The 57,038-nt window shown below is 65.9% G+C and carries 51 protein-coding genes (1 of these 51 running past the window's edge); 26 read left to right on the top strand and 25 right to left on the bottom strand.

The features are described from left to right. The coding region (locus ACNFBT_RS08530; RefSeq protein WP_416748327.1) for a retention module-containing protein at positions 1–5,093 on the bottom strand (5,093 nt) is incomplete at its 3' end. 342 nt (positions 5,094–5,435) lie between these two features. Between ACNFBT_RS08530 and ACNFBT_RS08535 the strand changes: the two genes are divergently transcribed. Genes ACNFBT_RS08535 through ACNFBT_RS08545 form a run of 3 tightly spaced genes read left to right on the top strand, consistent with a single transcriptional unit; the run spans position 5,436 to position 10,354 of the window. Further along, the gene (locus tag ACNFBT_RS08535; RefSeq protein WP_416748329.1) at positions 5,436–6,788 is read left to right on the top strand and encodes a TolC family outer membrane protein; all 1,353 of its coding nucleotides are present in this window, start codon (positions 5,436–5,438) and stop codon (positions 6,786–6,788) included. Positions 6,789–6,837: 49 nt separating this feature from the next. Beyond that, positions 6,838–8,994, top strand: coding sequence for a type I secretion system permease/ATPase (locus ACNFBT_RS08540; RefSeq protein ID WP_416748331.1), 2,157 nt, complete (start codon positions 6,838–6,840; stop codon positions 8,992–8,994). Beyond that, positions 8,984–10,354, top strand: coding sequence for an HlyD family type I secretion periplasmic adaptor subunit (locus ACNFBT_RS08545; protein WP_416748333.1), 1,371 nt, complete (start codon positions 8,984–8,986; stop codon positions 10,352–10,354). The genes ACNFBT_RS08540 and ACNFBT_RS08545 overlap by 11 nt, the downstream gene beginning before the upstream one ends. Positions 10,355–11,158: 804 nt before the next feature. Here the strand turns inward: ACNFBT_RS08545 and ACNFBT_RS08550 are convergent. From ACNFBT_RS08550 to ACNFBT_RS08575, 6 genes are all read right to left on the bottom strand, one after another. Beyond that, positions 11,159–11,800 carry an NAD(P)-dependent oxidoreductase gene (locus ACNFBT_RS08550; protein WP_416748335.1) on the bottom strand — a complete coding sequence of 214 codons (642 nt, stop codon included), beginning with the start codon at positions 11,798–11,800 and terminating at the stop codon, positions 11,159–11,161. Positions 11,801–11,914: 114 nt separating this feature from the next. Continuing rightward, positions 11,915–12,547 carry a potassium channel family protein gene (locus ACNFBT_RS08555; protein ID WP_416748337.1) on the bottom strand — a complete coding sequence of 211 codons (633 nt, stop codon included), beginning with the start codon at positions 12,545–12,547 and terminating at the stop codon, positions 11,915–11,917. 77 nt (positions 12,548–12,624) lie between these two features. Then, positions 12,625–13,509, bottom strand: a complete 885-nt coding sequence (gene mmsB, locus ACNFBT_RS08560; protein ID WP_416748339.1) for a 3-hydroxyisobutyrate dehydrogenase — start codon at positions 13,507–13,509, stop codon at positions 12,625–12,627. A gap of 177 nt (positions 13,510–13,686) precedes the next feature. Beyond that, positions 13,687–14,790 (bottom strand): enoyl-CoA hydratase/isomerase family protein, encoded by a 1,104-nt coding sequence (locus ACNFBT_RS08565; protein ID WP_416748341.1) that lies wholly within the window; start codon positions 14,788–14,790, stop codon positions 13,687–13,689. Positions 14,791–14,800: 10 nt separating this feature from the next. Next, positions 14,801–15,619 (bottom strand): enoyl-CoA hydratase, encoded by an 819-nt coding sequence (locus ACNFBT_RS08570; protein ID WP_416748343.1) that lies wholly within the window; start codon positions 15,617–15,619, stop codon positions 14,801–14,803. Between the two features lie 229 nt (positions 15,620–15,848). Beyond that, positions 15,849–17,012 (bottom strand): isobutyryl-CoA dehydrogenase, encoded by a 1,164-nt coding sequence (locus tag ACNFBT_RS08575; protein WP_416748345.1) that lies wholly within the window; start codon positions 17,010–17,012, stop codon positions 15,849–15,851. A gap of 148 nt (positions 17,013–17,160) precedes the next feature. On the opposite strand from ACNFBT_RS08575, the gene ACNFBT_RS08580 reads away from it, so the two are divergent. Then, a complete protein-coding gene (locus tag ACNFBT_RS08580; protein WP_416748347.1) occupies positions 17,161–18,039 on the top strand; it encodes an AraC family transcriptional regulator in 879 nt (292 codons plus the stop codon). A 65-nt stretch (positions 18,040–18,104) separates the two neighbouring features. Continuing rightward, a complete protein-coding gene (gene ung, locus ACNFBT_RS08585) occupies positions 18,105–18,797 on the top strand; it encodes a uracil-DNA glycosylase (RefSeq protein ID WP_416748349.1) in 693 nt (230 codons plus the stop codon). A 78-nt stretch (positions 18,798–18,875) separates the two neighbouring features. Here the strand turns inward: ung and ACNFBT_RS08590 are convergent, their stop codons facing one another. Genes ACNFBT_RS08590 through ACNFBT_RS08610 form a run of 5 tightly spaced genes read right to left on the bottom strand, consistent with a single transcriptional unit; the run spans position 18,876 to position 24,271 of the window. Then, complete coding sequence (locus ACNFBT_RS08590) at positions 18,876–19,919, bottom strand: AbrB family transcriptional regulator (protein WP_416748351.1); 1,044 nt, start codon at positions 19,917–19,919, stop codon at positions 18,876–18,878. After that, positions 19,912–21,429, bottom strand: coding sequence for a tripartite tricarboxylate transporter permease (locus ACNFBT_RS08595; protein WP_416748353.1), 1,518 nt, complete (start codon positions 21,427–21,429; stop codon positions 19,912–19,914). Before ACNFBT_RS08595 ends, ACNFBT_RS08590 begins: the two co-directional genes overlap by 8 nt. Positions 21,430–21,439: 10 nt before the next feature. Further along, on the bottom strand, positions 21,440–21,907 hold the full coding sequence (locus ACNFBT_RS08600; protein WP_416748355.1) for a tripartite tricarboxylate transporter TctB family protein: 468 nt from the start codon (positions 21,905–21,907) through the stop codon (positions 21,440–21,442). A gap of 54 nt (positions 21,908–21,961) precedes the next feature. Then, positions 21,962–22,939, bottom strand: a complete 978-nt coding sequence (locus ACNFBT_RS08605; RefSeq protein WP_416748357.1) for a Bug family tripartite tricarboxylate transporter substrate binding protein — start codon at positions 22,937–22,939, stop codon at positions 21,962–21,964. 30 nt (positions 22,940–22,969) lie between these two features. After that, positions 22,970–24,271 (bottom strand): OprD family porin, encoded by a 1,302-nt coding sequence (locus tag ACNFBT_RS08610; RefSeq protein WP_416748359.1) that lies wholly within the window; start codon positions 24,269–24,271, stop codon positions 22,970–22,972. Positions 24,272–24,487: 216 nt separating this feature from the next. Here ACNFBT_RS08610 and ACNFBT_RS08615 point away from each other — a divergent pair, with 216 nt between their 5' ends. Both ACNFBT_RS08615 and ACNFBT_RS08620 read left to right on the top strand, forming a co-directional pair. After that, the gene (locus tag ACNFBT_RS08615) at positions 24,488–25,159 is read left to right on the top strand and encodes a response regulator (RefSeq protein WP_416748361.1); all 672 of its coding nucleotides are present in this window, start codon (positions 24,488–24,490) and stop codon (positions 25,157–25,159) included. Then, on the top strand, positions 25,152–26,561 hold the full coding sequence (locus tag ACNFBT_RS08620; RefSeq protein ID WP_416748363.1) for a sensor histidine kinase: 1,410 nt from the start codon (positions 25,152–25,154) through the stop codon (positions 26,559–26,561). The genes ACNFBT_RS08615 and ACNFBT_RS08620 overlap by 8 nt, the downstream gene beginning before the upstream one ends. A 146-nt stretch (positions 26,562–26,707) precedes the next feature. Here ACNFBT_RS08620 and ACNFBT_RS08625 read toward each other — a convergent pair whose 3' ends face one another. Then, positions 26,708–27,544, bottom strand: a complete 837-nt coding sequence (locus ACNFBT_RS08625; protein WP_416748365.1) for an HDOD domain-containing protein — start codon at positions 27,542–27,544, stop codon at positions 26,708–26,710. 168 nt (positions 27,545–27,712) lie between these two features. Continuing rightward, the gene (locus ACNFBT_RS08630) at positions 27,713–28,654 is read right to left on the bottom strand and encodes a YgfZ/GcvT domain-containing protein (protein ID WP_416748367.1); all 942 of its coding nucleotides are present in this window, start codon (positions 28,652–28,654) and stop codon (positions 27,713–27,715) included. 170 nt (positions 28,655–28,824) lie between these two features. On the opposite strand from ACNFBT_RS08630, the gene ACNFBT_RS08635 reads away from it, so the two are divergent. Both ACNFBT_RS08635 and ACNFBT_RS08640 read left to right on the top strand, forming a co-directional pair. Continuing rightward, complete coding sequence (locus ACNFBT_RS08635) at positions 28,825–29,079, top strand: succinate dehydrogenase assembly factor 2 (RefSeq protein ID WP_416748369.1); 255 nt, start codon at positions 28,825–28,827, stop codon at positions 29,077–29,079. Further along, positions 29,063–29,515: a protein YgfX gene (locus ACNFBT_RS08640; RefSeq protein ID WP_416748371.1), complete on the top strand. Its 453-nt coding sequence runs from the start codon at positions 29,063–29,065 to the stop codon at positions 29,513–29,515. Before ACNFBT_RS08635 ends, ACNFBT_RS08640 begins: the two co-directional genes overlap by 17 nt. On the opposite strand, the gene nadB is transcribed toward ACNFBT_RS08640, so the two are convergent. After that, positions 29,484–31,100 (bottom strand): L-aspartate oxidase, encoded by a 1,617-nt coding sequence (nadB, locus tag ACNFBT_RS08645; RefSeq protein WP_416748373.1) that lies wholly within the window; start codon positions 31,098–31,100, stop codon positions 29,484–29,486. The two genes, ACNFBT_RS08640 and nadB, sit on opposite strands and share 32 nt — an antisense overlap. Positions 31,101–31,560: 460 nt before the next feature. Here nadB and rpoE point away from each other — a divergent pair, with 460 nt between their 5' ends. The 12 genes from rpoE (at position 31,561) to pdxJ (ending at position 42,101) form a co-directional block, all read left to right on the top strand. Next, positions 31,561–32,145, top strand: coding sequence for an RNA polymerase sigma factor RpoE (gene rpoE / locus ACNFBT_RS08650; protein WP_015476086.1), 585 nt, complete (start codon positions 31,561–31,563; stop codon positions 32,143–32,145). 31 nt (positions 32,146–32,176) lie between these two features. Beyond that, complete coding sequence (locus ACNFBT_RS08655) at positions 32,177–32,764, top strand: sigma-E factor negative regulatory protein (RefSeq protein WP_416748375.1); 588 nt, start codon at positions 32,177–32,179, stop codon at positions 32,762–32,764. A gap of 22 nt (positions 32,765–32,786) precedes the next feature. Next, complete coding sequence (locus ACNFBT_RS08660) at positions 32,787–33,731, top strand: MucB/RseB C-terminal domain-containing protein (RefSeq protein ID WP_416748378.1); 945 nt, start codon at positions 32,787–32,789, stop codon at positions 33,729–33,731. Further along, entirely contained in the window at positions 33,728–34,183 is a 456-nt protein-coding gene (locus ACNFBT_RS08665; RefSeq protein ID WP_416748380.1) for a SoxR reducing system RseC family protein, read from the top strand. The genes ACNFBT_RS08660 and ACNFBT_RS08665 overlap by 4 nt, the downstream gene beginning before the upstream one ends. A gap of 36 nt (positions 34,184–34,219) precedes the next feature. Further along, positions 34,220–35,641, top strand: coding sequence for a DegQ family serine endoprotease (locus ACNFBT_RS08670; RefSeq protein ID WP_416748382.1), 1,422 nt, complete (start codon positions 34,220–34,222; stop codon positions 35,639–35,641). Between the two features lie 147 nt (positions 35,642–35,788). After that, positions 35,789–37,588 (top strand): translation elongation factor 4, encoded by a 1,800-nt coding sequence (lepA, locus tag ACNFBT_RS08675; RefSeq protein ID WP_416748384.1) that lies wholly within the window; start codon positions 35,789–35,791, stop codon positions 37,586–37,588. A 5-nt stretch (positions 37,589–37,593) separates the two neighbouring features. Further along, on the top strand, positions 37,594–38,448 hold the full coding sequence (gene lepB / locus ACNFBT_RS08680) for a signal peptidase I (protein WP_416748386.1): 855 nt from the start codon (positions 37,594–37,596) through the stop codon (positions 38,446–38,448). Between the two features lie 144 nt (positions 38,449–38,592). Then, positions 38,593–38,970: a DUF4845 domain-containing protein gene (locus ACNFBT_RS08685; RefSeq protein ID WP_416748388.1), complete on the top strand. Its 378-nt coding sequence runs from the start codon at positions 38,593–38,595 to the stop codon at positions 38,968–38,970. Next, positions 38,967–39,656, top strand: a complete 690-nt coding sequence (gene rnc / locus ACNFBT_RS08690) for a ribonuclease III (protein ID WP_416748390.1) — start codon at positions 38,967–38,969, stop codon at positions 39,654–39,656. The genes ACNFBT_RS08685 and rnc overlap by 4 nt, the downstream gene beginning before the upstream one ends. Further along, positions 39,649–40,572, top strand: a complete 924-nt coding sequence (gene era / locus ACNFBT_RS08695; protein ID WP_416748392.1) for a GTPase Era — start codon at positions 39,649–39,651, stop codon at positions 40,570–40,572. The genes rnc and era overlap by 8 nt, the downstream gene beginning before the upstream one ends. Positions 40,573–40,660: 88 nt before the next feature. Next, positions 40,661–41,365 (top strand): DNA repair protein RecO, encoded by a 705-nt coding sequence (gene recO, locus ACNFBT_RS08700; protein WP_416748394.1) that lies wholly within the window; start codon positions 40,661–40,663, stop codon positions 41,363–41,365. Further along, positions 41,358–42,101, top strand: a complete 744-nt coding sequence (gene pdxJ / locus ACNFBT_RS08705) for a pyridoxine 5'-phosphate synthase (RefSeq protein WP_416748396.1) — start codon at positions 41,358–41,360, stop codon at positions 42,099–42,101. The genes recO and pdxJ overlap by 8 nt, the downstream gene beginning before the upstream one ends. 176 nt (positions 42,102–42,277) lie before the next feature. On the opposite strand, the gene cmoB is transcribed toward pdxJ, so the two are convergent. From cmoB to lon, 7 genes are all read right to left on the bottom strand, one after another. Continuing rightward, on the bottom strand, positions 42,278–43,246 hold the full coding sequence (cmoB, locus tag ACNFBT_RS08710; protein WP_416748398.1) for a tRNA 5-methoxyuridine(34)/uridine 5-oxyacetic acid(34) synthase CmoB: 969 nt from the start codon (positions 43,244–43,246) through the stop codon (positions 42,278–42,280). Beyond that, a complete protein-coding gene (gene cmoA, locus ACNFBT_RS08715) occupies positions 43,243–43,983 on the bottom strand; it encodes a carboxy-S-adenosyl-L-methionine synthase CmoA (protein WP_416748400.1) in 741 nt (246 codons plus the stop codon). Before cmoA ends, cmoB begins: the two co-directional genes overlap by 4 nt. A 113-nt stretch (positions 43,984–44,096) precedes the next feature. Beyond that, a complete protein-coding gene (locus tag ACNFBT_RS08720; RefSeq protein ID WP_416748402.1) occupies positions 44,097–44,669 on the bottom strand; it encodes a hypothetical protein in 573 nt (190 codons plus the stop codon). An 87-nt stretch (positions 44,670–44,756) separates the two neighbouring features. Next, a complete protein-coding gene (locus ACNFBT_RS08725; protein WP_416748404.1) occupies positions 44,757–45,506 on the bottom strand; it encodes a substrate-binding periplasmic protein in 750 nt (249 codons plus the stop codon). Between the two features lies 1 nt (position 45,507). Further along, positions 45,508–46,182 (bottom strand): lysoplasmalogenase, encoded by a 675-nt coding sequence (locus ACNFBT_RS08730; RefSeq protein ID WP_416748406.1) that lies wholly within the window; start codon positions 46,180–46,182, stop codon positions 45,508–45,510. A 97-nt stretch (positions 46,183–46,279) separates the two neighbouring features. Beyond that, entirely contained in the window at positions 46,280–46,675 is a 396-nt protein-coding gene (locus ACNFBT_RS08735; RefSeq protein WP_416748407.1) for a protease inhibitor I42 family protein, read from the bottom strand. Positions 46,676–46,981: 306 nt separating this feature from the next. Further along, positions 46,982–49,381, bottom strand: a complete 2,400-nt coding sequence (gene lon, locus ACNFBT_RS08740; protein WP_416748409.1) for an endopeptidase La — start codon at positions 49,379–49,381, stop codon at positions 46,982–46,984. Positions 49,382–49,713: 332 nt separating this feature from the next. Between lon and ACNFBT_RS08745 the strand changes: the two genes are divergently transcribed. Together ACNFBT_RS08745 and putP are read left to right on the top strand one after the other, a co-directional pair. After that, complete coding sequence (locus ACNFBT_RS08745; RefSeq protein ID WP_416748411.1) at positions 49,714–50,463, top strand: helix-turn-helix domain-containing protein; 750 nt, start codon at positions 49,714–49,716, stop codon at positions 50,461–50,463. Positions 50,464–51,250: 787 nt separating this feature from the next. Then, positions 51,251–52,768: a sodium/proline symporter PutP gene (gene putP, locus ACNFBT_RS08750; protein ID WP_416748413.1), complete on the top strand. Its 1,518-nt coding sequence runs from the start codon at positions 51,251–51,253 to the stop codon at positions 52,766–52,768. A gap of 240 nt (positions 52,769–53,008) precedes the next feature. On the opposite strand, the gene ACNFBT_RS08755 is transcribed toward putP, so the two are convergent. After that, a complete protein-coding gene (locus tag ACNFBT_RS08755; RefSeq protein WP_416748415.1) occupies positions 53,009–54,205 on the bottom strand; it encodes a sugar transporter in 1,197 nt (398 codons plus the stop codon). Positions 54,206–54,362: 157 nt separating this feature from the next. After that, the gene (locus tag ACNFBT_RS08760) at positions 54,363–55,277 is read right to left on the bottom strand and encodes a LysR substrate-binding domain-containing protein (RefSeq protein WP_416748417.1); all 915 of its coding nucleotides are present in this window, start codon (positions 55,275–55,277) and stop codon (positions 54,363–54,365) included. A gap of 139 nt (positions 55,278–55,416) precedes the next feature. Between ACNFBT_RS08760 and ACNFBT_RS08765 the strand changes: the two genes are divergently transcribed. The 3 genes from ACNFBT_RS08765 to ACNFBT_RS08775 are packed head-to-tail and all read left to right on the top strand — an operon-like array spanning position 55,417 to position 56,625. Next, the gene (locus ACNFBT_RS08765) at positions 55,417–56,055 is read left to right on the top strand and encodes an FMN-dependent NADH-azoreductase (RefSeq protein ID WP_416748418.1); all 639 of its coding nucleotides are present in this window, start codon (positions 55,417–55,419) and stop codon (positions 56,053–56,055) included. Continuing rightward, positions 56,055–56,363: a DMT family transporter gene (locus ACNFBT_RS08770; protein WP_416748420.1), complete on the top strand. Its 309-nt coding sequence runs from the start codon at positions 56,055–56,057 to the stop codon at positions 56,361–56,363. The genes ACNFBT_RS08765 and ACNFBT_RS08770 overlap by 1 nt, the downstream gene beginning before the upstream one ends. A gap of 40 nt (positions 56,364–56,403) precedes the next feature. Next, positions 56,404–56,625 carry a VF530 family DNA-binding protein gene (locus tag ACNFBT_RS08775; protein ID WP_416748421.1) on the top strand — a complete coding sequence of 74 codons (222 nt, stop codon included), beginning with the start codon at positions 56,404–56,406 and terminating at the stop codon, positions 56,623–56,625. Between the two features lie 217 nt (positions 56,626–56,842). Here ACNFBT_RS08775 and ACNFBT_RS08780 read toward each other — a convergent pair whose 3' ends face one another. Further along, a protein-coding gene (locus tag ACNFBT_RS08780) for a transglycosylase domain-containing protein (protein WP_416748423.1) crosses the window boundary here: on the bottom strand, positions 56,843–57,038 show its 3' end. It continues 2,921 nt past the right edge of the window; only the last 196 of its 3,117 coding nucleotides appear in the window; its start codon lies beyond the right edge, outside the window — the gene reads right to left on this strand; it ends in the stop codon at positions 56,843–56,845.

Below are 57,038 nucleotides of genomic sequence, written 5' to 3' on the forward strand. Positions count from 1 at the left end.
GTGAAGCCGGTGACGGTCAGTGCATCGCCGTCGACATCGCTGTCGTTGGTCAGCACGTTGCCGGTGGCCGGGGTGTCTTCGGTGACCGAGATCGGGCCGTCGTTCTGGGCGGTTGGCGCGTCGTTCACCGGAGCGACGTTGGCGAAGCTCAGGTCGGCGGTGGCGGTCAGCTTGCCGTCGGTGACGGTGTAGGTCGCGGTCGGCACCGGGCCGTTGTAGTTCGGCGCCGGAGTGAAGGTGAAGCTGCCGTTGCCGTTGATCACCAGGGAACCGACGCCGTTGATGGTGGCGGTAGCGCCTGCGGCGTAGCTGTTGCCGCCGACGGTGAAGCCGGTGACGGTCAGTGCATCGCCGTCGACATCGCTGTCGTTGGTCAGCACGTTGCCGGTGGCCGGGGTGTCTTCGGTGACCGAGATCGGGCCGTCGTTCTGGGCGATTGGCGCGTCGTTCACCGGGGTGACAGTGAGGCTGACCACCGATTCGACGGAACCGCCGTTACCGTCGCTGACGATCACGGTGAAGGTGTCGGTGCCGTTGTAGTCCTTGGCCGGGGTATAGGTGTACTCGCCAGTCGCCGGATTCAGCACCAAGGTGCCGTGTGTCGGCTCGGTACCCGATTTGAGGGTGTAGCTGAGCGTGTCCTGGTCGACGTCGCTGGCGACGATCTGACCGGTGACCGGGGTGTCCTCGGCGGTGGTCTTGGACTGGTCAGCGGTTTCCGGGGCGTCGTTCACCGGCGTCACGGTCAGGCTGACCACCGATTCGACGGAGCCACCGTTGCCGTCACTGACCACCACGGTGAAGGTATCGGTGCCGTTGTAGTCCTTGGCCGGGGTGTAGGTGTATTCGCCGGTGGCCGGGTTCAGTACCAGGGTGCCGTGCGCCGGTTCAGTGCCCGGTTTCAGGGTGTAGCTGAGGGTGTCCTGGTCGACGTCGGTGGCGACGATCTGACCGCTAACCGGGGTGTCTTCGGCAGTGGTCTTGGATTGATCGGCGGTTTCCGGCGCGTCGTTCACCGGGGTGACGGTAAGGCTAACGACCGACTCAACGGAGCCGCCGTTACCGTCACTGACGACCACGGTGAAGGTGTCGGTGCCGTTGTAGTCCTTGGCCGGGGTGTAGGTGTATTCGCCGGTGGCCGGGTTCAGTGCCAGGGTGCCGTGCGCCGGTTCAGTGCCCGGTTTCAGGGTGTAGCTGAGGGTGTCGTGGTCGACATCGGTGGCGACGATCTGACCGCTAACCGGGGTGTCTTCGGCAGTGGTCTTGGATTGATCGGCGGTTTCCGGCGCGTCGTTCACCGGGGTGACGGTAAGGCTAACGACCGACTCAACGGAGCCGCCGTTACCGTCACTGACGACCACGGTGAAGGTGTCGGTGCCGTTGTAGTCCTTGGCCGGGGTGTAGGTGTATTCGCCGGTGGCCGGGTTCAGCACCAGGGTGCCGTGCGCCGGTTCGGTACCCGGCTTAAGGGTGTAGCTGAGGGAGTCCTGGTCGACGTCGCTGGCGACGATCTGACCGGTGACGGGGGTGTCCTCGGCGGTGACCTTGGACTGGTCGGCGGTTTCCGGGGCGTCGTTCACCGGCGTCACGGTGAGGCTGACCACCGATTCGACGGAACCGCCATTACCGTCGCTGACGATCACGGTGAAGGTGTCGGTGCCGTTGTAATCCTTGGCCGGGGTGTAGGTGTATTCGCCAGTCGCCGGGTTCAGTACCAGGCTACCGTGTGCCGGTTCAGCGCCCGGCTTCAGGGTGTAGCTGAGGGTGTCCTGGTCGGCGTCGGTGGCGACGATCTGGCCGGTGACCGGTGTGTCTTCGGCAGTGGTCTTGGACTGGTCGGCCGTTTCCGGGGCGTCGTTCACCGGGGTGACATTGGCGAAGCTGAGGTCGGCGGTGGCGGTCAGCTTGCCGTCGGTGACGGTGTAGGTCGCGGTCGGTACCGGGCCGTTGTAGTTCGGCGCCGGAGTGAAGGTGAAGCTGCCGTTGCCGTTGATCACCAGGGAGCCGACGCCGTTGATGGTGGCGGTAGCGCCTGCGGCGTAGCTGTTGCCGCCGACGGTGAAGCCGATAACGGTCAGCTTGTCGCCGTCGATGTCGCTGTCATTGGTCAGCACATTGCCGGTGGCCGGGGTATCTTCGGTGACCGAGATCGGGCCGTCATTCTGGGCGATCGGCGCGTCGTTCACCGGGGTGATATCGGCGAAGCTCAAGTCGGCGGTGGCGGTCAGCTTGCCGTCGGTGACGGTGTAGGTCGCAGTCGGCACCGGGCCGTTGTAGTCCTGGGCCGGAGTGAAGGTGAAGCTGCCGTCGCCGTTGATGACCAGCGAGCCAACGCCATTGATCGTCGCGGTCTGGCCGGCGGCATAGTCGTTGCCGCCGAAGCTGAAGCCGGTGACGCTCAGCTTGTCGCCGTCGACATCGCTGTCATTGGTCAGCACATTGCCGGTGGCTGGCGTGTCTTCGGTAACCGAGACCGGGCCGTCGTTCTGGGCGACTGGCGCGTCGTTCACTGGAGTGACGCTGATGCTCAGCGTGGAGCTGCTGCCGGTGTTGGTGGTGTAGGTGACTTCGGGCACCGCACCGTTGTAATCCTGCACCGGAGCGAAGGTGTAAGTGCCGTCGGCATTGATCACCAGCGAGCCGATGCCGTTGATGTTCGCGGTCTGGCCGGCGGTGAAGCTACCTTGCACACCTGCGATGCTGAAGCTGGTGACGCTGAGGGTGTTGTCCACATCGTGGTCGTTGCCCAGCACGTTGCCGGTCGCCGGGGTGTCCTCGGCGACGGTGTTGGTGTCCGGGGTCAGTACCGACGGATCATCTACCGGGCTGACATTGGCAAAGTTCAGGTTGGCCGTGGCGGTCAACTGGCCGTCGCTGACGGTGTAGGTCGCGCTCGGCACCGGGCCGTTGTAGTCCTGGGCCGGAGTGAAGGTGAAGCTGCCATCGCCATTGATGACGAGGCTGCCGACGCCCTGAATGGTGGCGGTCTGGCCAGCGGCGTAGCTGTTGTCGCCGAAGCTGAAGCCGGTGACGGTCAGCTTATCGCCGTCGACGTCGTGGTCGTTGGTCAGCACGTTGCCGGTGGCCGGGGTGTCTTCGGTAACCGCTACCGGGCCGTCGTTCTGGGCGACCGGCGCGTCGTTCACCGGAGTGACAGTGAGGGTGACGACCGACTCGACCGAGCCGCCTTTGCCGTCGCTCACCACCACGGTGAAGCTGTCGCTGCCGTTGTAGTCCTTGGCCGGGGTGTAGGTGTATTCGCCGGTGGCCGGGTTCAGCACCAGGCTGCCGTGGGTCGGTTCGGAGCCCGGTTTCAGGGTGTAGCTGAGGGTGTCGTGGTCGACGTCGGTGGCGACGATCCGGCCGCTGACCGGGGTGTCTTCGGCGGTGGTTTGCGACTGGTCGGCAGTGACCGGCGCGTCGTTCACCGGAGTGACATTGAGGGTGACGACCGACTCGACCGAGCCGCCTTTGCCGTCGCTCACCACCACGGTGAAGCTGTCGCTGCCGTTGTAGTCCTTGGCCGGGGTGTAGGTGTATTCGCCGGTCGCCGGATTCAGCACGAGGCTGCCGTGCGACGGCTCGGAACCCGGCTTCAGGGTGTAGCTGAGGGTGTCCTGGTCGACGTCGGTGGCAACGATCTGGCCGTTGACCGGGGTGTCCTCTGCGGTGGTCTGCGACTGGTCGGCAGTGACCGGCGCGTCGTTTACCGGAGTGACGTTGAGGTTGACCACCGACTCGACGGTACCGCCTTTGCCGTCGCTCACCAGCACGGTGAAGCTGTCGCTGCCGTTGTAATCCTTAGCCGGGGTGTAGGTGTATTCGCCGGTCGCCGGGTTCAGCACCAGGCTGCCGTGGGTCGGTTCGGAGCCCGGTTTCAGGGTGAAGCTGAGGGTGTCCTGGTCGGCGTCGGTGGCGACGATCCGGCCGCTGACCGGGGTGTCTTCGGCGGTGGTGTTCGCTTGGTCGGCGGTGACCGGCGCATCGTTCACCGGGGTGACATCGGCGAAGTTCAGTTGCGCGGCAGCGGTCAGTTTGCCGTCGCTGACGGTGTAGGTCGCGCTCGGCACCGGGCCGGTGTAGTTCTGCGCCGGGGTGAAGGTGAAGCTGCCGTCGGCATTGATCACCAGCGAGCCGACGCCGTTGAGGGTTGCAGTCTGGCCGGCGGCGTAGTTGTTGCCGCCGAAGCTGAAGCCGGTGACGGTCAGCGCATCGCCGTCGATGTCGTGGTCGTTGGTCAGTACGTTGCCGGTGGCCGGGGTGTCTTCGGTCACGGCGACGGGGCCGTCGTTGGCGGCCACCGGTGCGTCGTTCACCGGGTTCACGCCCACCGTGACGGTGATGGTGTCGCGGCCGCCCTGGCCGTCATTGACCACCACGGTGAAGCTGTCGTTGCCGTTGAAGTTCTGCCCGGGGGTGTAGGTGTAGGTGCCGTCGGCGTTGACCACTACGGTGCCGTTGCGTGGGGCGTCGCCCAGGTCGAAGCGCAGCGGGTTGCCGTCCGGGTCGCTGGCGCGCAGGCGGCCGCTGACCGGAGTGTCTTCCTCGGTGCGGATGCTGGCGTCCTGGCCGCGCGGGTCGTGGTTCGGCCCGCGCTGGTTCTGAGCGTTGTTGCCTTGTTCCTGCTGTTGCCGGCCGACGGCCTGGCCGTTGTTTGCAGTGCCGAAGCCGATGTTCGGATCGACCCGGTCGCCCGTCTCGCCAAGCATCACGAAGCTGTGGCCGCCGCCCGCTGCGCCGGAACCGCCGGTGGACGCCGCCGGGCCGGCCGCGGTAGGGGCCAGGGCCTGGGTCGGGTCGAGGCCGGCGGCGATGGCTTTCTGCAGGTCTTCGGTACTCGGTACGGAGAGTTGCGCTTGCGCGTGCGCGGACGCCACGTGCGGCAGGTCAGCGCCGCTCCACTGGCTGTCGCGGCCCAGGTCGATCACGCGGCCATTGCCGGTGTCCAGCGTCACGGCACCGGCGGCGCCCGTGACCAGCTGCTCACCCTGGTAGATGCGGTCACCTTCGACCAGGACGCGCTGGGCGCCTTCGGGGGATACCGCAACCACTTGCCCGATGATGCTTTTGACGACGGCGACGACGCTGCTCATGCACTTCTCCTGATGGGGCTTGCCGGGTGTGCCAGCTGGGCGGCCGTTTTCCGTGTCGGCGCCAGGGGCATTCCTTGTCATTCAGAGCGAAATATTTGGCGTCAACAAATTGGCTTATAACCGCTGGAAATTGCGTATATGCCAATGTATTGACCATTCGCGTGCCATCCTAAACAATTGGCAAATCGATGTCACTTTGATATCGAGGTGCCGCCTCAAAATATTTTTCGTGAAACACGTCACGTTTCGCGATGGGTCCTTGCAGCGCATTCGCCGGTCTTTTGACGCTCTTTGCGGCAATCGAATCGCTGCCGCAATCTCATTGATAAGGATGTTTTCCTCATGCGTCTGCGATTCGCTTCCGTAGTGCCCTTTGCCCTGTCGTTCGTGCTTCCCGCCCATGCCGATACGCTCAACCAGGCGATGCAGAAGGCCATCGACTACCACCCGGAAATCCAGGCGGGAGTGAACAGCCGACTGGCCGCCGACAAGCAACTGCGCGCCGCCCAGGGTGGCTATCTGCCGTCGGTCGACCTGCTGGGTGGCTATGGTCGCGAAGGCACCGATTCGCCCACCACCCGCGCCGAGGGCAACGACCACTGGAAGACCATGAACCGTGGCGAGTCCAGCCTGCGCCTGCAGCAGATGGTGTTCGACGGCTTCGCCACCTCCAGCGAAGTAGGGCGCCAGCAGGCCACTGTGAACTCCCGTGCCTATGCACTGCTCGGCACCTCCGAGCGCACCGCGCTGGAAGTGGCCCAGGTCTACACCGACGTGCTGCGTCGCCAGGAAATGGTTCGTTTGGCCGAAGCGAACCTGAAGCGCCACCAGCAGGTGTACGACCAGATCAGCCTGCGCAGCGCGCGCGGCGTCGGCCGCCTGGCCGACCAGGACCAGGCTGAAGCGCGCCTGGCCCAGGCGCAGAACAACCTGTTCACCGAGAAGACCAACCTGGCCGACGCCCGCACCAACTACTTCAGCGTGGTGGGCAGCGAGCCGGTGGACCTGGCCGAACCCTCCGGCCTCAACGGCCAACTGCCGGCGGACCTGCAGGCGGCGCGTCGCCAACTGCTGGAAAACAGCCCGATCCTGCGTTCGGCGGAGTCGGACGTCGCGGCGGCGGAGAAGCAGTACGAAGCGGCGAAGTCGACCTTCTATCCGCGCTTCGATGCAGAATTGTCCCGTGGTGCCGATAACAACATCGACGGCGATCCGGGCCACAACAACGAATGGCAGGCCATGCTGCGCATGCGCTACAACCTGTTCGCCGGCGGCAGCAACAAGGCCGAGCTGGAAGCCAAGTCGTACCAGGCCACCCAGGCACTGGATATCCGCAACAACGCCCTGCGCCAGTTGAACGAGGAACTTGGACTGTCCTGGAATGCCCTGGAAAACGCTCGCGAGCAGCTGCCGATCGCCCGCCAGTACGTGGACTACAGCACCCGCGTGCGCGAGGCCTACCAGCAGCAGTTCACCATCGGCGAGCGCACCCTGCTCGATCTGCTGGACAGCGAGAACGAACTGTTCAACGCTTCGCGCCGCGCGGTCGACCTGAAATACACCGAGCTGTTCACCCAGTACCGCATCAAGGCCACCCTGGGCGATCTGCTCAAGAGCCAGGGCGTGGTGGCGCCGATGGCGACCGTGGTGAGCACCGACGTCAAGCCGCAAGTCCAGCTGCCGGGCCTGAACTGATCAGCCCCCCGGCCCCAACCCAGCCCGTCCCAACCTAGAGTGTTCCCGCGTGGATCAAGAAGTCAGTCGAGTTTCCTCACGTCACGATCCACGCGGTCTGCTCGATGACCCGCTGCTGGACAGCCTGCTGACGCTCTGCCAGCTGCACCAGAAGCCGGCCAGCCGCGCCATGCTCACCAGCGGCCTGCCACTGCCCGAGCAACGCCTGACCGCGGAGCTGCTGCCGCGTGCGGCGGCCCGCGCCGGCTTGCAGGGACGCTTGTTGCAGCGGCGCCTGGAGCAGATTCCGGCGCTCGCGCTGCCGGCCATGCTGCTGCTGCGCGAGGGGCGTTGCGCGGTGCTGCTGGGTTGGGAAGGCGAGGGCCAGGCGCGCCTGCTGCTCAGTGAGAGCGACGGTGGCGAGGTGCGCGTGTCCCGCGAGCTGCTGCTGGAGGATTACGGCGGCCAGGCGTTCTTCGCCCAGCCGCAGCACAAGTTCGACCTGCAGCACGGCGAGCTCATTCCGCGGGCGAAGAGCTGGTTCCGCGACACCCTGAAGCGCTCGCGCTGGCTCTACGTCGACGCCGTGGCCGCGAGCCTGGTGATCAACCTGATCGCCCTGGCCGCGCCGCTGTTCGTGATGAACGTCTACGACCGCGTGGTGCCCAACCAGGCCGCCGCCACCCTCTGGGTGCTGGCCGTCGGCATCAGCGGCGCCTACCTGTTCGACCTGCTGCTCAAGACCATGCGCGGCCTGTGCCTGGACCTGGCCGGCAAGAAGACCGACCTGATCATCTCGGCGACGCTGTTCGAGCGCATCGTCGGCATGAGCATGAAATACCGGCCGGCGCGGGTCGGCTCGTTCGCGCAGAACATCCACGAATTCCAGACGCTGCGCGACTTCCTCAACTCGCTGACGCTGACCACCCTGATCGACCTGCCGTTCACCCTGCTGATCCTGCTGGTGATCGGCATCATCGGCGGACCGCTGGTGTTCGTCCCGCTGGTGGCCTTCCCGCTGGCCGCGGGCCTGGGCTGGATGCTGCAGAAGCCGCTGGTGGAAACCATGAACCGCACCATGGCGCTGTCCGCCGAGCGCCAGTCGAGCCTGATCGAAACCCTGGCCAGCCTCGATGCGGTGAAGGTGAACAACGCCGAGAGCGAACGCCAGTACCTCTGGGAGCAGACCATCGGCACCCTGAGCCGCCTCGAGCTGCGGGTGAAGCTGCTGTCGTCCCTGGCGATGAACATCACCGTGCTGATCCAGGCGCTGGCCGGGGTGGTGATGATCATCGGCGGCGTCTACCTGATCATCGCCGGCGACCTCTCCATGGGCGGCCTGATCGCCTGCTACATGCTCAACGGACGCGCCCTTGGCCCGCTGACCCAGCTCTCCGGGCTGATCCAGCGCTACCAGCAGGCGCGTCTCTCCATGGAGACCACCAACCAGATGATGGAACTGCCGCAGGAGCGCAGCGCCGATGAGCGTCCGCTGACCCGTTCGCAACTGCGCGGCGGCATCGAGATGCGCGAGCTGGACTTCGTTTACCCGAACCAGCAGGTGGCGGCGCTGCACGGCATCAACCTGCAGTTCCGTCCCGGCGAGAAGGTCGGCATCGTCGGCCGCAGCGGTTCGGGCAAGAGCTCCCTGGCCAAGCTGATCGTCGGCCTCTATCAACCGGATAAGGGCAACCTGCTGGTGGACGGCGCCGATGTGCGCCAACTGGACATCAGCGAGCTGCGCCACAACATCGGCTACGTGCCGCAGGACATCAGCCTGTTCAGCGGCACCCTGCGCGACAACCTGGTCTGCGGGGCGCGCTACGTGGACGACGAGCGCGTGCTGGAAGTGGCCGAGCTTACCGGGGTGAACGAGTTCGTCCGTCTGCATCCGCAGGGCTACGAGCTGCAGGTCGGCGAGCGTGGCCTGAACCTCTCCGGCGGCCAGCGGCAGAACGTCGCCCTGGCCCGTGCGCTGCTGCTCGATCCGCCGATCCTGCTGCTCGACGAACCGACCAGCGCCATGGACAACGCCGGCGAAGAGCGCCTGAAGCAGCGCCTGCATTCGATCATGGGCGACAAGACACTGCTGCTGGTCACCCATCGCGCCTCCATGCTCAGCCTGGTGGATCGCCTGGTGATCATCGACAAGGGCCGCATCATCGCCGACGGCCCGAAGGATGTGGTGATGGACGCATTGAAGAAGGGGCAGATCAGTGTCGCTTGATCCCAAAGGCAGCATCCGCCACACCGTCGGCGGCTATTTCAAGGGCGGCGACAATCTCTCCGGCCAACCGCTCCCCGAAGTCAGCAAGGCGCTGGTGGAAGACGCCCCGCGCGTGGTGCGCCTGACCATCTGGGTGTTGATCGGCTTCGTCCTGTTCCTCGGCCTGTGGGCGCACTTCGCGCAGATCGACGAGGTGACCCGTGGCGAGGGCAAGGCCATTCCTTCGTCCAAGGTGCAGAAGATCCAGAACCTGGAAGGCGGCATCGTCTCGCAGATCTTCGTCCACGAAGGCGAGGTGGTGCAGGCCGGCGAGTCGCTGATGCGCCTGGACCCGACCCGCTTCCAGTCCAACGTCGGCGAGACCGAGGCCGATCGCCTGGCGATGTTCCTGCGGGTGGAGCGGCTCTCCGCCGAGGTGGAAGACCGCGCGCTGAACATCCCCGACGACGTGCGCGCCAAGGTGCCCGGCCAGGCCAGCAGCGAAGAGGCGCTGTTCCACAGCCGCCAGCAGCAGCTCAAGGACGAGGTCGCCGGCCTGGAGCAGCAGCTGGTGCAGAAGCAGCAGGAGCTGCGCGAGTTCGTCTCCAAGCAGGCGCAATACCGCAACAGCCTGGAACTGCTGCGCCAGGAAATCTCCATGTCCGCGCCGCTGGTGGCGCAGGGCGCCATGTCCCAGGTGGAGTTGCTGCGCCTGAAACGCTCGGAAGTGGAGAACCGTGGCCAGCTCGACGCCACCACCCTGGCGATTCCCCGCGCCGAGGCGGCGGTGAAGGAAGTCGAACGCAAGGTCGCCGAGACCCGCTCGCGCTTCCGCAGCGAGGCACTGAAGGAACTCAACGAGGCGCGCACCGAACTGAGCAAGGCCGAGGCCACCGGCAAGGCCCTGGAAGACCGGGTCAGCCGCACCCTGGTCACCTCGCCGGTGCGCGGTATCGTCAAGCAGCTGCTGGTCAACACCATCGGCGGCGTGATCCAGCCGGGCAGCGACCTGGTGGAGATTGTCCCGCTGGACGACACCCTGCTGGTGGAAGCGCGCATCCGTCCGCAGGACATTGCCTTCCTGCGTCCGGGGCAGCATGCGATGGTCAAGTTCACCGCCTACGACTACACCATCTACGGCGGGCTGGAGGCGGACCTGGAGCAGATCGGCGCGGACACCGTCACCGACGACGACGGCAACAGCTTCTACCTGATCAAGCTACGCACCCGCAAAAGCCACCTGGGCACCGATGACAAACCGCTGCTGATCATCCCCGGCATGATCGCCACTGTGGACATCATCACTGGTAAGAAGAGCATCCTGAGCTACCTGCTCAAGCCCATCCTGCGGGCCAAGGCGGAGGCGTTGCGGGAGCGGTGATCGATGAGGGCCATCCGGTGGGATGGCCGCGTTGCCTTTGTAGGAGCAACTGTCTTCTTGGAAGCTCGTGCCAGCGGATGCCTTCACCCCAATCCTCTCCCGGAGGGAGAGGGGGCAGATGGTGCCGGCTAACGCCTTGGTTTCATCCTCCACCGAACGGTCCTCTCTCCCGCTTGCGGGAGAGGGTTAGGGTGAGGGGCTCTTGATCTCGTAGGAGCGGACTCCGTCCGCGATGCTTTTGATTTTGGTGTTCCGCGCCGCTTCGGCGTGCGCTGGGACTTCTTGTTTCGCCCCCTCGGGCGACCTTCTTTGGCAGACGCCCCAAAGAAGGCAAAGGTCTTGCCCCATCAGCCGGCCCCAGCTTCGCTGGGGTTCCCTCGCTCCATCGAAGTTTCAGGGGCCCGCGTCGACGGGCCATCCCTGGCCCGACGACGCTCTCGCGGCATCCATGCCGCTCAACCCCTGAAACTCCGACTCCACTCGGCCTCCTGAAGGGGCGCTCCGGAGCGCGCGGATGTTTCTCTGGAAATCTTTTTCGAGCCAGAGCAGAGCTTCCTGCTCCCGTAGGAGAGACGGGGGCGCCTAGCCCTTGTCCGCGAAATCCACCGCGGATGACTCGGTATTTCCTGTGACGTAGGGCGTATAACGTTCGACGTTATACGCCGTTTGACCTTGGCCCCGGAACGCTCGGGGTTGGCTCGGAGCCGCAGTTTCGGGCCACTCCGGACCTGACCATGGCGCCGCCGATACGCGCGGTGTATCGGCGTACAACCGCGAACGGTTGTACGCCCTACGCAGGGCTGATCAATACGCCACGGTAAACCGCTGCTGATGATGGTTGGCCTGCTCGGCTTCATCGATCATCGCCACCGCCAAGTCCGGTAGGGAGATGCGGCTCTCGCCCTTGGCATCGAACAACACCTGGTCGCCGCCGACGCGGAAGCTGCCGGTGCGGGTTTCGCCGTCAAGCAACATGGCTGGGCTGAGGAAGGCCCAATCCAGTTCCTTCTCGCCGCGCAGCTGGTCCAACGCATCGGCCGCGCCCAGCGCGCCTTGCTTCCATTGTTCGGGGAATTCCGGGCTGTCCACCAGGCGCTGGCCGGGAGCGATCTCCAGGCTGCCTGCGCCGCCGAGCACCAGCAGGCGCCTCACGCCAGAGGCCTTGACCCCGTCGAGAATGGCGCGGCTGCCCTTGGCATGGGCGCCACGGATATCCGGGTTGCCCCAGCCAGCGTTGAACGCGCTGATCACCACGCCCTGCCCGGCGACGGCACGGGCGACCTGGGACGGATCGTAGACATCGGCCTGGACCACCTTCAGGTTCTCGCGTGCCTGCAGTTTCGCGGGGTCGCGCACCAGGGCGGTCACCTGATGACCACGGCGAAGGGCCTCTTCGAGGAAGTAATGGCCGACATGGCCGGTGGCGCCGATCAGGGCAATGTTCATGGAATCACCTTTGCTGGGAGGCCGCGCATCGGCGGCGGGTGATTCATCTTCGGCGCTGGGCGGCCGCCGATAAAGCCGGGCTGGCGGCATGCACTCGTAAGCCTGGCTTAACAATCAATCCTTGGTGTCGTCGCTCATCAGGCTCAGCCCCCGGGCCACGGCCAGGGCGATGAACAGCGCACCCATGATCGCTTCGCTGCCCGCCAGCAGACGTGCCAGCGGATGCACCGGCACGATGTCGCCGTAACCGATGGTAGTCAGGGTGATCATGCTGAAGTACACAAAGCAGGCCATGTCCAGCGGACCGTTGCTGGTCTGGAAGCTGTGGGGGTGGAGACGCTCGATCAGGTTGTAGGTGAGCGCGAAGGAGAGCACGAAGTTCAGGTACAGCGCGCAAAGGCCATAAAGCAGCTCGCGGGTCACCGGCCGCTGCTGGGTGACCCGGTGGAAGATGCTGATGGCCAGCAGCAGGATGAAGGCGATCTGCGGAATGCCGCGCTTGAGGAAGGGATGGATATGCCAGCTGTCGGGCACGAACGACATGCACAGGCTGAGGATGCCCATACCGCAGATCAGGTAGAACCCTTTGCTGGTGCTGCGTACGGTGTTGATACCGGCCAGGACCATCAGCAGCAGGCTACCCAACTCCAGCGACCTGGGCGGGGAGGGTATCGACAGTACCAGCAGCACCAGCAGGACGCTGTTGAGCAGCAGGCGGAAACGGTAATGCGACAGGAACTTCTTCAAGACGGCAGCCGGGCGTGCAGCAAGGGAAAGGGCTGGAGAGTCTGGGCCAGCCCCCTGTCGGACTGCCATGCCCAGGACTAGGAATCGAAGAGTTTCTGTATGACAGAAAAGTCCTGTTCTCCATGTCCCTGCTTCACCAGCAGCCGGTACAACGCCAGTGCCAGGCTGCCCATGGGCGTGCTGTTGCCGCTGACCTGGGCGGTTTCCTGGGCCAGGCCCAGGTCCTTGGTCATCAGCGCGGCCATGAAACCGCCGGTGTAGCCGCGCGAGGCGGGGGCGTTCTCCATCACGCCGGGCCAGGGGTTGTACACCTCCAGTGCCCAGTTGCCGCCGGAGCTGCGGCGCATGATTTCCGACAGCACCACCGGGTCGAGTCCGTTGGCGGCACCCAGGGCCAGGGACTCTGCGGTGCCGATCATCAGCACGGCGAGCAGCTGGTTGTTGCACACCTTGGCCACCTGTCCGGCGCCGTCTGCGCCGGCGTGGAAGATGTTGCGGCCCATGGCGGAGAACACCGGGCGGGCGCGTTCGAGCACCTCGGCATCGCCGCCGACCATGAACGTCAGGGTGCCGGCGATGGCCCCGCCGGTGCCGCCGGAGACCGGTGCATCGAGCATCGGGATGCCGCGCTCGGCGGCGGCCTGGTGAACCTTGCGGGCGGAGGCGGGGGCGATGGTGGAGCATTCCAGCACCAGGGTGCCGGGCGTGATGTGCGTCAGCAGGCCGTCGGTGCCCAGGTAGAGCCCTTCGACGTGCTGGCTGGCTGGTAGCATGGTGATCACCAGGTCGGCGCCGTCGACCGCGTCATGGGCGCTGCGCGCCGCGCTGGCGCCCTGGGCGACCAGGCTGTCGATGGCGCTCTGCACCAAGTCGAACACGCGCAGCAGGTAGCCGGCCTTGATCAGGTTGGCGGCCATGGGGGCGCCCATGTGGCCGAGGCCGATGAAGGCGATGGTTTGCATGCTGGTTTCCTCCTGTTGGACCACAGGCACTCCAGCGCTTTGCTCTTCGTAGGAGCGAGCTTGCTCGCGAACAGCCTCGCAGCGGGGCCGGTTCGCGAGGCCGAATCCGTTCCCGACGGATTTCGGCATTTCCCACATCCCTGTGGGTCACAAGCTCGCTCCTACAGGGAGAGGGGCCTACAGATCCGCCAGCGGATGCCCGCCCTCCCAGGTCGCGTCGAAGTGCGCATTCACCACAGCATCAGGTATGGCAGCGATATCCGGCCAGTGCCAGTGCGGGGCGTTGTCCTTGTCGATCAGCCGGGCGCGCACGCCTTCGGGGAATTCCGGGTGGCGGCAGCAGTTCAGGCTCATCGCGTACTCCATGCGGAACACCTCGGCCGTCGACAGATGGCGCGCGCGGCGAATCTGTTCCCAGACCAGGCGGGCTGTCAGCGGGCTACCGGAGACCAGGGTCCTGGCCCCTTTGGCGATCACCATGTCGCTGTCCTCGGTGAGCGGCGCCAGCGCGTGCCAGGCCTCCACCACATTGGCGCAGTCCAGCAGGGCGTCGATGCGTTCGCGGCGCGGCAGCAGCTGAGCTTGCGGCAGCTCGCCGCGAACTTCGTGCTCCAGTGCGCGCAGCAGGCTGTGCAGCTGCACGTCGGCCTGTTCGCGCCAGTTCAGCTGCACCAGGCCTTCGAGCAGGTCTTCCTGCTGGGTATCGAGCAGGAAGCGGTCGGCCAGGTCCAGGTCCAGCGCATCGCGGGCGTTCATCTGCGTGGCGGTCAGCCCGAGGAACAGGCCAAGGCGGCCGGGCAGGCGGGCGAGGAACCAGCTGGCGCCGACGTCCGGGTACAGGCCGATGCTGATCTCCGGCATGGCCAGCCGGGTGGATGGGGTGACGATGCGCACCCCGGCGCCTTGCATCAGGCCCATGCCGCCGCCCATCACGTAGCCGTGGGCCCAGCAGATCAGCGGTTTGCCGTAGCTGTGGATGAGGTAGTCCAGGCGGTACTCGTCGGCGAAGAAGCGGCGGGCGAGGGCGGGGACTTCGCCGGGCTGCTCGCGGCAGGCGTCGACCAGCTTGCGCACGTCGCCGCCGGCGCAGAAGGCCTTGCCGCCGTTGCCGCGCAGCACCACGCAGGCGATCTGCGGGTCGTTCTTCCAGACGCCCAACTGATGGCTGAGCGCTTCGATCATCGGCAGGCTCAGGGCATTCAGGCTCTTCTCGGCGTCGAGGGTGGCGACGCCGATGCGGAAACCATGCAGGCCGGGGCGCTCTTCGAACATCACGTTCATGATCGGTCCCTTACTGGTTGCGCCAATGCGGTTCGCGTTTTTCCAGGAAGGCGTTGACGCCTTCGCGGGTGTCGTCGGCATCGAACAGGTCGACGAAGCGCTCGCGCTCTTCCGGCAGCCAGGTGCTCGGGCCACGCTCGCGGGCGCCCTGGATCAGCGGCTTGATGGTGCGTACCGCCACTGGGCTCTGGCGGGCGACCTTGGCCGCCAGCAGCAGGGCGGTGCCGCGGGCTTCGCCAGTGTCGACCACCTGCTCGACCAGGCCGATGCGCAGCGCGGTGTCGGCGTCGACGCGCTCGCCGCAGAGAATCATGCGCTTGGCCCAGCCTTCGCCCACCAGCCAGGGCAGCGCCTGGGTGCCGCCGGCGCAGGGCAGCAGGCCCACGGTGGCTTCTGGCAGGGCCATCTGCGCCTGGCGCTCGGCGATGCGGATGTCGCAGGCCAGGGCGCATTCCAGGCCGCCGCCCATGGCGTAGCCGTTGATCGCGGCGATGGACACGCCACGGAAGTCGCGCAGGGCCTCGAAGGCCTCGCCGAAGCGGCGGGCCATCTCGCGGGCGCGGGCCTTGTCGCCGTCGGCGAACATATTCAGGTCGGCGCCGGCGGAGAAGAATTTCGGGCCCTGGCCGGTTACCACCAGAGCGTAGATGTCATCGTCGCGGTTGAGGTGCTCGATCACCTGGCGCAGGCCGATCAGCGAGTCGCGATCCCAGGTGTTGGCCGGCGGGTGGTTGATGGTGATCAGCGCGGTGTGGCCGTGCTTCTCCACCGTCAGCTTGTGGGTCAGGTCGAAGACGCCGGGCTTGTAGGGCTCAAGGGCGTTGCTCATGGGTATCTCCTTGTCGGTGCCGCCGGCGGGCGGACGCATGTGCCTGGACTCTAGGCGCGCGCGATGGGGCGCGTCCATGTCCGATCTGTTCGATTGCGCCCGCATGGGCGGGCGGTTTTTCCAGTGCTGTCGATCTATGTAGGACCGAGGGGGGCGCCTAGCCCTTGCTCGCGAACAGCTTTCGCAGCGGAGTCGGTTCGCGAGCAAGCTCGCTCCTACAGGAAAAGCTTCAAAGCAGGCGATCCAGCATCCCGCCCTGCTCCAGCAGGCGGCGGGCGACGATCACCCGCATGATTTCGTTGGTGCCCTCCAGAATCTGGTGCACGCGGCTGTCGCGCACCCAGCGCTCCAGCGGATAGTCGTTGAGGTAGCCGTAGCCGCCATGCAGTTGCAGCGCCTCGTTGCACAGGGCGAAGCAGCGGTCGGTGGCGAAGCGCTTGGCCATGGCGCAATACAGGGTCGCCTCGCCGTCCTTGTGGTCCAGCTTGTGGGCGGCCAGGCGCACCATCTGCCGGCTGGCGGTGAGGTCGGTGAGCATGTCGGCGAGCTTGAACTGCAGGGCCTGGAACTCGGCCAGCGCCTTGCCGAACTGCTTGCGCTCCTCAACGTAGCGCAGCGATTGCTCCAGCGCCGCCTGGGCCGCGCCCAGGGAGCAACTGGCGATGTTCAGGCGGCCGCCGTCCAGGCCTTTCATGGCGTAGACGAAGCCCTGGCCTTCCGGGCCGATGCGATTGCCGGCGGGGATGCGTACACCCTCGAAGGTGATGGTGCGGGTCGGCTGGGCCTTCCAGCCCATCTTGTCCTCGTTGCGTCCGTAGAGGATGCCCTCGGCATTGGCCGGCACCAGGAAGCAGGAGATGCCCTTGGCGCCGTCCACCCCGGTGCGCGCCATAACGATCAGCACGTCGGTCGAGCCGGCGCCGGAGATGAAGGTCTTGGCGCCGTCCAGCACGTACTCGTCGCCATCGAGGCGGGCGCGGGTGCGCAGGTGGGCGGCGTCGGAGCCGGCGTCCGGCTCGGTGAGGCAATAGGAGGCCAGGTGCTCGCCGCCGATCATTCCCGGCAGCCACTGATCCTTGAGCGCGGCGTCGCCGAAGCTGGCGAGCATCCAGGTGGCCATGTTGTGGATGGTGATGTAGGCGGTGGTGGCGACACAGCCGGCGGCCAACTGCTCGAAGATCAGCGAGGCGGACAGCCGCGACAGCCCCAGGCCGCCGTCCTCCTCGGCGATGTAGAGACCCAGGTAGCCCTGCTCGGCGGCACGGCGGATCACCTCCACCGGGAAGTGGTGCTGGCGGTCCCAGTCGGCGGCGTGGGGCGCCAGTTCGCGGCTGGCGAAGGCGCGGGCGCTGTCCACCAGCAGGCGTTGTTCTTCGGACAGATCGAAATGCATGCAGCTACCTCGGTTTGTTCTTGTCGGCCACAGCGTCGCGCAGTGCGCGGGTTGTCATCGGTTATAGCGGTTGTGTCGACGCCTGTGGATTGACGATCTTGCTCGGCGGATGGACGATCTTGGTATTCACGAGCGCAGAGTTCCCGTCATGTCCCGTCCACTCACCTCGTCCTGGCCGTTGCCCCAGCAGGGCGTCCGCTTCATCACGCCACCGCGCCTGCGCCGGGCGCTGGATCGTCATCCGCTGGGCCAGGCCTGCTATCCGCTGGCGCTGGGGTATTACCCGGCGGCGGTGGGGCATCGCATGGAGCGGGAGCATCCGGACGATCACCTGCTGATCTACTGCAGCGCCGGCCACGGTTGGCTGGAAACGGCGGATGGACGATTCGAGGTCGCCGGTGGCGATCTGCTGGTGCTGCCCAAGGGCCGCGCCCATGCCTATGGCGCCGATGCGCAACGGCCCTGGTCGATCTTCTGGGTGCACCTGGATGGCCGGCTGGCGGAGGAGTTCCTGCGCCCGCTGGGCAAGTCGCCGCGCCTGCGGGTCGGCGTGCAGCCGCGCCTGCTCGGCGAGTTCGACGCATTGCTGGCGCTGCGCCGGCAGGGCCTGAGCCTGCCGCACTTCATCCACGCCGCGCACCTGCTGCAGAGCCTGTTGACCTCACTGGCCCTGCGCCCGGTGCGGGCGCGGCTGAAGTCCGGGCGCGTGCTGGACGTGGAGGCGGTGCAGGCCCTGATGCGCGAGCACCTGCATGACACCTTGAACCTCGATGAGCTGGCCGCGCAGTTCCGCCTGTCGCGCTTCCACTTCGCCAAGACCTACCGGGCGCTGACCGGACAGGCGCCGATCCAGGACTTCATCCGCCTGAAGATGACCCACGCCTGCCGCCTGCTCGACCAGGGCAACCTGGAGGTGCGCCAGGTGGCCGAGCAGCTGGGTTACGCCGATGCCTATTACTTCTCGCGGTTGTTCAAGCGTGTGGTGGGCATGGCGCCCAGTCATTACCGGGCATTGCACACCGGCTGAGGCCGCCTTGACTTGACCGGGACGCTTGCTTAGCGTGCCGGTTCGTTTTACCAGGCAGACGCACCATGACCAACGAAGATCGGATCAAGCTGGACGCCAGCTGGAAGGAAGCCCTCCACGAGGAGTTCGAGAAGCCCTACATGAAGCAGCTGGGCGAGTTCCTCCGCGCGGAGAAGGCCGCCGGCAAGGTGATATTCCCGCCCGGTCCGCTGATCTTCAACGCGCTGAACACCACGCCGCTGGACCATGTGAAGGTGGTGATCATCGGTCAGGATCCCTACCACGGTCCCGGCCAGGCCCACGGCCTGTGCTTCTCGGTTCAACCGGGCGTGCCGACGCCGCCGTCGCTGCAGAACATCTATAAGGAGCTGCAGCGCGACCTCAACCTGCCGATCCCCAACCACGGCTACCTGCAGCACTGGGCCGAGCAGGGCGTGCTGCTCCTCAACACCTCGCTCACCGTCGAGCAGGCCCGCGCCGGCTCCCACGCCCAGGCGGGCTGGGGCCCGTTCACCGACAAGGTGATCGAAGTGGTCAGCCAGCGCTGCGAGAACCTGGTGTTCCTACTATGGGGCTCCCATGCGCAGAGCAAGCAGAAGCTGATCGATGCGCAGAAGCACCTGGTCCTCAAGTCGGCGCACCCCTCGCCGCTGTCGGCCTACCGGGGCTTCCTCGGCAATGGGCACTTCAGCCGCACCAACAAGTTCCTCGAACAGAACGGCCTGACGCCTATCGACTGGTCGCTGCCGCCGGTCTGACGGCGCGTCTAAAAAAAAGGCCCGCACGAGGCGGGCCTGGAGAAATCGCCGGAGAACTCAATCCGGCGAGCGTGGCACCTACTCCGCCGCCTCGGCGCGACGCTGCCAGAGGCGGAAACAGGGTTCGGCGAGGAACAGCACCAGCAGCAGGCGCAGCACCTGCAGCGCCGTTACCAGTGGCACCGAGAGTTGCAGCGCTTCGGCGGTCAGGCTCAGCTCGGCGATGCCGCCGGGCATCATGCCGAGCATCAGCGACTGGTGATCCAGCGGCCCGAGCCAGCCGATCAGCTCCGCCACCAGCGCCGCCGCCAGCATCATCCACAGCGTGCAGACCAGGCTGCGGCCAACGAAAGCCGGTGCGTTGCGGAAGAAGCTGCGATTGAAGTGACAGCCCAGCGCACTGCCGATCAGCCATTGGCCCAGCGAGCTGCTGCCCGCCGGCAGGCCGATCTGCAGGTCGGCGGCAATGGCGGCGAGGGCGCTGACCAGCAGCGGCCCGAGCAGCCAGGGATTGGGCTGGCGCAGCGCCTGCAGGAGCAGCGCGACCGCTGCGCCGGCCGGCAGCAGCAGGGCCAGCCAGCCCCAACTGACGGTGCTCGAATGCACGCTGGGCGGCGGGGTATCCAGCAGCCAGGTGAAGGCCGCCGGCACCAGCAGCACCACCAGCAGCAGGCGCAGGCTCTGTGCCGCCGCCACGCGGCTGGACTGCGCGCCGTGGCGCAGGCCGAGGTTGACCATCTCGCTGGCGCCGCCAGGCATGCTGGAGAAGAACGCGGTGGCGCGGTCCTCGCCGGCGCGCCGCAGCAGGGCGATTGCGGCGAGGCTCGACAGCGTTGTGGCCAGGGCGCCGAGCACCACGATGGCGCCATGTTCGAGCACCTGCTCGACCACCGCCGGGGTGAAGTGCAGGCCGATCCCGGTGCCCACCACCCATTGCCCAGCCTTGCGCGCGCCGGGGACTTCCGCCAGCGGCCAGTTCAGCAGGCAACGGCTGAGCATCACCGCCAACAGCGAGCCGATCATCCAGGGCAGCGGCCAGCCTACCTGCGAGGCCAGCCAGCCGCCGAGGGCGCCGATCAGGGGCGTTGCCCAGAACAGGCGCCAGTCCGCCAGCTTATGCATCGGCCAGTTCGACCGGCGCGCGCCGGCTGCGCTTGCGCCAGGTGCGGTACAGCGGCAGGCCGAGCATCAGCGCCACCAGCGCCCAGGTGCCGAGGGCGATCGGGCTGGACCAGAGGATGCCCAGTTCGCCATTGGAGATCGACAGCGCGCGGCGCAGGTTCTGCTCCATCAGCCCGCCGAGGATGAAGCCCAGCAGCAGCGGCGACAGCGGGAAGTCCAGCTTGCGCAGGATGTAGCCAAGGATGCCGATGGCGACCATCAGGAACAGGTCGAAGGTGGTGGCATGCACGGCGTACACGCCGATCGCGGTGATGATCGCGATGCCCGGCACCAGCGCCCAGTTCGGCACCGAGAGGATGCGGGTGAACACCCGGACCATCGGTACGTTGAGGATGATCAGCATGACGTTGGCGATGAACAGCGAGGCGATCAGGCCCCAGACAATGTTCGGCTGCTCCTGGAACAGCAGCGGGCCGGGGGTGATGTTGTACAGGCTGAGCGCGCCGATCATCACCGCCGTGGTGCCCGAGCCGGGCACGCCGAGGGTCAGCATCGGCACCAGGGCGCCGCAGGCCGCACCGCCGATGGCGGTTTCCGGCGCCGCCAGGCCGCGCAGGTCGCCCTTGCCGAACGTGCCGGTCTCGCCGGCCATCTTCTTCTCGGTCATGTAGGCCACGGCGCTGGCCAGGGTCGCGCCGGCGCCGGGCAGCACGCCCATGATGAAACCGAGCAGGCCGCAACGCAGGTTGACCACGAACACCGAGGCGGCTTCCTTGACGTTGAACAGCATCCGCCCGCTGGCCTCGACCATCTTGTGGCCGTGGTGGGTCTTCTCCAGCAGCAGGAGAATTTCGCTCACCGAGAACAGGCCCAGCACCAGCACCACGAACTGGATGCCGTCGGAGACGTGGATGCTGTCGAAGGTGAAACGGTACACGCCACTGTTGGCGTCGATCCCGACACTGGACAGGAACAGGCCGAGCAGGGCGGCCAGCAGCGTCTTCAGCGGCCGGTCGCCGGCCAGGCCGCCGAGGGCGACGATGGCGAACACCATCAGCACGAAGTACTCGGCCGGGCCGAAGGCGATGGCCCATTTCGCCAGCAGCGGGGCGAACAGCACCATGCCGCAGGTGGCGATGAACGCGCCGATGAACGAGCTCCAGGCCGACAGCGACAGGGCGACGCCCGCCAGGCCGTTGCGCGCCATGGGGTAGCCGTCGAGGGTGGTCATCACGGTGGAGGCTTCGCCGGGGATGTTCAGCAGGATCGAGGAGATCCGCCCGCCGTACTCGCAGCCCAGGTACACGGCTGCCAGCAGGATCAGCGCCGACTCCGGCGGCAGGCCGAGGGCGAAGGCCACCGGGATCAGCAGGGCCACGCCGTTGATCGGGCCCAGGCCCGGCAGCAGGCCGACGACGGTGCCGATCAGGGTGCCGATCAGCGCGGTGATCAGGTTGTAGGGCGTCAGGGCGACGCCGAAGCCCTGTCCCAGATAGCTCAAGGTTTCCATTGCGATGTCCTCAGAGCAGGGGTTCGAGGATGCCCAGCGGCAGCGGGACGTCCAGGGTGCGATCGAACAGCAGGTACAGGCCGATGGCGAGCAGCGTCGCGGTGACCACGCTGGCCACCGGGCGGCCGCCATAGATCAGCGCGATGAAGGTGCCGACCATGGCGCTGGCGGGGATGAAGCCCAGCGGCTCGAACAGGCCGGCGTAGACCACCAGCAGGGCGACGCAGAGCACCACCTTGACCAGCAGCGCGCCTTCGAGGGCAGGCTCGTCGTCCTCGCGCTTGATCGGCGTCGGGCGGACGATCAGCCAGGCCAGGCCGGCGACCATCAGGCCCAGGCAGAGCAAGGGGTAGGCGCGTGGGCCGACCGGCTCGTAGGAGAAGGGCGCCTGGTAGTGCCAGGCGATCAGGGCTAAGGCGACGCAGGCGAGCAGCCAGGCGCCGGCGAACAGCCGCTGGAAGAGGCTGGTTTGCGACATGGGAAGACTCCTTGCGCCGGCAGCCGAGGGTAGCTGCCGACGCCGCGCGGGGCGTTACTGGATGAGGCCGAACTCGCGGGCGAGCAGCTTGTATTGCGCGACCTGCTGCTTCACGTAGGCGTCCAGCTCCGGCCCGGTCATGGCGAAGGGGAACAGCTCGCGCTGGTCGCGCAGCTTGGCGAAGTCTTCCGAGGCCAGCAGTTTGTCGAAAGAGGCCTTCCAGAACTGGTAGTCCTCGTCGCTCACCTTCGGCCCGACGTAGAAGCCGCGAACCACCGGCCAGACGATGTCGTAGCCCTGTTCCTTGGCGGTGGGGATGTCGGTCATGCCTTCATCCTTCAGGCGCTCCTCGGCGAATACCGCCAAGAGGCGCATCTTGCCGGCGCGGATGTGTGGCATTGAGTCGGAGATGTCGGTGCTGCCGACCTGGATGTGCCCGCCCAGCAGCGCCGTGGCGATCTCGCCGCCGCCTTCCAGGGCGACATAGCGCAGCTGCTTGGGATCGATGCCGGCGGCCTTGGCGATCAACGCCGTCTGCATCCAGTCCTGGCTGCCGACAGTGCCGCCGGAGCCGATCACCACCTTGCTCGGGTCGGCCTTCAATGCCGCGACCAGGTCGCCGAGGTTCTTGAAGGGCGAGTCCGCCGGCACCGCGATGGCGCCGTAGCTGGTGCCCACCGCCGCCAGCCATTTCACCGCGTTCTCGTCGAAGCGGCCGAACTTGCCCTGGGCCAGGTTCAGCAAGGAACCGCTGGAAAAGGCGGTAATGGTGTTGCCATCGGCCGGGCGCTGGGCGACCACCGCGTTGTAGGCCACGGCGCCGACGCCGCCGGGCATGTAGGTGACGCGCATCGGCTTGGACAGCAGCTTCTCTTCCATCAGGGCGCTTTGCGCCAGCTTGCAGGTGAGGTCGAAGCCGCCGCCGGGGGAGGCCGGGGCGATGCATTCCGGACGCTTGGGCTCGGCCATCAGTTGGCTGGCGGCGAGCAGGGTGGCGCCGGCCAGGGTCAGGTTGCGCAGGACGGTGGACATGGGGCAATTCCTCTCTTGTTGTTCTTTCGGTTACCAGATCGCCAGGGAGTAACTCAGGTAGATACGTGTCTCGTCGGCGTCCCGCGCGAAGCTCGAACGGTAGGTGGCGTTGCGCACGCGCACTGCCACATCCTTGAGCGGGCCGCTCTGGATCACGTACTTGATGTCGGTGTTGCGTTCCCATTCCTTGCCGTGGCCGTCCATGCCATTGATTCTGGCATCGTCGCCGCTGACGTAGCGATTCATCAGGGTCAGGCCGGGGATCCCGAGGCCGGCGAAGTCGAAGTCGTGGCGCAGCTGCCAGGAGCGCTCCTCGGCGTCGGCGAAGTCGCCAACCTGGACGAAGTTCACCAGGTAGGGGTTGCTGCCGTCGATGTAGGGGAAGGCGGTGTCACCGTTCATCTGCTGCCAGCCGAGGCTGAACTTGTTGGCGCCCAGGGCGTAGCCCAGCATGCCGTTGAAGGCGCGGTTGTCGATCTTGCCGCCACGGGCCGCGCCCTGGTCATCGCTGAGCGCCAGGCGCAGGTCGGCGCTGAATTTCCCGGGGCCGAGCGGGTAGCTGGCGAGCAGGCCGACGAAGTGCTGGCGATAGACATCGTCGAGGGCGGCGTAGTGGTAACGGCCGGTGAGGTGGTCAGTGAATTTGTAGTCGCCGCCGGCCAGGTCGTAGTGGTTGCCTTCGGCACTGCCGCCGGAAAAGCGCTTGTTCTTGTTGTTCAGCGCCAGGTCCTGCCAGTCGGTGGAGTCGCGGTCCCTGACCTTCTCCAGGCGACCGCCGGTGAAGTCGAGGCCGGGCAGGTCGGTGGAGTTGAGCAGGCCGCCTTCGAAGGTCTGCGGGAACAGGCGGCTGTCGTTGGGCTGCAGGGTCGGCAGGTCGGGGATCAGGCTGCCGATCTTGAGCTCCGTCTCGGAGGCCTTGAACTTGGCGGTCAGGCCGAGCTTGCTGTACTCGTCGGCGGCGCGGCCGTCGTCGTGGGTCGGCAGCAGGCCGGTGCCGGTGCGGTCGGGCGAGGAGTCGAGCTTGAGGCCGAGCATGCCCATGGCGTCGAGGCCGACGCCGATGGTGCCGGGGGTGTAGCCGGACTGGAAATCGAGGATGAAGCCCTGCGCCCATTCTTCGCGCTTGGACTGGCCGCTGCCGTCGCGAAAATCACGGTTGAAGTAGATGTTCTGGGTGCTGAGCTTGGCGCTGCTGTCTTCGATGAAACCTGTTGCATTGCACAGTGGGGCGAAGCCGGCGACGGCCAGCAGGGCGCTCGCGCGGGCAGGGGACAGGCAGGGGGGAAAGGGCTTGCGGACAGCCAGTGCAGCCAGGGGCTGGGCAGTAGGCATCTGTGGTCTCCGGTTCTTGTTGTTGTCGCGAAAGGGCACCACGCCGCCTTTCGCTCTGAGCAGTCTTCGCCGCTTGGGGGCGATGCTAACGGGCTAAGCTTTCACCAGGCTTTCAGTCGCCTTTCGCGGTGTTTTCAGCGAATTTCTTCCATTCACAGCGGCCCGCGGATGGGTAAACTGCCGGCCGAATTCCGTAGCCCCGAGGGGTAGACCCGCGTGCGAATCCTCCTGGTCGAAGACCATCCTCAACTGGGCGAGAGCGTCGCCCAGGCGCTCAAGGGCGCCGGCTGGACCGTGGACCTGCTGCAGGATGGCGTGGCCGCGGACCTGGCCCTGGCCAGCGAGGACTACGCCCTGGCGATCCTCGATGTCGGCCTGCCGCGGCTGGATGGCTTTCAGGTGCTGGCGCGCCTGCGCGAGCGCGGCAAGACCCTGCCGGTATTGATGCTCACCGCCCGTGGCGAAGTGCGCGACCGTGTGCACGGGCTGAACCTTGGGGCCGACGACTACCTCGCCAAGCCCTTCGAGCTGACCGAGCTGGAAGCCCGGGTAAAAGCCCTGCTGCGGCGCAGCGTGCTCGGCGGCGAACAGCAGCAGCGCTGTGGCGAACTGGTCTATGACCTGGGCGCGCGGCGCTTCACCCTGGCCGACCTGGCGATGAACCTGACCTCCCGCGAGCAGGCCGTGCTGGAAGCGCTGATCGCCCGGCCGGGACGGGTGATGAGCAAGGAGCAACTGGCCGCCCAGGTGTTCGGCCTGGACCAGGACGCCAGCGCGGATGCCATCGAAATCTACGTGCACCGCCTGCGCAAGAAGCTCGAAGGCAGCTCGGTGCGCATCGTCACCTTCCGGGGCCTGGGCTACCTGCTCGAGGCGCAGGATGGTTGAGCCGCGCCGCTGGCGCTTCCCCGGTGCCGGCAGCCTGCGCGGCCGGCTGCTCTGGCGGTTGGGCGGCATGTTGCTGGTGCTGCTGCTGATCGGCAGCGCGGTGACCTACTGGCGAGCCCGCCACGCCGCCGACATCGCCTACGACCGCACGCTGCTGGCCTCCGCACGGGATATCGCCGACGGGCTCTACGCCAGCGACGGCACCCTGCGCGCCAACGTGCCCTATGTGGCGCTGGACGCCTTCGAGTACGACAGCGCTGGCCGCATCTTCTACCAGGTGATCGATCCCCAGGGGCGGATGATTTCCGGCTACGAGAGCCTGCCAGCCCCTGCGCCGGACACGCCGCGCACCGATGACTACCCGGCGCTGGCCAAATTCTACGACGCCCAGTACCAGGGGCAGGGCGTGCGGGTGGTCAGCCTGCTGCAGCCGGTCAGCCAGCCGACGGTCAATGGCATGGCGGAAATACGCGTGGCGGAAACCCTGGGCGCCCGCGAGCGGCTGGCGCGCAATCTGCTCGGCGACACCCTGCTGAACCTGGCGCTGTCGGCCATCGCCGCATTGTTGATGGTCTGGTACGCGGTGAGCGCCGGCCTGCGCCCGCTGGATCGCTTGCGCGCGGCGGTGGAGGAGCGGCAGCCGGATGACCTGCGGCCATTGCCGGTGGTGCGGGTGCAGCGCGAGTTGCGCCCACTGGTGGCGGCGCTCAACCACTTTACCGTGCGCCTGCGTGGCTTGTTCGATCGCCAGTCGCAGTTCATCGCCGAAGCGTCCCACGAACTGCGCACGCCGCTGGCGGCGCTCAAGGCGCGGCTGGAGCTGGGCCTGCGCGAGCAGGACCCGCAGCAATGGCGCGCCACCCTGGTGGACGCCGTGCAGAACACCGACCGGGTGACCGGGCTGGCGAACCAGTTGCTGTCCCTGGCGCGCGTCGAAAGCGGCGCGCGCGCCATCGCCGAAGGGGCGGGGGAGGACGTCGATCTCAGCCAGCTGGCGCGGGAGCTGGGCCTGGCGCTGGCGCCGCTGGCCCATGCGCGCGGCGTCGCGCTGGCGCTGGAGGCGGACGATCCGGTGTGGGTGAAGGGCGATCCGACCCTGCTCAACGAGCTGCTCAGCAATCTGGTGGACAACGCCATCGCCCACGCCCCGGCGGACGGCAACGTGATCATCCGCGTGCTGTCGTCGGCCGGCCTGGAGGTGGAGGACGACGGTCCGGGGATTCCGCCGGAGGAGCGTGACAAGGTGTTCCGCCGCTTCTACCGCCGTCGCCAGCAGGGCACCGGCCTGGGACTGGCGATCGTCGGCGAGATCTGCAGCGCGCACCGTGCGCGCATCGAACTGGCGCAGGGGGCGCTGGGTGGGTTGTTGGTGCGGGTGAGCTTCCCGGTGGAAAGCCTCTGAGTCAGAAACGCGAAACCCGCCAGATCCGGCGGGTTTCGGTGTTGGATTAAAGCATCGCGGACGGAGTCCGCTCCTACGGGGATTTCAACCGAAACGTAGGAGCGGACTCCGTCCGCGATTGGCGCCGCAAGGGCGCCCCAGTTTCGTTACTGCAGCATACTCATCGCAGCTTCCATCGCCGCCGAGAGGTCCTCGTCTTCCTTGAGGTTGGCCTTGGGGTCCAGGCCGAGCTTGGCGAACGCCGGGATGCGGCTCCAGTCCAGCTCGGTGTACGGGTGCTGGCTGCCCAGGTAGCTCTGCAGGGTGGCAACCTGGACGATGTCCACGTAGTCGACCTTGACCGAGTCGCGCTCGAAGTCCAGGTGCTGGCCCGGCACTGCGGCGATCGGCGTCGGGAAGTCCCAGGCCTTGAGAATGCGGTCGCCGATGATCGGGTGGATGCGCTCGATCACATGGTTGAGGCTGATGGAGTCGGCCAGCAGTTCGCTGTGTTCCTCGGCGTAGGTGAGGATCGGCAGCGCGCCGATCTGGTGTACCAGGCCGGCGAGGGTGGCCTGGTCCGGCGCCAGGCGGGTGTAGTGGCGGCACAGGGCGTGGCAGATGCCGGCGATCTCGGTGCTCTTGTTCCAGACTTCGCGCATCTTGCGATCGACCACGTCGGAAGTGGCCTGGAACATCTGCTCCATGGCAAGGCCGGTGGCCAGGTTGCAGGTGTAGTTCATGCCCAGGCGGCCGATCGCCATCTGCAGGTCGGTGATTTCCTTGTTGGTGCGCAGCAGTGGGCTGTTCACCACCTTGATGATGCGCGCGGTCAGCGCGGCATCGTTGCCGATCACCTTGCTCAGATCCTGGATGGTGCTGTCCGGGTCTTCCGCCGCCTCGCGCACACGCAGGGCGACTTCCGGCAGTGTCGGCAGCACCAGTTCATCGTTCTCGATGGCCCGCAGCAGATCCTGTTGTACTTTGTCGGCAAGCTTGCTCATGGCACTTCCTGATTGGGTCTGATGTCGCTTCTGGGTGAGTCGTGTTGCCGAGCAACCCGTAGGGACGGGTTGCATTGTGCACGGTGCCGCATGACTCGTCGGTTAGGTGGATCACCAAATCATGTTTCTCACGCCTTGCCTGGTGCCGGGCTCCCCACCCGGCAGCCTTCAGCGCTGGATCTCGCGGTCGCTGTCCAGGGTGTAGGGCAGGTCCAGGAGGCGCAGCGGCTGGCCTTCGGCCTCGCCCAGGCGCACGCGGCCATCGGCTACGGCGTCGTCCTGCAGCACGGCCAGCAGTTCCACGCCTTCCGCCGCCCGGGCGGCGAGCACCACTTCGCCGACGCTGGTGCTGTGCACCGGCGAGAACAGCTCGCGGCCCGGCTCCGGCAGCTCGCCGCCGTCCAGCACCAGGCGGTGCAGGCGGCGCTTGAGGCGACCGAGGTACTGCATGCGCGCGACGATTTCCTGGCCGGTGTAGCAGCCTTTCTTGAAGCTCACGCCGCCGACGGCCTGCAGGTTGATCATCTGCGGGATGAACAGCTCGCGGGTGCTGCCGAACACCTGGCCAACGCCGGCGCGGACCTGGCCGAGCAGCCAGTCGTTGAGGTTGCCGTGGGCCAGTTGGGCGCCCAGCCGTTCGCGCAACTCAGTGGCGCGCGGCACCGGTACCCAGAGCTCGACGCGCCCATGCCCGAGGCCGATGGCGATCAGACCTTCATGGCGCGCCACCTGATCGGCCTGGCCGTTCAGCGTCAGACCGAGGTCGGCGAGCAGGGCGTCGGCGCCGCTCAGTCCGAAACGTGTCCACAGGGCGCTGTCATCCGACAGGCTGGCCTTGGAGAACACGGCGTATTTCTTCAGGTCGGCGAGCTGGCTTTCCAGCAGGTCGCTGGCCATCGCCAGCAGGTAGCCGTCAGCCTCGGCGAGGATGCGGAAACTGGAGGTCATGCGCCCCTTGGGGGTGCAGCGCGCGCCGAGGCTTGCGGTTTCGGCGTTCAGGTAGCTGAGGTTGCAGGTCAGCTGCCCCTGGAGGAATTTGGCGGCGTCCACGCCGCGCACGGCGAGAATCCCTTCGTGATTGAGTTCGGTGAAGGAAGCGGAGGCGGTCATCACGATTCGCTGGAAGAAAGTTAGGGGCCTCATGATAGAGCCCGGACCGTGGCTTGTCAGCGGGTGCCGGGAGCCAAGCCGCATGCGTATAATGCCGCTCGACTTGCGCCGGCCCATGGCGGCGCGAACGATCCGATGTAATCGCCCGCTGTTATTCGAGGTACCTGCAGATGACCGACGAAATCGAACTCAAACGCCTTTTCTGGCATAGCCGCCGCGGCATGCTGGAGCTGGACGTGCTGCTGGTGCCTTTCGTGCAGGAGGTCTATCCGGGCCTGGGCGCCGAAGATCAGGCGCGTTTCCGCAAGCTGCTGGAGTGCGAGGACCAGGACATGTTCGGCTGGTTCATGCAGCGCGGCGAGCCGGAAGACGCCGACCTGCGCCACATCGTTCGCATGATTCTGGACCGTGTCCAGCCGAAGTGACCCCTTCGAATGCCGCTGGCGACCGTCCATCGGGTTGCTGGCGGCCTATCTCGGCGCGCAGTCGCTCGCCGTCCTGGCGTTGCTGCTCGCCGCCATTCCCGCTTCCCTGAGTCTGCTCGGCCTGCTGGCCTGCGCGCTGCACGCGTGGTACGTCCTGCCGCGCCAGGTATTGCTGCGCGCCGCAACGTCCATACGCGCCTTGCGCCACGGTGCGGAGGGCTGGCAGGTGTGGAGTGAGCGGGAGGGCTGGCAGCCGGTGCAACTGGCACCGGACAGCCTGGCGCTGCCGGCGCTGGTCGTGCTGCGTTTCCGCCGTCCTGGCCAGTGGCTGGCGCGCAGTGTCTGCGTCCCGGCCGATGCCCTGGCGCCGGACATACACCGGCGCCTGCGGGTGAGGCTGCGCTTCAGCCGCAATAGGTGGGCGGCGCCAGGATAGTGTCGCGGGCCTCGGGCAGCAGGTCCGGATAGTCCAGGGTGTAGTGCAGGCCGCGGCTCTCGTGGCGCTGCATGGCGGAGTTGATGATCAGCTCGGCCACCTGGGCCAGGTTGCGCAACTCGATCAGGTCGCGGCTGACCTTGTAGTTCGAGTAGAACTCGTCGATCTCGTCCAGCAACAGGCGCACCCGGTGTTGCGCGCGGGCCAGGCGCTTGTTGGTGCGCACGATGCCCACGTAGTCCCACATGAAGCGCCGCAGCTCGTCCCAGTTGTGCGCAATGATCACGTCTTCGTCCGAGTCGGTCACCTGGCTGGCGTCCCAGCTGGGCAGGGCGGCGGGGGCGGGCGCACGGGCGAGCTTGGCGACGATGTCGGCGGCGGCGGAGCGTGCGTAGACGAAGCATTCCAGCAGGGAATTGCTCGCCATCCGGTTGGCGCCGTGCAGGCCGGTGAAGGTGGTTTCACCGACGGCGTAGAGGTTCGGCACGTCGGTGTGGCCGTGCTGGTCGACCAGCACGCCACCGCAGGTGTAGTGCGCCGCGGGCACTACCGGGATTGGTTCGTGGGTGATGTCGATGCCGAAGTCCAGGCAGCGCTCGTAGACCGTGGGGAAGTGCTCGCGGATGAACTCGGCCGGCTTGTGGCTGATGTCCAGGTAGACGTAGTCGATACCCAGGCGCTTCATCTCGTGGTCGATGGCGCGGGCCACGACATCGCGCGGCGCCAGTTCGGCGAGGGTGTGGAAGCGCTGCATGAAGCGCTCACCATTGGGCAGGCGCAGCAGGGCGCCTTCTCCGCGCAGGGCTTCGGTGATCAGGAAACTCTTGGCCTGCGGGTGGTACAGGCAGGTCGGGTGGAACTGGTTGAACTCCAGGTTGCCGACCCGGCAGCCGGCGCGCCAGGCCATGGCGATGCCGTCGCCGGAGTTGCCGTCCGGGTTGCTGGTATAGAGGTAGACCTTGCTGGCGCCGCCGGAGGCGAGCACGGTGAAGCGGGCGCCGAAGGTGTCGACTTCGCCGGTGCTGCGGTCCAGTACGTAGGCGCCCAGGCAGCGCTTGCCCTTCATGCCGAGCTTGCGCTCGGTGATCAGGTCGACCGCGACCCGCTGCGCCAGCAGTTCGATGTTCGGTCGCTGGCGCGCCTGCTCCAGCAGGGTATTGAAGATGGCCGCGCCGGTGGCGTCGGCGGCATGGATGATGCGGCGGTGGCTGTGGCCGCCTTCGCGGGTCAGGTGGAACTCGAAACCGCCGTCTTCGCGCCCCGGCTCGTGGTCGCGGGTGAAAGGCACGCCCTGTTCGATCAGCCACTGGATGGCTTCGCGGCTATGCTCGACGGTGAATTTCACGGCATCTTCGCGGCACAGGCCTGCACCGGCGACCAGGGTGTCCTCGACATGGGACTCGACGGTGTCGGTGTCGTCCAGCACGGCTGCGACCCCGCCCTGGGCCCAGAAAGTCGAGCCCTGGGACAGTTCGCCCTTGCTCAGGACGGCGATGCGCAGGTGCGCGGGCAGAGTCAGGGCGAGCGTCAGGCCAGCGGCCCCGCTGCCGATCACCAATACATCATGCTGGAAGTGCTGACCCATGTCCGGCTCCACCAAAAAGGCGCCCTAGTATATAGAAGGGTGTCACGGCACAATACTGGCGAACCGATTACACCGAAGGCGCCTGCAGCGTACGGCAGTCGCAGGGCGGGTCCTCCGGACTTTCGCTCATGCCGTGAAACGAGGCGCGCAGGCATCGCATCGACGGTGATGGATCGTGGCAAAGCGCCGGAACTTTTTAAGTCGTTCCGGTTCCAACGCGGAATACCTTAAGTCGCTTTACGCGCAGGCTCGGACTGTGCGGAGAGGGCGCGGGTGTTTCGCCCGATACAGTTGAATTCAACGGGCTTCGGACGCATGTCTGGGTCCGGTTGCCGCGAATGTGAAAAAACTGTGCGGCGCATGCTTGGAGGGGAGAACTTTTGCAGACGTCCCGAGTCTATCTTGGCAGGACGATTCACCAGGGTGCTCGAAGCTCCTCCAGGTTCGTAGAGGAGCATTCATGCTAACCCAGGAACAGGATCAGCAACTGGTTGAGCGGGTACAGCGCGGAGACAAGCGGGCATTCGATCTGCTGGTGCTGAAGTACCAGCACAAGATCCTCGGGCTGATCGTGCGTTTCGTGCACGACGCCCAGGAAGCCCAGGATGTCGCACAGGAAGCATTCATCAAGGCGTATCGCGCCTTGGGTAACTTCCGAGGCGATAGTGCCTTTTATACCTGGCTGTACCGTATCGCCATCAATACCGCGAAGAACCACTTGGTGGCGCGCGGTCGGCGGCCGCCAGACAGCGATGTCACGGCGGAAGACGCGGAGTTCTTCGAGGGCGACCATGCCCTGAAGGACATCGAGTCGCCGGAAAGAGCCATGCTGCGGGATGAGATCGAGGAAACCGTCCATCGCACCATCCAGCAGTTGCCCGAGGATCTGCGCACGGCATTGACCCTGCGTGAGTTCGAAGGCCTGAGTTACGAAGATATCGCCACCGTGATGCAGTGTCCGGTGGGAACGGTCCGCTCACGGATCTTCCGTGCGCGGGAAGCGATCGACAAAGCTTTGCAGCCTTTGTTGCATGAAGAAGTCTGATACAGCGGCAACAGCCAAGAGAGGTACCGCTATGAGTCGTGAAGCCCTGCAGGAGTCGCTGTCCGCTGTCATGGATAACGAAGCGGATGAGCTTGAGCTGCGGCGAGTGCTTGCAGCCTGCGGCGAGGACGCCGAATTGCGGGCCACCTGGTCCCGTTATCAACTGGCCCGTGCGGTGATGCACAAGGAGCCGGCGATGCCCAAGCTGGATATCGCCGCCGCCGTGTCCGCTGCCCTGGCCGATGAAGCCGCGCCGGCGCCGAGCAAGCCCAATCCGTGGCGCAACGTCGGCCGCCTGGCTGTCGCCGCGTCGGTGACCCTGGCCGTGCTGGCGGGCGTGCGTCTGTACCATCAGGACAACGGAGTCGCCAACGGTCTGGCCCAGCAGGCTACTGCCACCCAGCAGATCGCTCTGCCGCAGGTGCAGGGTCCGGCGGTTCTGGCAGGCTACACTCAGGACGAGGCGCCGCAGGTGATCACCAATGCCCGGGGCGGGCAGACCACCTGGCATGAGCAGCGTCTTCCGGGTTATCTGCGCCAACATGCGCAACAGTCCGCCGTAAGCGGCACTGACAGCGCCCTGCCTTACGCGCGCGCCGCGAGCCTGGAAAGCCGCTGATTTTGCGACCTTAAGGAGCGACATGCGCGCGACGACAGCACTGCTGTTCATCCTTGGCGGTCTGCTGGCTTTGCCAGTCCAGGCCGCCGATGCGTTGGACTGGATCAAGCGCCTCTCCGAGGCGGACCAGCAACAGAATTTCCAGGGCACTTTCGTCTACGAGCGTAGCGGCACGTTCTCGACGCACGATGTCTGGCATCGGGTCGAAGCCGACGGTTCGGTGCGTGAGCGCCTGGTGCAGGCCGATGGTCCGCGCCAGGAGGTCCTGCGGGTCGATGGCTCCACCCAGTGCGTGGGTGGCGGCATGGCCGGTCAGGTGGCGGCGGGACAGCTTTGGCCAGCGCGCAAGTTGAATCCGCAGGATCTTTCCTCCTGGTATGACATCCGCGTGGCGGGCGAGTCGCGAATCGCCGATCGCCCGGCCGTGGTGCTCGCGGTGCTGCCGCGCGACCAGCATCGCTACGGTCTCGAGCTTCATCTGGACAAGGAAACCGGTCTGCCGCTCAAGTCCCTGCTGCTCAATGACAAGGGGCAGATCATTGAGCGCTTGCAGTTCACCCGTATCGACCTGACGGCACCTGACGATGCCGAGCTGCAGCCGACGTCGGCCTGCCAGCCGGTCAAGGAGCTCAAGAGTGCCAGCGTGAAAACCGGCTGGCATTCGGAATGGGTGCCTCCGGGGTTCACCCTTGACAGTACCCTGCAGCAGCGCAGCCCGGTGTCGAACGACCAGGTGCTCTGCCTGGCATACGGGGATGGCCTGGCGCGCTTCTCGGTGTTCCTTGAGCCGCTGCATGGCGCCAAGGTCGACGATGCGCGTACCCAGTTGGGCCCGACGACGGTGGTATCCCGGCGTTACGCCAGTGAAGATGGCGGCACCATGGTGACCGTGGTCGGCGAGATTCCCAGCGGCACGGCCGAGCGGGTGGCGCTGTCCATGCGGCCGGCGGGAGCCCAGCCCGAGTGATTGAGGAGCGGGGGAGGGTGATAGCGGTCGAGTCCGGAGCAGTCTGGGTCGAAACGCTGCGTCGCTCCACCTGCTCGGGATGTTCGATGAATGCCGGCTGCGGCCAGGGTATCCTGGGGTGGTTGGGTGTTGGTGGTGGGCGTGGCCGCGTGCGCGCCCTGTCTTCGCTGAAGCTGGCGCCTGGCGACGAGGTCGTGTTGGGCGTAGGCGAGGACCTTCTTCTGAAGAGTGCCCTGCTCTTCTATCTTTCCCCTTTGCTTGGACTTTTCGCGCTGGCGCTACTGGCGGCACGGCTCGGTTTCGGGGAACCTCTGGTCATGGCGGCCGGGCTTGCGGGATTCCTGCTGGCCTGGTTGCTCGTGCGTCGCCTGGCGCGGCGCCATTCGGATGATCCAGCGATGCAACCGGTTGTGCTGCGTGCGCTGGTCGGTGGGCCACTCGGCCCGGTTTAGTGTCTTTCCCAATCAACATCACGGGAGCTGTAGTCAATGCAAACCCTGAAACGCAGCATGGCTGCGCTGATTGCCCTGCTGGCCTTGAGCCTGTCGGTCACTGCGCGCGCCGAACTACCGGACTTCACGCCGCTGGTCGAGAAGGCGTCGCCGGCGGTGGTCAACATCAGTACCACGCAGAAGCTTCCGGATCGCGCCATGGCTGGCGGGTCCATGCCGGATCTCGAAGGCCTGCCGCCGGGCCTGCGCGAGTTCTTCGAGCGCAGCATCCCCCGCGGCCAGGGCCAGGCGCCCCGTGGCCAGCAGCGTGAGGCGCAGTCCCTGGGTTCGGGTTTCATCATTTCCGATGATGGCTACATCCTGACCAACAACCACGTGGTGGCCGACGCCGACGAGATTCTGGTGCGTCTGTCCGATCGCAGCGAGCACAAGGCCAAGCTGGTGGGTGCCGACCCGCGCAGCGACGTCGCCGTGCTGAAGATCGAGGCCAAGAACCTGCCGACCCTCAAGCTGGGTGATTCCGACAAGCTGAAGGTCGGTGAGTGGGTGCTGGCCATCGGCTCGCCCTTCGGCTTCGACCATTCGGTGACCGCCGGCATCGTCAGCGCCAAGGGCCGCAGCCTGCCGAACGAGAACTACGTGCCGTTCATCCAGACCGACGTGGCGATCAACCCGGGCAACTCCGGTGGTCCGCTGCTGAACCTGCAGGGTGAAGTGGTGGGTATCAACTCGCAGATCTTCACCCGTTCCGGCGGCTTCATGGGGCTTTCCTTCGCGATCCCGATCGATGTGGCGATGAACGTCGCCGATCAGCTGAAGAAGGCTGGCAAGGTCAGCCGCGGCTGGCTGGGCGTGGTGATCCAGGAAGTGAACAAGGATCTGGCTGAGTCCTTCGGGCTCGACAAACCGTCCGGCGCCCTGGTGGCGCAGCTGGTCGAAGACGGCCCGGCGGCCAAGGGTGGCCTGCAGGTAGGCGATGTGATCCTCAGCCTGAATGGCCAGGGCATCAACGAGTCGGCCGATCTGCCGCACCTGGTGGGCAACATGAAGCCGGGCGACAAGGCTGCTCTGGAAGTCATTCGCGATGGCAACCGCAAGACGCTGAACATGACCATCGGCAATCTGCCGGACGAGGACGAGGAAGTCGCCGCCGTCGAAGGCAAGGGCGCCGAGCGCAGCAGCAATCGCCTGGGCGTGACCGTCGCCGAGCTGACCGCTGAGCAGCGCAAGTCGCTGGACATCAAGGCCGGCGTGGTGATCAAGGAAGTCCAGGGCGGTCCGGCGGCGATGATCGGCCTGCGTCAGGGCGATGTGATCACCCACCTGAACAACCGCGCGGTGGATTCGTCCAAGACCTTCTCCGAGATCGCCAAGGCTCTGCCGAAGGATCGTTCCATCTCCATGCGCGTACTGCGCCAGGGCCGTGCGAGCTTCATCACCTTCAAGCTCGCCGAGTAAGCCCGGCACTGAAAAAGGGCGGTCTTTACCGCCCTTTTTCATGCCTGTCCGTCCGGCACAGGCGTGGCGGATGGTGTGGGATTCAAGTAAACTCCCCGGCTATTTTTCGGCGGATCGCCGCCTTCAGCCTTTCGAGTGTGTTCAGCCGTGAGTGACCTGAGTCATATCCGCAATTTCTCCATCATCGCCCATATCGACCATGGCAAGTCGACGCTGGCTGACCGCTTCATCCAGATCTGCGGCGGCCTGTCCGACCGTGAGATGGAGGCGCAGGTCCTTGACTCCATGGACCTGGAGCGCGAGCGCGGCATCACCATCAAGGCGCATAGCGTCACCCTTCACTACAACGCGAAGAACGGCAAGACCTACCAGCTGAACTTCATCGACACCCCCGGCCACGTCGACTTCACCTATGAAGTCAGCCGCTCGCTGGCCGCCTGCGAAGGCGCGCTGCTGGTGGTGGACGCCGGCCAGGGCGTGGAGGCGCAGTCGGTCGCCAACTGCTACACCGCCATCGAGCAGGGTCTGGAAGTCATGCCCGTGCTGAACAAGATGGACCTGCCGCAGGCCGACCCGGACCGCGTGAAGGACGAGATCGAGAGCATCATCGGCATCGACGCCACCGACGCCGTGGCCTGCTCGGCCAAGAGCGGCATGGGCGTAGAAGACGTGCTGGAGCGCCTGGTCAACGAGATCCCCGCGCCCGAGGGCGAGATCGAGGCACCGCTGCAGGCGCTGATCATCGACTCCTGGTTCGACAACTACCTGGGCGTAGTCTCCCTGGTGCGCGTCAAGCACGGCCGCGTCAAGAAAGGCGACAAGATCCTGGTGAAGTCCACCGGCAAGCTCCATCAGGTGGACAGCGTCGGCGTCTTCACCCCTAAGCACACCGAGACCCCGGACCTCAAGGCCGGCGAAGTGGGCTTCATCATTGCCGGCATCAAGGACATTCTCGGTGCGCCGGTGGGCGACACCCTGACCTTGTCCAACACCCCGGACGTGGAAGTCCTGCCGGGCTTCAAACGCATCAAGCCGCAGGTCTATGCCGGCCTGTTCCCGGTCAGCTCCGATGACTTCGAGGACTTCCGCGAAGCGCTGCAGAAGCTGACCTTGAACGACGCCGCGCTGCAGTACGAGCCGGAAAGCTCCGAGGCCCTGGGCTTCGGCTTCCGCATCGGCTTCCTCGGCATGCTGCACATGGAGATCATCCAGGAGCGCCTGGAGCGTGAGTACGACCTGGACCTGATCACCACCGCGCCGACCGTAATCTTCGAGATCGTGCAGAAGAACGGCGACATCCTCTATGTCGACAACCCGTCCAAGCTGCCCGACCTCTCGTCCATCGACGAAATGCGTGAGCCGATCTGCCGCGCCACCATCCTTGTGCCTCAGGAGCACCTGGGCAACGTCATTACCCTGTGCATCGAAAAGCGCGGCGTACAGCGCGACATGCACTTCCTCAGCGGCCAGGTCCAGGTGATCTACGACCTGCCGATGAACGAAGTGGTGCTGGACTTCTTCGACCGCCTGAAGTCCACCAGCCGTGGCTATGCTTCGCTGGACTACAGCTTCGATCGCTTCGAGCCGGCCAACCTGGTCCGTCTCGACGTGCTGATCAACGGCGAGAAGGTCGACGCCCTCGCCCTGATCGTTCACCGCGACAACGCCCCCTACAAGGGCCGTCAGCTGGTGGAAAAGATGAAAGAACTGATTCCGCGGCAGATGTTCGACGTCGCGATTCAAGCAGCCATCGGTGGGCAGATCATCGCCCGCTCGACGGTCAAGGCGCTCAGGAAGAACGTGCTGGCCAAGTGCTATGGTGGTGACGTGAGCCGTAAGCGCAAGCTGCTGGAAAAGCAGAAGGCCGGTAAGAAAAGGATGAAGCAGGTCGGTAGCGTGGAGATTCCGCAGGAAGCCTTCCTCGCTGTGCTCAAAGTGGACAGTTGAACCCTATGACGCTGAATTTCCCGCTGTTGCTGGTGATTGCCGTTGCTGTGTGCGGCGTTCTCGCCCTGGTGGACCTGGTGCTGTTCGCACCGCGCCGCCGGGCAGCCATTTCCGCCTACGAAGGCACGGTCGGCGAGCCTGATCCGGAAGTGCTGGAAAAACTGAACAAGGAACCGGTGCTGGTCGAGTACGGCAAGTCGTTCTTCCCGGTGCTGTTCATCGTGCTGGTGCTTCGCTCCTTTCTGGTCGAGCCGTTCCAGATCCCGTCCGGTTCAATGAAGCCGACCCTGGAAGTCGGTGATTTCATCCTGGTCAACAAGTTCGCCTACGGCATCCGCCTGCCGGTGCTGGACACCAAGGTGATCCCGGTGGGCGATCCGCAGCGCGGCGACGTCATGGTGTTCCGCTACCCCAGCGACCCGAACATCAACTACATCAAGCGTGTGATCGGCGTTCCTGGTGACACCATCCGCTATACCAGCGACAAGCGCCTCTACGTCAACGATCAACTGGTTGCCGAGAAGCTGATCGGCGAGGAGCCGGGCAGCCTGGGCAGCGTGACGCTGTACAAGGAAAAACTGGGCGACGTCGAGCACCTGATCCGCAAGGAAATGACCCGTTACCGTGTCGAGCCGGGCAGGCAGTGGAAGGTGCCGGCCGATCATTACTTCATGATGGGCGACAACCGCGACAACTCCAACGACAGCCGCTACTGGAACGACCCGAAGATCCCGAAGGACCTGCTGGGCATGGTTCCGGACCGCAATATCGTCGGCAAGGCGTTCGCGGTGTGGATGAGCTGGCCGGAGCCCAAGCAGCGCAATCTACCGAATTTCTCACGAGTGGGCGTGATCCACTAAAGTTGTGAGATGTTCGAAGCCTTCGGGCGGCGAACAGTGCTAGAAACCCGGGCGGGGCTGCACGCGGGGAGCGAGGCAGCCCCGCTTGCACTTGGACCCGCCGCGGTTGGCGGACAATAAGAACGATACCGACATGAGGTCGATATGAAGTACGCACGTTCGCAGAAGGGCATGTCGTTGCTGAGCTGGCTTGTAGTTCTCGCCGTGGTGGCGTTCCTGGCCAGTGCGGCGTTCAAGGTCATTCCGCATTACCTGGACTATTACGCCATCGAGAAGGCCATCACCTCGGTGGAAACCGACAAGGCCGCCGAAGTGCGCACTGTCCCGGAGTTTTACTCTTACGTGGGCAAGGCGCTGATGCTCAATAACATCCGGGACCTCAAGCTGGACGACGCCCTGGACGTGAAGCTCGAGAACAACGAGTTCCGCGCCCACCTGAAATACGAAAAACGTGAGCCACTGGTGCAGAACATCGACCTGGTGGTGAAATTTGACAAAGAATTCCGTGTACGAATGCCGTGAGTAACAGTCTGGATCGACTCGAGCGCAAGCTTGGCTATACCTTTCGCGACCAGGACCTGATGGTCCTGGCGCTGACCCATCGCAGTTTCGCCGGGCGCAACAACGAGCGCCTGGAGTTCCTGGGCGACGCCATCCTCAACTTCGTCATCGGCGAAGCCCTGTTCACCCACTTCCCCCAGGCCCGTGAAGGTCAGCTGTCGCGCCTGCGCGCGCGCCTGGTGAAAGGCGAGACCCTGGCCCTGCTGGCCCGCGGTTTCGAGATCGGGGATTACCTGCGACTGGGCTCGGGCGAGCTGAAGAGCGGCGGTTATCGCCGCGAGTCGATCCTGGCAGATGCCATGGAAGCGCTGATCGGCGCCATCTACCTGGACACCGGCATGGATTCCGCCCGCGAGCGGATCATGGCCTGGCTTGGCCCGCAGCTGCGCGAGCTGACCCCGGTGGATACCAACAAGGACCCCAAGACCCGCCTGCAGGAGTTCCTGCAATCGCGCGGGTGCGAGTTGCCGCGCTACGACGTGGTGGACATCCAGGGCGAACCGCATTGCCGCACCTTCTTCGTCGAGTGCGAGGTTGCCCTGTTGAATGACAAGACCCACGGTCACGGCGGCAGCCGCCGCATCGCCGAGCAGGTGGCCGCCGCCGCCGCTCTGGCAGCCCTGGGCGTGGAGAACGGCCATGAGTGACCATCAGCAAGACCAAGAGCAGCAAGAATCCGTCCGTTGCGGCTACGTCGCCATTGTCGGCCGCCCCAACGTCGGCAAGTCGACCCTGCTCAACCACATCCTCGGGCAGAAGCTGGCGATCACCTCGCGCAAGCCGCAGACCACCCGCCACACCCTGCTGGGCATCAAGACCGAGGGTGATGTCCAGGCGGTGTACGTCGATACCCCCGGCCTGCACAAGGACAACGACAAGGCGCTCAACCGCTACATGAACCGCTCGGCCAGCGCCGCGCTGAAGGATGTCGACGTGGTGATCTTCGTCGTCGACCGGAACCGCTGGACCGACGAAGATCAGATGGTCTACGACAAGGTCAAGCACGTCAGTTGCCCGGTGCTGCTGGCGGTGAACAAGGTTGACCGCATGGAAGACAAGGGCGAGCTGCTGCCGCACCTGCAGTGGCTGGCCGAACAGCTGCCCAACGCCGAAGTCGTGCCGATCTCCGCCCAACACGGGCAGAACCTCGACGTTCTCGAAGGTCTGGTCGCCGAGCGCCTGCCCGAGAGCGAGCACTTCTTCCCGGAAGACCAGATCACCGACCGCAGCAGCCGCTTCCTCGCCGCCGAACTGGTGCGCGAGAAGATCATGCGCCAGCTGGGCGCGGAGCTTCCGTACCAGGTCACCGTGGAGATCGAGGAGTTCAAGCAGGATGGCCCGATCCTGCACATCCACGCGCTGATCCTGGTCGAGCGTGATGGCCAGAAGAAAATCATCATTGGCGAGAAGGGCGAGCGCATCAAAAGCATCGGCCAGAACGCCCGCAAGGACATGGAAGTGCTGTTCGACTCCAAGGTCATGCTCAACCTCTGGGTGAAAGTGAAGGGCGGCTGGTCCGACGACGAGCGCGCGCTGCGTTCGCTGGGCTACGGCGACCTCTGACCGATAGCGCCCCGCGCATCATTCGCGGGGCGCACCTTCCTGCGCCTGAGCGCGCCCGCTTCCCGACTTCCACTCCAGGCGCAGCGCCATGAGCCTCGCTTCTCCCGCCCAAGCCGCCTTCGTCCTGCATAGCCGCGCCTACAAGGAAACCAGCGCGCTGGTGGATTTCCTCACGCCGCAAGGTCGGCTGCGGGCCGTATTGCGCGGCGCGCGCGGCAAGGCCGGTGCGCTGGCGCGGCCGTTCGTCCCGCTGGAAGCGGAGTTCCGAGGGCGCGGCGACCTGAAGAACGTCGTGCGTCTGGAAGCCAATGGCATTCCCAACCTGCTCAGTGGCGAGGCATTGTTCAGCGGCCTGTACCTGAACGAACTGATGATCCGCCTGCTGCCGGCGGAAGACCCGCATCCCGCGCTGTTCGAGCATTACCGCGCGACCCTGCCGCTGCTGGCTGCCGGCAGCCCGCTGGAGCCGCTGCTGCGTGCCTTCGAATGGCGGCTGCTGGACGAACTGGGTTATGGTTTCTCCCTCGACAGCGATATCGTCGGCCAGCCGGTGGCCCCCGACGGTCTTTACCGCCTGCTCCCGGATTCCGGCCTCGAGCCGGTCGGCAGCCTGCAGCCGGGACTGTTCCATGGCGCCGACCTGCTGGCGATGGCCGAGGCCGACTGGAGCGCTCCGGGCGCGCTGGCGGCGGCTAAACGTCTGATGCGCCAGGCCCTGGCGCCCCATCTTGGCGGCCGACCGCTGGTCAGCCGCGAGCTATTCATGAATCGCAAGGACAACTCCCGTGACTGAAGCCAACCGTATTCTGCTGGGTGTGAACATCGACCACGTCGCGACCCTGCGCCAGGCCCGTGGCACCCGCTATCCCGACCCGGTGAAAGCCGCGCTGGACGCTGAGGAAGCCGGCGCCGACGGCATCACCGTGCACCTGCGCGAGGACCGCCGGCACATCCAGGACCGCGATGTGCGCGTGCTGGCCGACGTGCTGCAGACCCGCATGAACTTCGAGATGGGCGTCACCGAGGAGATGATGAAGTTCGCCGAGATCATTCGGCCGGCCCACGTCTGCCTGGTGCCGGAAACCCGGCAGGAGCTGACCACCGAAGGCGGCCTGGACGTCGCTGGCCAGGAAGCGCGCATCCGCGAGGCGGTGCAGCGCCTCGCGGCCGCTGGCTGCGAAGTGTCGCTGTTCATCGACCCGGACCAGCGTCAGATCGAGGCTTCCGCACGCGTCGGTGCACCGGCCGTCGAGTTGCATACCGGCCGCTATGCCGACGCGCACAATCCGGCCGAAGCCGCCCACGAGCTGGCGCGCATCCGTGATGGCGTGGAATTCGGCCTGTCCCATGGGCTGATCGTCAACGCCGGCCACGGCCTGCATTACCACAATGCCGAGCCGGTGGCGGCCATCGCCGGGATCAATGAGCTGAACATCGGCCACGCCATCGTTGCTCACGCGCTGTTCGTGGGCTTCAAGCAGGCGGTTGCGGAGATGAAGGCTTTGATCGTGGCGGCGGCCAATCGCTGATCGGTGCTCCGAGCCCGGCCAGGAAGCTGATGGTCTGGTCGGGTGTAACGGCGTACAACTGCGAACGGTTGTCCGCCCTACGCCAATGTACGGTTCAGCGTAGGGCGGACAGCGTTCGACGCTATCCGCCATTTAGCCGAAGCCTCCACTGACTCCGTGTTCGAACTGGGCACCCGTCAGGGCTTGCGCGCCACCAGCGTGGCGCGCAGCGGCGCTGGCAGACCTTCGAGGGTGCGGCTATGGTCCTGCGGGTCGAGGAAGTCCGGCAGCGACTGGTAGCGCATCCACTCCGTCGCACGCTGCTCTTCCACCGAAGTGCGGCTGATGTCCACGCTGCGCACATCGGTGAATCCCGCACGGCGCAGCCACAGCTCCAGCGCCGGCACCGACGGCAGGAACCACACGTTGCGCATCTGCGCGTAGCGGTCCTCGGGCACCAGCACGGTGTTCACGTCGCCTTCCACCACCAGGGTTTCCAGCACCAGCTCGCCGCCGCGGCGCAGGCAGTCCTTGAGCGCCAGCAGGTGGTCGATGGGCGAGCGACGGTGATAGAGCACGCCCATGGAGAATACGGTGTCGAAACTTTCCAGCTTCTCCGGCAGGTCTTCCAGGGCGAAGGGCAGGTGCCAGGCTGGCAGGTCCGGCAGGTAGCGCTTCATGGCGAGGAACTGGCAGAAGAACAGCCAGTTCGGGTCCACGCCCACCACGCTGCGCGCGCCGGCGCCGAGCATGCGCCACTGGTAGTAGCCATTGCCGCAGCCGACGTCGAGGACGCGTTTGCCCAGCAGGTCGATGTGCGGCGAGACGCGCTGCCACTTCCAGTCCGAGCGCCATTCGGTGTCGATGTGCACGCCGAACAGGTGGAAGGGACCCTTGCGCCACGGGATCAGCCCCTGCAGGGCCAGTTTCAGCTGGTCGCGGGTGGCTTCGTCGCAGTCGCCTTCCAGGGTGAAGTGGTCGCGCAGCTCCACAGCCGCCGCAGCCAGCTCGGGCAGGCGGTCGACCGCCGCCAGCCAGCGCTCCAGGTCACCATGGCCATCGTCGACCTTGGCGGCCAGTTGCGCGGGCAGTGAGGCGGCCCAGGTTTCCAGTGGCGTGCCGGTCAGTTCAAGGCTCAGGCGGTCGAGGTCGAAGCGGTCAATCATGGCAGGGCAATCAGGGAAGCGAAGTTGAGGCATTGGAACCAGGGCACGACCTTGGAGAAACCGGCGGCCATCAGGCGCTCGCGGTGGGTTTCCAGGGTGTCGGGGCGCATCACGTTCTCGATGGCGGTGCGTTTCTGGGCGATTTCCAGTTCGCTGTAGCCATTGGCGCGCTTGAAGTCGATGTGCAGGTCGGTGAGCAGGTCGTGCTCCTGCTCGTCGGCGAAGCGCAGCTTTTCCGAGAGGATCAGCGCGCCGCCCGGCAACAGGCTGCGGCGCAGGCGGGTGAGCAGTTCCAGGCGTTGTTCTGGGGCGATGAACTGCAGGGTGAAGTTCATCGCGATCAGCGAGCAGGGTGCAAGCTCCATGCTCAGGATGTCCGCTTCGATCAGCTCGACCGGCAACAGCTCCTGGTACATGGCGTCTTGGGCGCGCAGGTATTCGCCGCAGCGCTCGATCATCGGTGCGGAGTTGTCCACGCCGATGACGCGGCAGCCTTCGGTCTTCACGTGGCGGCGCAGCGCCTGGGTCACCGCGCCGAGGGAGCAGCCGAGGTCGTACAGCACGCTGTTCGGGGCGGCGAAGCGCGCACCGAGCACGCCGATGTTCTCGACGATGGTGGGGTAGCCCGGTACCGATCGCTTGATCATGTCCGGGAAGACGCGCACCACGTCCTCGTTGAAGGTGAAGTCGGGAACCTGGGGTTGCGGCTGGGCGAAAATGCGGTCGGATTCGCTCACGCTGGATGGGGCCTCGTTACGCTGAACAGGCAGCAGGGCGCGGCGCGCCCGGATTGCCGGGGCGCGCATTGTAGCCGAGGCGCCCTGTGCGCCCAACCGTTAGCGGACGAGGGTCACTTAAGCTGGTCGGAGAAGTATTCGCCAGCGCCCTGCAGCGGGCCGAGCGGATTCTTCTTGTCTTCCCGGCGGCGGATGTTCGGTTCGCCGTTGCTGGTCTTGTGCACCACCACGTCGTCGATCAGCACGAACACCGGGCGGAACGACCAGCCCTGAACCTCGCGGCGCTTGCGGAAATTGAAGATGTCCGCCCAGAAGCTGCCCACCCGCTGGCTGTCGGTCTTGCTGAAGTCGAAGGCGTAGCCGACGCAGCGATCCTTGGCCTGCAGGCAGGTGATCAGGCCGTCAGGCAGGTAGTCGATGGGGATGTTGGGTTGCACGAACATCAACCGCACGTCGATGAACGAGAGCATCTTGGCGTTGCCTTGGGACAACGGGTCGAAGCCCAGTGCATAGAGCTGCGAGCGGGTGGTCTTGCCCGTCTCGACCTGGTTGAAGCGGCTCTGTGCATCCTGGTAATCCAGGAAAGGTGACTGCACTTCCGCACGTTCGCTGGGCAGCAGGCTGCCGCAAGCCGAGAGCATCACGCAGGCTCCCAGCAACATCATCGAGCGAACTACTGCACGCATGGAGCTCCCCTTAATCGCGGTCTCTTGTAATTGATCTATAGCCGATGCCCAAGCGCTGTGCCGGACTTTTCTCACGCACTGGAAAGCCTATTCCACAGCCACTCCGTATCCTTGCATCAGCGGTTTCCACTGTTCGTTCCGGCGGAACTCGCGCAGGCCGTCGTCGAGCTCCGCCAGGCGCTCCTCGACCGACTCCAGGCGAGGGTTGAGGGCGACGTACATAGGACGTTTATCGGCAAGCTGCCCGGCGGCACGAATCTGCCCGGACAGGCGGTGGCGATGGAGGTAGTGCTCGACGATCTGGCTGTCTTCGAGCAGCACGCTGATGCGACCTAGCAGCAGCTTCTGGATGTTGCGCTCCAGCACCCGCTCGCCGCTGAGTATCTGTACCTGCTCGTGATCCTCCAGATGGCTGTCGCGCCAGGCGTCCAGTTGCGCGCCGTAGGAGTAGCCCTGGGCGAGGCCGATGGACTGGTCGTCCAGCGACGTCGGGCCCTGGTAGTGCCACTGGCTGTCGGCGCGGGTGTAGAAACGCATGGTCACCCAGCCGATGGGCTCGCGACCGATCGCCAGGTCTTCCGACTCTTCCGGATAGGCGCCGACCACGCCATCCACCAGGCCCTCGCGGGCCATCTGCAGGGCGCGTGGCCAGGGAAGGGGTTCGAAGGCCGGAGGCTGGTTGAGGATGTGCGTGAGGGCTTCGAGCAGGTAGCCGGGCTTGTCCGGGTTATCCGGGCAGATGTAGGGGCACCAATCGTCCCCGGCCAGGCGCAGTGGCTCGGCGCTGGCGATCAGTGCGTTGCACAGGAGTAGAGCCGGCACAGCGAAACGCAGCATGTCAGACTCGGGTAGTGGGCTGTCCCGGGGAGTATGGCAGAGCCTGATGACGACTTGTGACGGACGCCGCGATGCCGAACTGGCCCAGCCAGTAGGTGAGCATGATGGCGAAGGAGGAGCCGTCGAAGGCGCCGACGAATCGGCTGATGCCGATCATCGCGTCGGAACTGACGAACAGCAGGGCGCCGACGGCGGCGAGGTTGCGGCTGGCGGCCGGCAGGTCGGCGCAGCCGAGGCGGGCGATGGCGCGCCATAGCATGCAGCTGATGGTCAGGCTGTAGAGTGCGATCGGCAGCAGCAGTGGGCCCAGGCCCCGACTGTAGAGCAGGGCGAACAGACCGCCCCCCAATAGCGTGGCGAACAGCAGGCCCGCCGGAGCCGGGCGGCGGGTATCGCCGAGGTAGGCGACCAGGTAGGCCAGGTGCGCCAGCAGGAAGGCGGCGAGCCCTGGGACGAAGGCGTTGACCGGCCACTCCAGCAGGATGTCGCCGAGCATCGACAGCACCAGGCCCACCGCGATCCAGCGTCGATAGGCGTCCGGCGCTGTGCTCAGCACCCAGAACAGCAGCGCGAGCACCGGCAGCGGCTTGCACAGCATGCGCAGGGGTGGCAGGTCGAAGGTGACGGCCAGCAGGTAGGCGATGCCGCCAATGAGTGCCAGAAATGCCCAGCGCATGGGGTTCCCTCCCTGGGAAATGAGCGTCCACTGTGCCGCAGGGTGCGGCGCCGCCACAGGCCGAAGGCGTCAGCGCGAGGGGCTTATGGCGCCGGGTTCAGCGTACGGCGATGGGGCAGGTGAAGGTCTGCGCGGGGGCGACTTCCGGCTCCCAGGGGCGGCGGTAGGCCAGTTCCAGCTTGTCCTCACCGGTACCGGTCACGCGGAAGCGCCAGGTGGATTCGCCGGCGCTGCCGACCAGGCCTGCGTCTTCCGGGTTGCTGTAGACCTCGGGGCCCAGGCTGCGCAGCAGGCCATTGGCGGCATTGCGCATTTCCCAACGGAAACCGGTGGTGGGGTTGCTCGGCAGGATCAATACCAGCTCCTGGCCTTCGTGCAGCTTCAGGGGCTTGCAGTCACTGGCGTTTTCCAGGGTGACCACGGGTTTGGACTGCCCGGCGCAGCCGGCGAGCAGGGCCAGGGAGAGGGGGAGCAACAGGCGGTACGACGGCATGACGACTCCTGGGGTGGGGACCAGACTGGCCGCAGGATATCGCAATCGTACGAAGAGGGAAGACTGTGCGGTGTTGCCCTGCGTAGGAGCGGACCTTGTCCGCGAAGGCTAGCCACTGCATCCACGTTGCGGGATGAGCGCCTACAAAAAGCATCGCGGACGGAGTCCGCTCCTACGCAGGCGCGAGACAGCGGCATTTCCTTGTGGGGGGCGGATTCATCCGCGGTGGATTTCGCGGACAAGGTCCGCTCCTACAGGGAGTTTCGGCTCTCGTAGGAGCGGATCTTATCCGCGATCCGTCTGACCTCAGGCTGGGAACAACACCTTCGCCACATCGCCATAACGACGGGCGAAATGCACCGTCAGGCCTTCCTTGAGGTACTCCGGCAGCTCCTCGAAGTCACCACGGTTGGCTTCCGGCAGGATCAGCTCGTAGATCTTCTGCCGGCGCGCGGCGATGACCTTCTCGCGCACGCCGCCGATCGGCAGCACCTGGCCCGTGAGGGTCAGCTCGCCGGTCATGGCCACGCCTTTCTTCGGCGCCTGGCTACGCGCCAGGGACAGCAGGGCGCTGGCCATGGTGACGCCGGCGCTGGGGCCGTCCTTGGGCGTGGCGCCCTCCGGCACGTGCAGGTGGACGAAGGCCTGGTCGAAGAAGCTGGTGTCGCCGCCGTACTTGTTCAGGTGCGAGCTGATATAGCTGTAGGCGATTTCTGCCGACTCCTTCATCACGTCACCCAGCTGGCCGGTGAGCTTGAAGCCGCGATTGAGCGTGTGGATGCGCGTCGCCTCGATGGGCAGGGTGGCGCCGCCCATGCTGGTCCAGGCGAGGCCGGTGATCACGCCGATGCCGGAGAGCAGCTGCTCGGTGCGGAATACCGGCATGCCGAGGTAGTCCTCCAGGTCCTTGGCGCCGATCTTCACCACCGACTCCGGGTCTTCCAGCAGCTTCACCACCGACTTGCGCACCAGCTTGCCGAGCTGTTTCTCCAGCTGGCGAACGCCGGCCTCGCGGGCGTAGCCCTCGATCACCGCGCGCAGGGCGGCATCGTTGATCGACAGGCGGCTCTTCGGCACGCCGGCCTTTTCCAGCTGCTTGGGCCACAGGTGGCGCTTGGCGATGGCCAGCTTTTCCTCGGCGATGTAGCCGGAGAGGCGGATCACCTCCATGCGGTCCAGCAGCGGGCCGGGAATCGAGTCCAGGGTGTTGGCGGTGCAGACGAACAGCACCTTGGACAGGTCCAGGCGCAGGTCCAGGTAATGGTCGAGGAATTCGACGTTCTGTTCCGGGTCCAGCGTCTCCAGCAGCGCCGAGGCGGGGTCGCCCTGGTAGCTGCTGCCGAGCTTGTCGATCTCGTCGAGCATGATCACCGGGTTCATCACCTGCACGTCCTTGAGTGCCTGCACCAGCTTGCCGGGCAGGGCGCCGATGTAGGTGCGGCGGTGACCCTTGATCTCCGCCTCGTCGCGCATGCCGCCGACGCTGAAGCGGTAGAACGGCCGCCCCAGGCTCTCGGCGATGGATTTGCCGATGCTGGTCTTGCCCACGCCGGGCGGACCCACCAGCAGCACGATGGAGCCGGCGATCTCACCCTTGAAGGCGCCCACGGCGAGGAACTCGAGGATGCGGTCCTTCACGTCGTCCAGGCCGGAGTGGTACTTGTCGAGCACCTTGCGCGCGTGTTTCAGGTTGAGCTTGTCGGTGCCCAGCAGACCCCAGGGCACCGAGGTGGCCCAGTCCAGGTAGTTGCGGGTGACGGCGTACTCGGGCGAGCCGGTTTCCAGGATCGACAGCTTGTTCAGTTCCTCCTCGATGCGCTTCTGCGCCTGCTCGGGGAGGACCTTGCCTTCCAGGCGGGCGCGGAATTCGTCGGCGTCGGCGCTCTTGTCGTCCTTGGTGATGCCCAGTTCCTGCTGGATGATCTTCAGTTGTTCCTTGAGGAAAAACTCGCGCTGGCGTTCGCCGATCTTGCGGTTCACCTCGGCGGACAGCTCCTTCTGCAGGCGCGCGACCTCCACTTCCTTGCGTAGCAGCGGCAGCACCTTCTCCATGCGCTTGAGGATCGGCACGGTGTCCAGCACTTCCTGCAGCTCGGCGCCGGGGGCGGTGGTCAGCGCGGCGGCGAAGTCGGTCAGCGGCGACGGATCGTTCGGGTTGAAGCGGTTCAGGTAGTTCTTCAGCTCTTCGCTGTACAGCGGGTTGAGTGGCAGCAGTTCCTTGATCGCGTTGATCAGGGCCATGCCGTAGGCCTTCACCTCGTCGCTCGGGTCGCTGGGGGTGTGCGGGTACTCCACCTCTACCAGGAAGGGCGGGCGGTGACGCTTGATCCAGCCGCGGATGCGCACCCGCGACAGGCCCTGGGCGACGAACTGCAGCTTGCCCCCATCGCGGCTGGCGTGATGCACGCGCACCAGGGTGCCGTGCTCGGGCAGGCTGTTGGGATCGAAATGGCGCGGGTCTTCCGGCGGGTTGTCCATGAAGAACAGCGCCAGGCTGTGGTGTTCGGTCTTGGCCACCAGTTCGAGGGTTTCCGCCCACGGCTCCTCGTTGACGATCACCGGCAGCACCTGCGCCGGGAAGAACGGGCGGTTGTGGATCGGAATGACATAGACCGTGGTCGGCAGGTTCTGGCCGGGCAGCACGAGCCCGGTATTGCTGACCTCTTCGGCGCTATGGATATCGTGGATCTCGTCGTGGTCGCTCATGAGGCACCTGACTGATAGGACATGACAGTCTAGATGGGGAAGTCGTCGCAGGGTTTCAATCCCTTGAGCGCAGCGGATGTTGCAGGAGGTTTCCCGGCTGCCAGGGGATTCGTGAAATGCATTTAATTGCAGAGATCGTGCAGATAGTCCCAACGGAAACTGACTTTTTCGCCATTTCCTGTTTCGCTGGGCGGTTCCGCTCGGGACGATCAGCGCCTGTGAGCAGAACCGGGTTCGGCAAAGCGACGTGTTCGAGGTGCAACCCGACGGAGCGCAACTGTGCATCCCGGTGCAACTCACGTAACATGCGCAAAATTTGATCAGCGCGTGCCATGTTCGAAACCCGCCTCGCCCGTCTGTCCGATCAGACCCATCACCACGCCCACGGTCATCACCAGTTGGTGATGTCGCTCTGTGGTCGCGCGGAATTCGAGGTCGAAGGCCGGGGCGGTGAGGTCTGCCGGATGCGCGCCTGCCTGGTGCCCGGGGATGTCGGGCACGAATTCGCCGGCATGGGTGACAACCATATGCTGATCGTCGACCTCGACGAAGCCAGCACCGGCGAGCAGGATCGCGACCTGCTGGCGCGCTTGTTCGAAGCGCCGCGCTATCCGACTCTGGACGCCGATTTCCAGAACCTGCTCAGTTACGCCGGTGCCGAGATAGCCCGCTACGGCAACGATCCGTTGCTGGCCCGCGCCCTGGGGGGCGTGCTGCTGCGGGCCCTGCACCTGCGTCTGTTCGGCGCGGTGATGGCGCCGCGTGGCGGTCCCCTGGACCTGGAGCGGCTGGATGCCTACATCGGCGAACACCTCGCCCGGCGCATCACGGTGGCCGAACTGGCGCAGGTCGCCTGCCTGAGTCCCAGTCAGTTCCATGCGCAGTTCAAGGATCGTGTCGGCCTCACGCCCCATCAGTACCTGCTGCGCCAGCGCCTGGACCGGGCCGCACGCCTGCTGCGCGAGAGCGATCTGCCGCTGGTTCGGGTGGCGGGGGAGTGCGGCTTCTCCAGCCAGAGCGCGCTGACCACCACCATGCGGCGTTACCTGGGGCTGACCCCCGGCAGCCTGCGCCGCAGCTGAAATCCCGGGCCTGAATCGGCGCCATTGCTGACCGAATGGTCAGTAATGGCGTGCAGGTGCCGGAGTCTTTTGCAAGAAATCCGGAGTTTTCAGCAAGAAATCCATGGGTGCAACCCATAGAGTCCGCCAACCGCGTTGCTGGTGTTCCAAGGCGCAACCCGGTCAGACCAAGAACAACATCCAGCTCGATACGCGGGAGGGGCAGCATGCCCATCACCGGTTCTGTCTTCGCCTGCGGCGCGCCTGCACCTGGCTGCGCCCTTCATTCCACGGTCCGGCCCCTGACGCCCGACTGTGGCCTTGCGCCGTCGCTGGTCGGACCAGTGGCGCAATCGACTCCCCTGCTTTCTGTACAATCCGCGCCCTCGTGCGCCGGCCGCCCCCTGCCGCTTCTCAATGCGCGCGTAAGCACAGTTCTGAATGACTCCGGTGAATGCCGCCGCAGGCCCCGTATCGTGTGGCGTGCAGGGCTTCATCGGAGTGCAGGCGCCGTTTCCGGCGCCTGAAGGATCACCGGGCGTCGCCCGGTAAACGGCCCGTGCCTCGCCTACCCGCGAGGACGGGGCGAAGGTCGCCGTGGTGAGACGGCGGCCGCAGGCAATCGCCAGCATGGACGAGGGCGAGCCTGCGACGGGATGCGTAGCGGTTCGGTGCCAGTTGGCGCCACGCGCAACCCGGTTTGCCTGTGAGCAAGCGCTAACCGGTCGGCGTCAACCACGCCGGCTGCCAGTCAAGGGCACGCATTACCCAGCGCGCCTGGATAAAAACAAGCTGTAGGGGAGTCCCCATGAGCGTCAACACGCCAACACTGATCACCTTCGTGATCTACATCGCGGCCATGGTTCTGATCGGCTTGGCCGCCTATCGTTCCACCAACAACTTCTCCGACTACATCCTCGGTGGCCGCAGCCTCGGCAGCTTCGTCACCGCGCTGTCGGCCGGTGCCTCGGACATGAGCGGCTGGCTGCTGATGGGCCTGCCGGGCGCCATCTACCTGTCGGGCATCTCCGAAAGCTGGATCGCCATCGGCCTGATCTGTGGCGCCTACCTGAACTGGCTGTTCGTCGCCGGCCGCCTGCGCGTGCACACCGAGCACAACGGCAACGCCCTGACGCTCCCGGACTACTTCAGCACCCGCTTCGAAGACAACAGCCGCGTCCTGCGGGTGATCTCCGCGCTGGTGATCCTGGTGTTCTTCACCATCTACTGCGCCTCCGGCATCGTCGCCGGCGCCCGCCTGTTCGAAAGCACCTTCGGCATGTCCTACGAGACCGCCCTGTGGGCCGGTGCCGCCGCGACCATCGCCTACACCTTCGTCGGTGGCTTCCTGGCGGTGAGCTGGACCGACACCGTGCAGGCCTCGCTGATGATCTTCGCGCTGATCCTCACCCCGATCATCGTGCTGTTCGCCACCGGTGGCGTGGAGCCGACCTTCGCCGCCATCGAGCTGAAGGACGCGGCCAACTTCGACATGCTCAAGGGCGCTTCCTTCGTCGGCGTGATCTCGCTGATGGCCTGGGGCCTGGGCTACTTCGGCCAGCCGCACATCCTGGCGCGCTTCATGGCGGCTGACTCGGTGAAGTCGATCCCGGCTGCCCGCCGAATCTCCATGACCTGGATGATCCTGTGCCTGGGCGGCGCGGTTGCCGTGGGCTTCTTCGGCATCGCCTACTTCCAGGCGCATCCGGAGCAGGCTGGCGCCGTCGGTGAGAACCACGAGCGCGTGTTCATCGAACTGGCGAAAATCCTGTTCAACCCGTGGGTCGCCGGCGTGCTGCTGTCCGCCATTCTTGCCGCGGTGATGAGCACCCTGAGCTGCCAGTTGCTGGTGTGCTCCTCGGCGCTGACCGAAGACTTCTACAAGGCCTTCCTGCGCAAGAACGCCAGCCAGCTGGAGCTGGTCTGGGTCGGTCGCGCCATGGTGTTGCTGGTGGCGCTGATCGCCATCGCCCTGGCCGCCAACCCGGAAAACCGCGTGCTGGGTCTGGTGTCCTACGCCTGGGCCGGCTTCGGTGCCGCCTTCGGTCCGCTGGTGCTGTTCTCGGTGCTGTGGAAGGGCATGACCCGCAACGGCGCTCTGGCCGGCATCATCGTTGGCGCGCTCACCGTGATCGTCTGGAAGCAGTTCGGCTGGCTCGGCCTGTACGAGATCATCCCGGGCTTCATCCTCTCCAGCGTCTCGATCGTGGTGTTCAGCCTGATCGGCACCGCCCCGTCCAAGGCGATGATCCAGCGTTTCGAGGAAGCCGAGGCGGAATACGCCGAGGCCACTCAGCCGGCCGGCATTCCGGTGACCAGCCGCTGATCTCTCGCTGAATGAAAAAGGCCGCGCTCCCGAAAGGGGCGCGGCCTTTTTCATGTCCGCAAGAATTGCGAAGAGCGTAGGGCGTAGGGCGTATAACGTTCCACGTTATACGCCGTTTGACCTTGATCTCAGGGCGCTCCGAACCTCGTTCCGGAGCCGTCGTTTCAGCCCCCCGCGCGTGGCCACGGAGCCGACAATCTGTCCGGTGTATCGGCGTACAACCGCGAACGGTTGTACGCCCTACGAATGGGAATGCCCACCACTGAGCGCCGCCGCATACCGCCAGCAGGCGAACAGGCAGAGCAACAGCCCGGCCACCGCCAGCGCGCCGCCGACGTAGCCGATCCATTGCAGTCCCACGCCCGCCGCCACGCGGCTGCCCAGCAGCGCGCCGCCGCCGATGCCGACGTTGTACAGGCCGGAGAACATCGCCATGGCCACGTCGGTGGCGTCATGGGCCAGTTGCAGCACCTTGGCCTGCAGCGCCAGGCCGAAGCAGAGGATCGCCGCGCCCCAGAACAGGCTCAGACCGAGTAGTGCGACCGGCGAGTGCGCCAGCGGCAGGAGCAGCAACAGGCAGGCGCCGAGCACGGCGATGGCGATGCAGGGGAAGGCGCGCGGGAAGCGCTCGCTGTAGCGGCTGAAGAGGATTGAACCGAACAGCCCGGCGCCGCCGAACAGCAGGAGCAGCAGGGTGGTGCGCTGGCTGTCCAGCGCCGCGACTTCCCGGGCGAAGGGCTCGATGTAGCTGTAGGCGGTGAACTGCGCGGTGATCACCAGCACGGTGAGCACGTACATCGACACCAGCGCCGGGCGGCGCAGCAGCAGCGGCAGGCTGCGCAGGGAGCCGGAGTTCTGGCTCGGCAGCAGCGGCAGCGAACGCGCCAGCCAGAGTACCACCACTACCGAGACACCGGCGATGGCGAGGAAGGTCGCACGCCAGCCCAGTGCCTCGCCCAGTACGCGGCCCAGCGGAATGCCCAGCACCATGGCCAGGATGGTGCCGGTGGCGAGCAGCCCGAGGGCTTTCGCCTGCTGGCCCGGCGGCGCCACGCGCACGGCGAGCGAAGCGGTGATCGACCAGAACACCGCGTGGGCGAAGGCGATGCCGAAGCGGCTGAGCATCAGCACGCTGAAGTTCCAGGCCACGCCCGAGAGCAGGTGGCTGCCGATGAACAGGCAGAAGATCACCACCAGCAGGCGGCGGCGCTCCATGTTGCGGGTCAGCAGCATCAGCGGCAGGGAGGTGAGGGAGACCACCCAGGCGTAGAGGGTGAGCATCAGTCCGGTCTGTTCCGGGCGCATGTCGAAGCTTGCGCCGATGTCGCTGAGCAGGCCCACCGGAACGAACTCGGTGGTGTTGAAGATGAAGGCGGCGAGGGCCAGGGCGATGACGCTCAGCCAACTGCCGGTGCGGGTTTCTTGCGCGGTGGTCATGGGAATCCTGAGGTGAGATGGGGCTCAGGCCGTGCCTTGGGATCACGCGCGGCGTGTCCGGGCAAAGAAGAATTGTTGTTGCGGCGGTGGCTAATTCTACCCACGCATCCCGGTCCGCGCACGGCAAAGGGACACATGCGCGGGCGCAGCGGCAGGCTCAGGCGGCGTTGTCGATCAGCGGGTCGGCCGCCTGCGCGGCCTCCTCGGCCAGCCAGTCGAGAAACGCGCGCACCGGCGGGTGGCGCTCGCGGCCGGGTACGCAGAGCGCGGTGTAGCGGGCGCCGGGGACGTTGATTTCGGGGTGGTAGGGCACCAGCAGGCCCTTCTCCACGGATTCCGAAACCAGCAGCGAACTGGCCAGTACCAGCCCCTGGCCGGCGATGGCTGCCTGCAGGGCGTAGAACTCCTCCTCGTACTCGCGCTGCACCGCCTGGGTCAGCAGGCATTCCTCGCCGGCGGCCAGGCACCAGGCCTTCCAGCCGCGCTCGTAGAGCTCGGAATTGTGCCAGCGCACGCTGATCATCTCCGGCACCTCCACGTCGGCGGTCGCCACCAGGGACGGCGCGCCGTACACCGCGAAGCGCTCGCCGAGCAGGAACTGGCTGTGCATGCGCGGGTAGTCGCCGAAGCCGTAGCGGATCGCCAGGTCGACGCTGGCGTCCTGCTGCAGGTCGAGCAGTTCGCACTGGCTGTCCAGGCGCAGGCGGATGTGCGGATGGCGCGCATAGAAGCGCCCCAGTCGCGGCACCAGCCAGAGCGCGGCGAAGGCCGGCGTGGTGGAGATCGTCAGGCTGCTGGCGCTGCGCTGCGGGCGCAGGCTGTCCACCGACTGCGAAACCTCCAGCAGCGCGCCATGCAGGCTGCGGAACAGCCGCTCGCCGGCCTCGGTCAGGCGCACCTGGCGCGGCAGGCGCTCGAACAGCGGCAGGCCGAGCCAGTCCTCCAGCGCGCGGACCTGGTGGGACACCGCCGTGGGCGTCACCGACAGCTCCTGGGCGGCGGCCTTGAAGCTCAGCTGGCGCGCGGCGGATTCGAAGGTGCGCAGGGCGGGAAGCGGCAGGCTGGCGAACATGTGGCTCTCCATGGGTGAGCTGCATTCATCTCGGCGGAGTTTCCCTCAGTTGTCCGCAAGGCGGCCGGAAAATAGCTTTGGCGGCAAGGCAGAGGCGGATTCGAGTTCTCTGCAGTGTATACCCAGTGAGGAGCTACAGATGAACAGGATTCTTGCCATCCACGCCAGTCCGCGCGCCGAGCGTTCTCATTCCCGGCGTCTGGCCGAGAGCTTTCTCGCCGCATTGCCGCAGGCCGAGGTCACTCGTCGCGAGGTCGGCCGCGCCAGCCTGCCGCACGTCAACGAAGCCTTCATCGCAGCGGCTTTTCATCCGCAGCCGAACCATCGCCCGCTGACCATGCAGGCCGACCTGTCGCTCAGCGACCAGTTGGTGGACGAACTGCTCGGCCACGAGCTGCTGGTGATCTCCACGCCCATGTACAACTTCAGCGTGCCCAGCGGCCTGAAGGCCTGGGTCGACCAGATCGTCCGCCTCGGCCGCACCTTCGATTTGCGCGTGAACGACGGCGAGGCCGAGTACGAGCCGTTGCTCAAGGGGCGCAAGGCGCTGATCGTCACCAGTCGCGGCGGCGCCGGCATGGGGCCGGGCGGTGAACTGGAGTGGATGAACCATGCCGACGCCTGGCTGCGCGTGGCGCTGGGTTTCCTCGGGATCGAGGACGTGCGGGTGATCGCCGCCGAAGGCGAGGAGGGCAGTCCCGATGCCTTCCAGGCGTCGTACCAGCGGGCCGAGCGGGAGCTGGCCGATCTCGCCGAGAGCGAGTGGGCGCGTGCGTGATGGCCTGGGCGATGCTGATGGTGGCGGCCGCGTTCGAGGTGATGTTCGCGGTGTCGATGAAATATGCCGAGGGCTTCACCCGGCCGCTGCCGACCGTGGTGACGGTGGTCGCGGTGGTCGGCGGGATCTTCTTCCTTACCCTGGCGATGCGTCAGTTGCCGGTGAGCATCGCCTACCCGATCTGGACGGCGATCGGCACGCTGGGCACGGTGTTCTTCGGCTTCCTGCTGCTGGGTGAGGCGCTGACCCTGACCAAGCTGGCGTCGGTCGCCCTGATCATCGCCGGCGTGGCCGGGCTGCGGGCCTGATGCTAAGGTGCCGCGCATTCTCCGCACGACGGCACCGAATATGAACGACAAACCGAAGAACCCGCTGCATGGCGTGACCCTGGAAGCCATCCTCAACCAGCTGGTTGCGCAGTACGGCTGGGACGGGCTGGCCAAACGCATCGACATCCGCTGCTTCAAGAACGACCCGAGCATCAAGTCCAGCCTGACCTTCCTGCGCCGCACGCCCTGGGCGCGGGAGCAGGTGGAGGGGCTGTACGTGAAGATGGTGCAGGGGAAGTAAGGGCTTTTCGTAGGAGGCATCGGCGCGGTGGCTTGCCCAGCACCTACGGCATCGGGAGTGTAGGGCGTATAACGTTCGACGTTATACGCCGTTTGACCTTGGTCTCCGAGCACTTCGAATCTGACCCGGAGCCGCCGCTCCAGAGCACTCCGTGCCTGGCCACGCAGCCGACAATAGGCACGGTGTATCGGCGTACAACCGCGAACGGTTGTACGCCCTACCTCCAGCTCACCCGCAGGTTGTCGATCGGCGTCTGGCACCCGGTGCTGATCCCTGGTTCCAGATAACTCTGCAGCATCGGCGCCATGCCCTTGAGCACCTGCACCGGCAGGGCCGAGGTGAACTTGAAGTTGTCCGACTCGCTGCCGGCCACGTAGGCGGTGAGGGTGCCGAAGTGGCGCGGGCCAAGGTAG

The organism is Pseudomonas sp. NY15181, from assembly GCF_048068055.1.
GTDB lineage: Bacteria > Pseudomonadota > Gammaproteobacteria > Pseudomonadales > Pseudomonadaceae > Pseudomonas.

Coding starts and splice junctions, on each gene's coding strand:
- ACNFBT_RS08610 (WP_416748359.1), bottom strand. CDS start 24,271: ATGCCTACTGCCCAGCCCCTGGCTGCACTGGCTGTCCGCAAGCCCTTT.
- ACNFBT_RS08550 (WP_416748335.1), bottom strand. CDS start 11,800: ATGAACATTGCCCTGATCGGCGCCACCGGCCATGTCGGCCATTACTTC.
- ACNFBT_RS08570 (WP_416748343.1), bottom strand. CDS start 15,619: ATGAGCAACGCCCTTGAGCCCTACAAGCCCGGCGTCTTCGACCTGACC.
- ACNFBT_RS08745 (WP_416748411.1), top strand. CDS start 49,714: ATGTTCGAAACCCGCCTCGCCCGTCTGTCCGATCAGACCCATCACCAC.
- ACNFBT_RS08770 (WP_416748420.1), top strand. CDS start 56,055: ATGGCCTGGGCGATGCTGATGGTGGCGGCCGCGTTCGAGGTGATGTTC.
- putP (WP_416748413.1), top strand. CDS start 51,251: ATGAGCGTCAACACGCCAACACTGATCACCTTCGTGATCTACATCGCG.
- ACNFBT_RS08765 (WP_416748418.1), top strand. CDS start 55,417: ATGAACAGGATTCTTGCCATCCACGCCAGTCCGCGCGCCGAGCGTTCT.
- ACNFBT_RS08590 (WP_416748351.1), bottom strand. CDS start 19,919: ATGCATAAGCTGGCGGACTGGCGCCTGTTCTGGGCAACGCCCCTGATC.
- recO (WP_416748394.1), top strand. CDS start 40,661: ATGAGCCTCGCTTCTCCCGCCCAAGCCGCCTTCGTCCTGCATAGCCGC.
- nadB (WP_416748373.1), bottom strand. CDS start 31,100: ATGGGTCAGCACTTCCAGCATGATGTATTGGTGATCGGCAGCGGGGCC.
- ACNFBT_RS08670 (WP_416748382.1), top strand. CDS start 34,220: ATGCAAACCCTGAAACGCAGCATGGCTGCGCTGATTGCCCTGCTGGCC.
- ACNFBT_RS08575 (WP_416748345.1), bottom strand. CDS start 17,012: ATGCATTTCGATCTGTCCGAAGAACAACGCCTGCTGGTGGACAGCGCC.
- ung (WP_416748349.1), top strand. CDS start 18,105: ATGACCAACGAAGATCGGATCAAGCTGGACGCCAGCTGGAAGGAAGCC.
- ACNFBT_RS08595 (WP_416748353.1), bottom strand. CDS start 21,429: ATGGAAACCTTGAGCTATCTGGGACAGGGCTTCGGCGTCGCCCTGACG.
- ACNFBT_RS08565 (WP_416748341.1), bottom strand. CDS start 14,790: ATGAACGTGATGTTCGAAGAGCGCCCCGGCCTGCATGGTTTCCGCATC.
- ACNFBT_RS08755 (WP_416748415.1), bottom strand. CDS start 54,205: ATGACCACCGCGCAAGAAACCCGCACCGGCAGTTGGCTGAGCGTCATC.
- cmoB (WP_416748398.1), bottom strand. CDS start 43,246: ATGATTGACCGCTTCGACCTCGACCGCCTGAGCCTTGAACTGACCGGC.
- ACNFBT_RS08625 (WP_416748365.1), bottom strand. CDS start 27,544: ATGAGCAAGCTTGCCGACAAAGTACAACAGGATCTGCTGCGGGCCATC.
- ACNFBT_RS08725 (WP_416748404.1), bottom strand. CDS start 45,506: ATGCTGCGTTTCGCTGTGCCGGCTCTACTCCTGTGCAACGCACTGATC.
- ACNFBT_RS08720 (WP_416748402.1), bottom strand. CDS start 44,669: ATGCGTGCAGTAGTTCGCTCGATGATGTTGCTGGGAGCCTGCGTGATG.
- ACNFBT_RS08655 (WP_416748375.1), top strand. CDS start 32,177: ATGAGTCGTGAAGCCCTGCAGGAGTCGCTGTCCGCTGTCATGGATAAC.
- ACNFBT_RS08775 (WP_416748421.1), top strand. CDS start 56,404: ATGAACGACAAACCGAAGAACCCGCTGCATGGCGTGACCCTGGAAGCC.
- ACNFBT_RS08635 (WP_416748369.1), top strand. CDS start 28,825: ATGACCGACGAAATCGAACTCAAACGCCTTTTCTGGCATAGCCGCCGC.
- ACNFBT_RS08580 (WP_416748347.1), top strand. CDS start 17,161: ATGTCCCGTCCACTCACCTCGTCCTGGCCGTTGCCCCAGCAGGGCGTC.
- lepB (WP_416748386.1), top strand. CDS start 37,594: ATGACGCTGAATTTCCCGCTGTTGCTGGTGATTGCCGTTGCTGTGTGC.
- era (WP_416748392.1), top strand. CDS start 39,649: ATGAGTGACCATCAGCAAGACCAAGAGCAGCAAGAATCCGTCCGTTGC.
- ACNFBT_RS08730 (WP_416748406.1), bottom strand. CDS start 46,182: ATGCGCTGGGCATTTCTGGCACTCATTGGCGGCATCGCCTACCTGCTG.
- ACNFBT_RS08605 (WP_416748357.1), bottom strand. CDS start 22,939: ATGTCCACCGTCCTGCGCAACCTGACCCTGGCCGGCGCCACCCTGCTC.
- ACNFBT_RS08620 (WP_416748363.1), top strand. CDS start 25,152: ATGGTTGAGCCGCGCCGCTGGCGCTTCCCCGGTGCCGGCAGCCTGCGC.
- ACNFBT_RS08685 (WP_416748388.1), top strand. CDS start 38,593: ATGAAGTACGCACGTTCGCAGAAGGGCATGTCGTTGCTGAGCTGGCTT.
- mmsB (WP_416748339.1), bottom strand. CDS start 13,509: ATGCAAACCATCGCCTTCATCGGCCTCGGCCACATGGGCGCCCCCATG.
- ACNFBT_RS08535 (WP_416748329.1), top strand. CDS start 5,436: ATGCGTCTGCGATTCGCTTCCGTAGTGCCCTTTGCCCTGTCGTTCGTG.
- ACNFBT_RS08735 (WP_416748407.1), bottom strand. CDS start 46,675: ATGCCGTCGTACCGCCTGTTGCTCCCCCTCTCCCTGGCCCTGCTCGCC.
- ACNFBT_RS08630 (WP_416748367.1), bottom strand. CDS start 28,654: ATGACCGCCTCCGCTTCCTTCACCGAACTCAATCACGAAGGGATTCTC.
- ACNFBT_RS08600 (WP_416748355.1), bottom strand. CDS start 21,907: ATGTCGCAAACCAGCCTCTTCCAGCGGCTGTTCGCCGGCGCCTGGCTG.
- lon (WP_416748409.1), bottom strand. CDS start 49,381: ATGAGCGACCACGACGAGATCCACGATATCCATAGCGCCGAAGAGGTC.
- ACNFBT_RS08660 (WP_416748378.1), top strand. CDS start 32,787: ATGCGCGCGACGACAGCACTGCTGTTCATCCTTGGCGGTCTGCTGGCT.
- ACNFBT_RS08760 (WP_416748417.1), bottom strand. CDS start 55,277: ATGTTCGCCAGCCTGCCGCTTCCCGCCCTGCGCACCTTCGAATCCGCC.
- rpoE (WP_015476086.1), top strand. CDS start 31,561: ATGCTAACCCAGGAACAGGATCAGCAACTGGTTGAGCGGGTACAGCGC.